This is a genomic window from Streptomyces sp. MS191 (assembly GCF_008042125.1).
Lineage (GTDB): Bacteria > Actinomycetota > Actinomycetes > Streptomycetales > Streptomycetaceae > Streptomyces.
In genome coordinates, this window is record NZ_RDBI01000040.1 from 1,457,074 (window position 1) to 1,514,744 (window position 57,671).

The 57,671-nt window shown below is 70.7% G+C and carries 48 protein-coding genes and 2 tRNA genes (1 of these 50 running past the window's edge); 18 read left to right on the forward strand and 32 right to left on the reverse strand.

Annotation, left to right across the window (positions count from 1 at the left end):
* Nucleotides 1-115: 115 nt before the first annotated feature.
* Both rfbC and rfbA read right to left on the reverse strand, forming a co-directional pair.
* Nucleotides 116-724: a dTDP-4-dehydrorhamnose 3,5-epimerase gene (rfbC, locus tag EAO71_RS13715; RefSeq protein ID WP_147977992.1), complete on the reverse strand. Its 609-nt coding sequence runs from the start codon at nt 722-724 to the stop codon at nt 116-118.
* 67 nt (nt 725-791) lie between these two features.
* On the reverse strand, nt 792-1,661 hold the full coding sequence (gene rfbA, locus EAO71_RS13720) for a glucose-1-phosphate thymidylyltransferase RfbA (protein WP_147977993.1): 870 nt from the start codon (nt 1,659-1,661) through the stop codon (nt 792-794).
* A 103-nt stretch (nt 1,662-1,764) separates the two neighbouring features.
* Here rfbA and rfbB point away from each other — a divergent pair, with 103 nt between their 5' ends.
* The 8 genes from rfbB to EAO71_RS13760 all read left to right on the forward strand — a co-directional run bounded on the left by rfbB (nt 1,765) and on the right by EAO71_RS13760 (nt 10,987).
* Entirely contained in the window at nt 1,765-2,754 is a 990-nt protein-coding gene (rfbB, locus tag EAO71_RS13725) for a dTDP-glucose 4,6-dehydratase (protein ID WP_147977994.1), read from the forward strand.
* The gene (gene rfbD / locus EAO71_RS13730) at nt 2,751-3,635 is read left to right on the forward strand and encodes a dTDP-4-dehydrorhamnose reductase (protein WP_147977995.1); all 885 of its coding nucleotides are present in this window, start codon (nt 2,751-2,753) and stop codon (nt 3,633-3,635) included. The genes rfbB and rfbD overlap by 4 nt, the downstream gene beginning before the upstream one ends.
* On the forward strand, nt 3,632-4,900 hold the full coding sequence (locus EAO71_RS13735) for a lipopolysaccharide biosynthesis protein (protein ID WP_147977996.1): 1,269 nt from the start codon (nt 3,632-3,634) through the stop codon (nt 4,898-4,900). Before rfbD ends, EAO71_RS13735 begins: the two co-directional genes overlap by 4 nt.
* A 151-nt stretch (nt 4,901-5,051) precedes the next feature.
* Nucleotides 5,052-5,444, forward strand: coding sequence for a DUF2304 domain-containing protein (locus EAO71_RS13740; protein ID WP_261992125.1), 393 nt, complete (start codon nt 5,052-5,054; stop codon nt 5,442-5,444).
* Complete coding sequence (locus EAO71_RS13745) at nt 5,441-6,175, forward strand: glycosyltransferase family 2 protein (protein ID WP_147977997.1); 735 nt, start codon at nt 5,441-5,443, stop codon at nt 6,173-6,175. The genes EAO71_RS13740 and EAO71_RS13745 overlap by 4 nt, the downstream gene beginning before the upstream one ends.
* The gene (locus EAO71_RS13750; RefSeq protein ID WP_261992126.1) at nt 6,172-7,077 is read left to right on the forward strand and encodes a glycosyltransferase family 2 protein; all 906 of its coding nucleotides are present in this window, start codon (nt 6,172-6,174) and stop codon (nt 7,075-7,077) included. The genes EAO71_RS13745 and EAO71_RS13750 overlap by 4 nt, the downstream gene beginning before the upstream one ends.
* Nucleotides 7,078-7,125: 48 nt before the next feature.
* Entirely contained in the window at nt 7,126-9,390 is a 2,265-nt protein-coding gene (locus EAO71_RS13755; protein ID WP_147977998.1) for a bifunctional glycosyltransferase/CDP-glycerol:glycerophosphate glycerophosphotransferase, read from the forward strand.
* 58 nt (nt 9,391-9,448) lie between these two features.
* Nucleotides 9,449-10,987, forward strand: coding sequence for a DUF6020 family protein (locus EAO71_RS13760; protein WP_147977999.1), 1,539 nt, complete (start codon nt 9,449-9,451; stop codon nt 10,985-10,987).
* A gap of 237 nt (nt 10,988-11,224) precedes the next feature.
* Here EAO71_RS13760 and obgE read toward each other — a convergent pair whose 3' ends face one another.
* The 7 genes from obgE to EAO71_RS13795 form a co-directional block, all read right to left on the reverse strand.
* A complete protein-coding gene (gene obgE, locus EAO71_RS13765; RefSeq protein ID WP_147978000.1) occupies nt 11,225-12,664 on the reverse strand; it encodes a GTPase ObgE in 1,440 nt (479 codons plus the stop codon).
* A gap of 133 nt (nt 12,665-12,797) precedes the next feature.
* The gene (gene rpmA, locus EAO71_RS13770; RefSeq protein WP_073914109.1) at nt 12,798-13,052 is read right to left on the reverse strand and encodes a 50S ribosomal protein L27; all 255 of its coding nucleotides are present in this window, start codon (nt 13,050-13,052) and stop codon (nt 12,798-12,800) included.
* Nucleotides 13,053-13,066: 14 nt separating this feature from the next.
* Entirely contained in the window at nt 13,067-13,387 is a 321-nt protein-coding gene (gene rplU, locus EAO71_RS13775) for a 50S ribosomal protein L21 (RefSeq protein ID WP_015033583.1), read from the reverse strand.
* A 200-nt stretch (nt 13,388-13,587) separates the two neighbouring features.
* Entirely contained in the window at nt 13,588-14,514 is a 927-nt protein-coding gene (gene galU / locus EAO71_RS13780) for a UTP--glucose-1-phosphate uridylyltransferase GalU (protein ID WP_147978001.1), read from the reverse strand.
* Nucleotides 14,515-14,607: 93 nt separating this feature from the next.
* Nucleotides 14,608-18,339 (reverse strand): Rne/Rng family ribonuclease, encoded by a 3,732-nt coding sequence (locus EAO71_RS13785; RefSeq protein WP_147978002.1) that lies wholly within the window; start codon nt 18,337-18,339, stop codon nt 14,608-14,610.
* Nucleotides 18,340-18,574: 235 nt separating this feature from the next.
* On the reverse strand, nt 18,575-19,366 hold the full coding sequence (locus EAO71_RS13790; RefSeq protein ID WP_147978003.1) for a TIGR03936 family radical SAM-associated protein: 792 nt from the start codon (nt 19,364-19,366) through the stop codon (nt 18,575-18,577).
* Nucleotides 19,367-19,492: 126 nt separating this feature from the next.
* Complete coding sequence (locus EAO71_RS13795) at nt 19,493-20,536, reverse strand: hypothetical protein (protein WP_147978004.1); 1,044 nt, start codon at nt 20,534-20,536, stop codon at nt 19,493-19,495.
* A 207-nt stretch (nt 20,537-20,743) separates the two neighbouring features.
* Here EAO71_RS13795 and EAO71_RS13800 point away from each other — a divergent pair, with 207 nt between their 5' ends.
* The gene (locus tag EAO71_RS13800) at nt 20,744-22,186 is read left to right on the forward strand and encodes a recombinase family protein (RefSeq protein WP_261992127.1); all 1,443 of its coding nucleotides are present in this window, start codon (nt 20,744-20,746) and stop codon (nt 22,184-22,186) included.
* A gap of 48 nt (nt 22,187-22,234) precedes the next feature.
* Here the strand turns inward: EAO71_RS13800 and EAO71_RS13805 are convergent, their stop codons facing one another.
* From EAO71_RS13805 to EAO71_RS13860, 12 genes are all read right to left on the reverse strand, one after another.
* Nucleotides 22,235-24,166 (reverse strand): TIGR03960 family B12-binding radical SAM protein, encoded by a 1,932-nt coding sequence (locus EAO71_RS13805; RefSeq protein WP_147978006.1) that lies wholly within the window; start codon nt 24,164-24,166, stop codon nt 22,235-22,237.
* Nucleotides 24,167-24,216: 50 nt separating this feature from the next.
* The gene (locus EAO71_RS13810) at nt 24,217-25,752 is read right to left on the reverse strand and encodes a CYTH and CHAD domain-containing protein (protein WP_147978007.1); all 1,536 of its coding nucleotides are present in this window, start codon (nt 25,750-25,752) and stop codon (nt 24,217-24,219) included.
* Nucleotides 25,753-25,794: 42 nt separating this feature from the next.
* A complete protein-coding gene (gene rodA, locus EAO71_RS13815; protein ID WP_147978008.1) occupies nt 25,795-26,994 on the reverse strand; it encodes a rod shape-determining protein RodA in 1,200 nt (399 codons plus the stop codon).
* A gap of 1 nt (nt 26,995) precedes the next feature.
* Nucleotides 26,996-29,242: a penicillin-binding protein 2 gene (gene mrdA / locus EAO71_RS13820; protein ID WP_147978009.1), complete on the reverse strand. Its 2,247-nt coding sequence runs from the start codon at nt 29,240-29,242 to the stop codon at nt 26,996-26,998.
* 19 nt (nt 29,243-29,261) lie between these two features.
* Complete coding sequence (gene mreD, locus EAO71_RS13825) at nt 29,262-29,927, reverse strand: rod shape-determining protein MreD (protein ID WP_147978010.1); 666 nt, start codon at nt 29,925-29,927, stop codon at nt 29,262-29,264.
* Nucleotides 29,924-30,901: a rod shape-determining protein MreC gene (gene mreC / locus EAO71_RS13830; protein ID WP_147978011.1), complete on the reverse strand. Its 978-nt coding sequence runs from the start codon at nt 30,899-30,901 to the stop codon at nt 29,924-29,926. Before mreC ends, mreD begins: the two co-directional genes overlap by 4 nt.
* Before the next feature lie 117 nt (nt 30,902-31,018).
* Nucleotides 31,019-32,038 carry a rod shape-determining protein gene (locus EAO71_RS13835; RefSeq protein ID WP_017239313.1) on the reverse strand — a complete coding sequence of 340 codons (1,020 nt, stop codon included), beginning with the start codon at nt 32,036-32,038 and terminating at the stop codon, nt 31,019-31,021.
* A 284-nt stretch (nt 32,039-32,322) separates the two neighbouring features.
* Nucleotides 32,323-32,736, reverse strand: coding sequence for a nucleoside-diphosphate kinase (gene ndk, locus EAO71_RS13840; RefSeq protein WP_147978012.1), 414 nt, complete (start codon nt 32,734-32,736; stop codon nt 32,323-32,325).
* Nucleotides 32,737-32,838: 102 nt separating this feature from the next.
* Nucleotides 32,839-33,210: a DUF4233 domain-containing protein gene (locus EAO71_RS13845; protein ID WP_147978013.1), complete on the reverse strand. Its 372-nt coding sequence runs from the start codon at nt 33,208-33,210 to the stop codon at nt 32,839-32,841.
* 5 nt (nt 33,211-33,215) lie between these two features.
* On the reverse strand, nt 33,216-34,724 hold the full coding sequence (folC, locus tag EAO71_RS13850; RefSeq protein ID WP_147978014.1) for a bifunctional tetrahydrofolate synthase/dihydrofolate synthase: 1,509 nt from the start codon (nt 34,722-34,724) through the stop codon (nt 33,216-33,218).
* Nucleotides 34,725-34,844: 120 nt separating this feature from the next.
* A complete protein-coding gene (locus EAO71_RS13855) occupies nt 34,845-35,996 on the reverse strand; it encodes a sensor histidine kinase (protein ID WP_147978015.1) in 1,152 nt (383 codons plus the stop codon).
* A 138-nt stretch (nt 35,997-36,134) separates the two neighbouring features.
* A complete protein-coding gene (locus EAO71_RS13860; RefSeq protein WP_147978016.1) occupies nt 36,135-38,756 on the reverse strand; it encodes a valine--tRNA ligase in 2,622 nt (873 codons plus the stop codon).
* A 138-nt stretch (nt 38,757-38,894) separates the two neighbouring features.
* Here EAO71_RS13860 and EAO71_RS13865 point away from each other — a divergent pair, with 138 nt between their 5' ends.
* Nucleotides 38,895-39,842, forward strand: a complete 948-nt coding sequence (locus EAO71_RS13865; RefSeq protein WP_147978017.1) for a hypothetical protein — start codon at nt 38,895-38,897, stop codon at nt 39,840-39,842.
* Between the two features lie 67 nt (nt 39,843-39,909).
* Here the strand turns inward: EAO71_RS13865 and clpX are convergent, their stop codons facing one another.
* From clpX to EAO71_RS13890, 5 genes are all read right to left on the reverse strand, one after another.
* A complete protein-coding gene (gene clpX, locus EAO71_RS13870; RefSeq protein ID WP_147978018.1) occupies nt 39,910-41,193 on the reverse strand; it encodes an ATP-dependent Clp protease ATP-binding subunit ClpX in 1,284 nt (427 codons plus the stop codon).
* Between the two features lie 154 nt (nt 41,194-41,347).
* Nucleotides 41,348-42,025: an ATP-dependent Clp protease proteolytic subunit gene (locus EAO71_RS13875; RefSeq protein WP_147978019.1), complete on the reverse strand. Its 678-nt coding sequence runs from the start codon at nt 42,023-42,025 to the stop codon at nt 41,348-41,350.
* 46 nt (nt 42,026-42,071) lie between these two features.
* Nucleotides 42,072-42,689 carry an ATP-dependent Clp protease proteolytic subunit gene (locus EAO71_RS13880; protein ID WP_147978020.1) on the reverse strand — a complete coding sequence of 206 codons (618 nt, stop codon included), beginning with the start codon at nt 42,687-42,689 and terminating at the stop codon, nt 42,072-42,074.
* A 233-nt stretch (nt 42,690-42,922) separates the two neighbouring features.
* A complete protein-coding gene (tig, locus tag EAO71_RS13885; RefSeq protein WP_147978021.1) occupies nt 42,923-44,311 on the reverse strand; it encodes a trigger factor in 1,389 nt (462 codons plus the stop codon).
* Between the two features lie 209 nt (nt 44,312-44,520).
* Nucleotides 44,521-44,597, reverse strand: a tRNA-Pro gene (locus EAO71_RS13890).
* 131 nt (nt 44,598-44,728) lie between these two features.
* Between EAO71_RS13890 and EAO71_RS13895 the strand changes: the two genes are divergently transcribed.
* Nucleotides 44,729-44,802 (forward strand) — tRNA-Gly (locus EAO71_RS13895).
* 200 nt (nt 44,803-45,002) lie between these two features.
* Nucleotides 45,003-45,386, forward strand: coding sequence for an amphi-Trp domain-containing protein (locus EAO71_RS13900; protein WP_147978022.1), 384 nt, complete (start codon nt 45,003-45,005; stop codon nt 45,384-45,386).
* Nucleotides 45,387-45,422: 36 nt separating this feature from the next.
* Here EAO71_RS13900 and EAO71_RS13905 read toward each other — a convergent pair whose 3' ends face one another.
* Entirely contained in the window at nt 45,423-45,617 is a 195-nt protein-coding gene (locus EAO71_RS13905; protein ID WP_147978023.1) for a hypothetical protein, read from the reverse strand.
* Nucleotides 45,618-45,970: 353 nt separating this feature from the next.
* Here EAO71_RS13905 and EAO71_RS13910 point away from each other — a divergent pair, with 353 nt between their 5' ends.
* Entirely contained in the window at nt 45,971-47,053 is a 1,083-nt protein-coding gene (locus EAO71_RS13910) for an acyltransferase family protein (RefSeq protein ID WP_147978024.1), read from the forward strand.
* A 57-nt stretch (nt 47,054-47,110) separates the two neighbouring features.
* Here the strand turns inward: EAO71_RS13910 and EAO71_RS13915 are convergent, their stop codons facing one another.
* The gene (locus tag EAO71_RS13915) at nt 47,111-47,560 is read right to left on the reverse strand and encodes an HD domain-containing protein (RefSeq protein WP_147978025.1); all 450 of its coding nucleotides are present in this window, start codon (nt 47,558-47,560) and stop codon (nt 47,111-47,113) included.
* 41 nt (nt 47,561-47,601) lie between these two features.
* Complete coding sequence (locus EAO71_RS13920) at nt 47,602-48,747, reverse strand: PP2C family protein-serine/threonine phosphatase (RefSeq protein WP_147978026.1); 1,146 nt, start codon at nt 48,745-48,747, stop codon at nt 47,602-47,604.
* 107 nt (nt 48,748-48,854) lie between these two features.
* Here EAO71_RS13920 and EAO71_RS13925 point away from each other — a divergent pair, with 107 nt between their 5' ends.
* On the forward strand, nt 48,855-50,084 hold the full coding sequence (locus EAO71_RS13925; protein WP_147978027.1) for a GNAT family N-acetyltransferase: 1,230 nt from the start codon (nt 48,855-48,857) through the stop codon (nt 50,082-50,084).
* Between the two features lie 86 nt (nt 50,085-50,170).
* Here EAO71_RS13925 and EAO71_RS13930 read toward each other — a convergent pair whose 3' ends face one another.
* The gene (locus tag EAO71_RS13930; RefSeq protein ID WP_147978028.1) at nt 50,171-50,998 is read right to left on the reverse strand and encodes an Fpg/Nei family DNA glycosylase; all 828 of its coding nucleotides are present in this window, start codon (nt 50,996-50,998) and stop codon (nt 50,171-50,173) included.
* Between the two features lie 7 nt (nt 50,999-51,005).
* Complete coding sequence (locus tag EAO71_RS13935; protein WP_147978029.1) at nt 51,006-51,497, reverse strand: ribose-5-phosphate isomerase; 492 nt, start codon at nt 51,495-51,497, stop codon at nt 51,006-51,008.
* A gap of 184 nt (nt 51,498-51,681) precedes the next feature.
* Here EAO71_RS13935 and EAO71_RS13940 point away from each other — a divergent pair, with 184 nt between their 5' ends.
* Entirely contained in the window at nt 51,682-53,130 is a 1,449-nt protein-coding gene (locus EAO71_RS13940) for an amino acid permease (RefSeq protein ID WP_147978030.1), read from the forward strand.
* A gap of 330 nt (nt 53,131-53,460) precedes the next feature.
* Here EAO71_RS13940 and EAO71_RS13950 read toward each other — a convergent pair whose 3' ends face one another.
* Nucleotides 53,461-54,054: a biotin transporter BioY gene (locus EAO71_RS13950; RefSeq protein ID WP_147978031.1), complete on the reverse strand. Its 594-nt coding sequence runs from the start codon at nt 54,052-54,054 to the stop codon at nt 53,461-53,463.
* A 280-nt stretch (nt 54,055-54,334) separates the two neighbouring features.
* Between EAO71_RS13950 and EAO71_RS13955 the strand changes: the two genes are divergently transcribed.
* The 3 genes from EAO71_RS13955 to EAO71_RS13965 form a co-directional block, all read left to right on the forward strand.
* Nucleotides 54,335-55,753 (forward strand): amino acid permease, encoded by a 1,419-nt coding sequence (locus EAO71_RS13955; RefSeq protein ID WP_147978032.1) that lies wholly within the window; start codon nt 54,335-54,337, stop codon nt 55,751-55,753.
* A 115-nt stretch (nt 55,754-55,868) separates the two neighbouring features.
* On the forward strand, nt 55,869-57,281 hold the full coding sequence (locus EAO71_RS13960; RefSeq protein WP_147978033.1) for an amino acid permease: 1,413 nt from the start codon (nt 55,869-55,871) through the stop codon (nt 57,279-57,281).
* A gap of 173 nt (nt 57,282-57,454) precedes the next feature.
* Nucleotides 57,455-57,671: the 5' portion of a superoxide dismutase gene (locus EAO71_RS13965; RefSeq protein WP_147978034.1), read on the forward strand. Its footprint extends 428 nt past the window's final position; 217 of the gene's 645 nt are visible here — the first part of the coding sequence; its start codon is at nt 57,455-57,457; the stop codon falls past the right edge of the window.

Consider the following 57,671-nt stretch of genomic DNA (forward strand, 5'->3'; position numbering starts at 1 on the left):
CCCTGGGCCCGGCCCCCCGGTACGCGGACGGCCCCGCCGCCCCCGGGAGGGGGTGGCGGGGCCGTCGGCGCGCGGCCGTGGCCGCCGGACGGGGATGTCCGGTGGGCGGGTCYGCTCAGCCTTCGACGGTGCCGAGGGAGGCGCGGAACGCCAGGCAGTCCTCGTAGCGCGGCAGGATGCCGGCCTCGCGGGCCTGGGCCAGCGTCGGGCCCTGCGCGTCCTTGGCGGACAGCTCGGGCTCTCCGGTGACCGGCCAGGCGATGCCGATCTCGGGGTCCAGCGGGTAGACGGTCCGCTCGCGCTCGGGGGCGTAGCCCTCGGAGCAGAGGTAGGTGACCGTCGCGTCGTCCGTCAGGGCGCAGAAGCCGTGCCCGAGACCCTCGGAGAGGTAGACCGCGTTGCGCTGGGTGTCGTCGAGGCGCACGGCCTCCCACCGGCCGAAGGTCGGCGAGCCGACCCGCACGTCGACGATCACGTCGAGCACGGCGCCGCGGACGCAGGTCACGTACTTCGCCTGCCCCGGCGGGACGTCGGCGAAGTGGATGCCGCGCAGGACGCCGGCCGCGGAGACCGACATGTTGGCCTGCTTGAGACCGAGCGGGTGGCCGACGACCTCGGCGAGCCTGTCCGCCTTGTACCACTCGAGGAAGAGGCCGCGGGCGTCCCCGTGCTGCTGCGGAACGAATTCCCAGGCGCCCTCGATACCGAGGGGATTGACCTTCATTGCGAAGTCCTTATATCGGTGCGATATCAGTGCGGTGACGCCGCGAATACGAAAACGGCGACAGCGGTTACGCCTCGTACGCGAGAAGGTTCAGCAGATAGTCGCCGTAGCCGCTCTTGGTCAGCGGCTCGGCGAGGGCGCGCAGCTGCTCGTCGTCGATGAACCCGGCACGCCAGGCGGCCTCCTCGAGGCAGCCGATCTTCATGCCCTGGCGCTCCTCGACGACCCGGACGTACTCGGACGCCTGGACCAGGGACTGGAAGGTGCCGGTGTCGAGCCAGACGGTGCCGCGGTCGAGGACGGAGACCTGCAGCTCACCGCGGTCGAGGTAGTACTTGTTGACGTCCGTGATCTCCAGCTCGCCGCGGTCGCTGGGCTTGAGGCCCTTGGCGACCTCGACGACACGGCTGTCGTAGAAGTACAGACCGGGCACGGCGTAGCGGGACTTCGGGTTCGCCGGCTTCTCCTCGATGGAGCGGGCGCGGCCCTCCTCGTCGAAGTCGACGACGCCGTAGGCGGTGGGGTCGGACACGGCGTGGGCGAAGACCACACCGCCCTCGGGCCGCTGGAACGTGGCCAGCTGCCGGCCGAGGCCGACGCCGTGGAAGATGTTGTCGCCGAGGATGAGGGCGACGGGCTCGTCGCCGATGAACTCCTCGCCGATCACGAAGGCCTCGGCGATGCCGGCGGGGCGGTCCTGGGTGGCGAACTCGATGTTCAGGCCCCAGTCCGAACCGTCGCCGAGCAGCCGCTCGAACTGCGGGCGCTCCTCGGGTCCGGTGATGACCAGGATGTCCCGCAGGCCCGCCATCACGAGCGTCGACAGCGGGTAGTAGATCATCGGCTTGTCGAAGACCGGCATCAGCTGCTTCGACACGGCTCGGGTGATCGGCCAGAGCCGGGAGCCGGTACCACCGGCAAGCAAAATTCCACGCATGGTCCCGCAGCCTACGACAGCCGCCGGGTACCGGCCGCCACGATGCCGGTGACACCCGCCACTGAACGGGGCCCTTCGGGGAGCCCATAGAATGGCGTCCCTTATGAAGATTCTCGTCACCGGCGGCGCCGGCTTCATCGGTTCTCAATTCGTGCGCGCTCTCCTCTCCGGGGAGCTGCCTTCGGGCGAGGGTGCCCATGTCACGGTCCTGGACAACCTGACCTACTCGGGCAACGAGGCGAACCTCGCGCCGGTGGCCGACAAGGCGGGCTACACGTTCGTCCACGGCGACATCCGCGACGCCGCGGTCGTCGACGACGTGATGCGCGGCCAGGACGCCGTCGTGCACTTCGCGGCCGAGTCCCACGTGGACCGTTCGATCATGGACGCGTCGCCGTTCGTGACCACGAACGTGCTGGGTACGCAGGTGCTGCTGGACGCCGCGAAGCGCCACGGCGTGGGCCGCTTCGTGCACGTCTCCACGGACGAGGTGTACGGCTCCATCTCCGAGGGCTCCTGGACCGAGGACTGGCCGCTGGCCCCGAACTCCCCGTACTCGGCCTCCAAGGCGGGCTCCGACCTGCTGGCGCTGTCGTACCACCGCACGCACGGCATGGACGTCGTCGTCACGCGCTGCTCCAACAACTACGGGCAGTACCACTTCCCCGAGAAGATGATCCCGCTGTTCGTGACGAACCTGCTGGACGGGAAGAAGGTGCCGCTGTACGGCGAGGGCCTGAACATCCGCGACTGGCTGCACGTCTCGGACCACTGCCGTGGCATCGAGATGGCGCTGCGCGGCGGCCGCGCCGGTGAGGTGTACCACATCGGCGGCGGCACCGAGGTGACCAACAAGGAACTGACCGGCATGCTCCTCGACGCCTGCGGCGCCGGCTGGGACATGGTCGAGCACGTGGCCGACCGCAAGGGCCACGACCTGCGCTACTCCCTGTCGATCGCCAAGATCCAGGAGGAGCTGGGCTACACCCCGCTCGTCACCTTCGAGCAGGGTCTCGCCACCACCGTCGACTGGTACCGCGACAACCGCTCGTGGTGGGAGCCGCTCAAGGCGAAGGCGGCGCTCTCCGCATGAGCCGCTGGCTGATCACCGGTGCGGGCGGCATGCTCGGCCGTGACCTGCAGGAGGTCCTCCGGGAGGGCGGGGCGCACTCCGTCACCGCGCTCACCCGCAAGGACCTGGACATCACCGACCTGGAGGCCGTCCGGGCCGCGGTCGCCGGACAGGACGTCGTGGTCAACGCGGCGGCCTGGACCGACGTCGACGGCGCGGAGGCCGAGGAGGCCGCGGCGACCCGGGTGAACGGCGACGCCGTGCGGGTCCTCGCGCAGGCCTGCGCCGAGCAGGGCGCGGTGCTGCTGCAGGTCTCCACGGACTACGTCTTCCCCGGGGACGCCGACCGGCCGTACCCGCACGACGCCCCGACCGCTCCGGTGAACGCCTACGGCCGCAGCAAGCTGGTCGGCGAGCTCGCCGTCGCCGAGCTGCTGCCCGAGCGCGGCTACGTGGTGCGGACGGCCTGGCTGTACGGCGCGCACGGCCGCAACTTCGTCTCCACGATGCTGGGCCTGGCCGAGCAGCGCGAGACCCTCGACGTGGTCGACGACCAGCGCGGTCAGCCGACCTGGACCCGGGCGCTCGCCCGCCAGCTGCGGGACCTCGGCGAGGCGGCGGTGGCGGGCACGGCCCCGGCCGGTGTCTACCACGGGACCGCGAGCGAGACGGCCACCTGGTTCGACCTCGCGCGGGCGGCGTTCGAGCTCTCGGGTCTCGACCCGGAGCGGGTGCGTCCGACCACGTCGGAGAAGTTCGTCCGGCCGGCCCGGCGTCCGTCGTACAGCGTCCTGGCGCACGAGCGCTGGGCCGAGGCGGGCATCGCCGTGCAGCCGCACTGGCGTGACCAGCTCACCGAGGCGCTCCGTTTCATGACCGAGGGCGGACGGCCTTCCCAGTGAGTCTGCTCGACCGCATCACCACCGCCCTGCCGCGAGGCACCGCTTTCGTCGGTGTCGGCACCGTGGTGCTCGGCGGGGCCAACTACGTCCATCTCGCGGCGGCGGGGCACTCGCTCTCCGTCGACGACATGGCGAGCTTCTCGGTCCTGTGGACCGTCGTGGCCTCCATAGGACTGGGTCTGTTCTTCCCGGTCGAGCAGGAGATCACCCGGGTGGTCGCCGCCCGGGTGGTCGCCGGCGACGGGGCGCTGCCCGTGCTGCGGCGCGGCGCGGCGCTCTCGTTCGCGCTGCTCGCGGCGGTGCTCGTGCCGCTCGGGCTGTTCGCCGATCAGCTCGCCGACCTGTTCTTCCACGGGGACCGCAGCCTGGTCCTCGCGCTCGGCGGCGCCTTCGCGGCGCTGGCCTGCGCCCATGTGACGCGGGGCATGCTCGCGGGACTGGGCCGTTTCGAGGCGTACGGGTTCCAGCTCGGTCTCGACGGCCTGCTCCGGATCGGGCTGTCCGCGGCCATGGCGCTGGCCGGGGTGACCTCCGTCTTCGCCTTCGCCATGGTGATGACCGTGGCTCCGGTGATCTCGGTGCTCGTCACGCTGCCGTCCGTGTTCCGCGGGGCGCGCGCGGGCTCGACGGCGCGCTGGGGGGAGCTGATCGAGCACCTCGGGCTACTGGTCGGTTCGACGCTGCTCGCGCAGGTACTGGTCAACATCGCCGTGATCAGCACCAAGTTGATCGCGACGGACGACAACGCCCTGGTCGCCGCGCTGCTCTCGGCGCTGGTCCTGGCCCGGGTGCCGCTGTTCGCCTTCGGCGCCTTCCAGGCGTCGCTGCTCGCCGGTCTGTCGACCGCGCAGGCGGAGGGCGACACCCGCGGCTACCGCCGGATGCTGCTGCGCGCCTCGGCGATCACGCTGGGTCTCGGCGCCGCGTTCGGTATCGGCGCGGTCGCGCTGGGGCCGGTGCTGCTGCCGATGCTGTTCGGCGCTCCGGACGTGCTGGGGCCGGTCGACTTCGCCTGGCTGTCGATCGGCACGACGCTGTACATGCTGGCGATGGTGCTCGGCCAGGCGCTCCTCACGAGTGGTGCCGCACGGCAGCAACTGCTGGCGTGGGTCGTGGGAACGGTCGTTCTCGGTGCGATTACTCTCAGTCCGCTGGAGCTGCGGACGAGGGTCGAGATCGCCTACGCAGTAGGGTCGCTGGCGGTGGTCACCAGCATGACTCTCGTTCTTCGCTCTCGTGTAGGCTACCGTTCGGTGCACTCATAGGAATGATCACCATTCCCTCACTCTCCGTGACCATCGCGGCGGACAGTGGACTGCAATCCGGCGGCTTCTTCGCCAGCCGCCCACCCTGGAAGAGTAGACAGGCCCTTTCCATGAGTCGTCCGATACACCGGAGCCTGGCGTGAAGTTGTGGATGCTGACTTCGGTCACCGGAGTCTTTCTCGTCGCGTGCATCATCGAGCTGTTGCGCCGCCGCAAGCTCAAGGAGAAGTACGCGTTCCTCTGGGTGCTCACCGGCCTGGTGATCATCCCGCTCGGCTTCTTCCCGACGGGTCTCGACTCCATCGCCCGCGCGGTGGGGGTCGCCTCGGGTGTCAGCCTCATCCTCTTCCTGAGCGTCGCGTTCCTCTTCATCGTCTGCCTCCAGCTGAGCTGGGAGGTGGGTCACCTCGAGGAGGAGGGCCGCACCCTTTCGGAGGAAGTGGCTCTGCTCCGCATCGACGTACAGGAACTGCGGGCGCAGGCGGAGAAGAACGCGCCGTCCGGGGAGAAGGCCGACGCGGCCGGCCAGGGGGGCCTCAAGTGATCGACGGCAAGCGCGTATTGATCATCATGCCGGCGTGGAACGAGGCCGAGGGCGTCGCCGACGTCGTCAAGGAGGTCCACACGACCCTCCCCGGCGTCGACGTCCTCGTCGTGGACGACGGCTCGGCCGACGACACGGCCGCCGTGGCCCGTGGCGCCGGCGCCACCGTGATGAAGCTCCCCTACAACCTCGGCGTGGGCGGCGCGATGCGCGCCGGCTACCGCTATGCGCACGACCGCGGCTACGACGTGGCCATCCAGGTCGACGCGGACGGTCAGCACGACCCGCGCAACGTGCCCCAGCTGCTCGAGCGCCTGGACGCCGGCGCCGATCTGGTGATGGGCGCGCGCTTCGCGGGCACCGGGGACTACGAGACCCGCGGCCCGCGCAAGTGGGCGATGCTGGTGCTCGCCTTCTGGCTCTCCCGGATGGCGAAGACCAAGCTCACCGACGTCACCTCGGGCTTCCGCGCCTCCAACCGCGACCTGATCGACGTCTTCGCGCACTGGTACCCGGTCGAGTACCTGGGCGACACCGTGGAGTCCACGATCGCCGTGGTCCGGGCCGGCTACCGCATCGAGCAGGTGCCCGTCGCGATGCGCCCCCGTGCCACCGGCACCCCGAGCCAGTCGCCCTGGAAGGCGACGCTCTACCTCGGCCGCATCGGCATGATCCTGCTGCTGGCCCTCAGCCGGCGCTCGGCGCTCGGCCCCAAGGGGAAGGGCAAGTGACGGCGGTGGACACCCTCGACATCATGCTGCCGCACTACGGCGACACCGGTCTCCTCCAGGCCGCCGTGCGCAGCGTGCTCGACCAGACCGACAAGGACTGGCGGCTGACCGTCGTCGACGACGGCAAGGAGGAGGGTGTCCCCGAGTGGTTCGCCTCCCTCGGCGACAGCCGCGTCCGCTACCTGCGCAACGAGCAGAACCTCGGCATCACCAAGAACTTCCGCAAGTGCGTGGACCTGGTGGAGTCCTCGCACTTCACCATGCTGGGCAGCGACGACATCCTGCTCCCGGACTACGTGGCGACCATCCGCAGGACGGTCGCCGCGGTCCCCGACGCGGCGATCTACCAGCCCGGCGTCCAGGTCATCGACGAGAACGGCGCGCCGTCGACCACCCTCATCGACGAGGTCAAGCGGCGCCTGTACGCGCCCAAGGCCACCAGCCGTCAGGTGCTGTCCGGCGAGCCGCTCGCCGCGAACCTGCTCAGCGGCAACTGGCTGTACTTCCCCTCGATCTGCTGGCGCGCGGACATCGTCAAGGAGATCAGCTTCCGGGAGGACCTGTCGGTCATCCAGGACCTCGCGCTGATCATCGAGATCATCCGGCGGGGCGAGAAGCTCGTCGTCGAGCCGACGACGGCGTTCCAGTACCGCAGGCACTCCGCCAGCCTCTCCTCCGGGGAAGCCGTGTCCGGCGCCCGCTTCGGCGAGGCCCGCCGCTTCTTCCTCGACGTCGCCGACCAGCTCGACCGCCACGGCTGGCCCAAGGCCGCCCGGGCGGCACGACGCCACCTCTCCATGAGACTGCACGCGCTGAGCATGGTTCCCGGAGCGCTTCGCCGGCGCCGGTCGGGGACCATACGCACTCTTCTCGGCTACGCCTTGTCCACGAGTCAGCGCTGATCAGACAGCCAAGCCCCTGTCTCCCACGTCAGATTCCACGGTATTGAGATGACACAGACGCAATCCTCCGCTTCCGAAGCTCCCCTGTTCAGCATCATCGTTCCCACCTTCAAGGTGGAGGCGTTCCTGCGGGACTGCCTGGACTCCGTGCTGGAGCAGTCTTTCCAGGACTACGAGCTCCTCGTGGTGAACGACTGCTCGCCGGACGGATGCGGCGAGATCATCGACGACTACGCGAAGGCCGATGCCCGCGTCGTCCCGATGCACCTGGAGCAGAACGTCGGTCTCGGCCGTGCGCGGAACGCCGGCATGGCCCGCGCCAAGGGCACGTACCTGCTGTTCCTGGACAGTGACGACACGATGCTGCCCGGATCGCTCGCCGCGATCGCCGCGCGCATCGAGGAGACCTCGCGCCCGGACCTGGTGGTCTTCGACTACTCCCGTACGCACTGGGACGGCCGCATCGCGCCCAACAGCCTGGCGCACGTGCTGGCCAAGGCCGCGCAGCACGGCTCGTTCTCGCTGAAGGAGCAGCCCGACCTGCTGATGCTGCTCCAGGTCGCGTGGAACAAGGCGTACCGACGCGACTTCATCGAGCAGTGGGGCTTCCAGTACCCGACGGGCTACTACGAGGACACCCCCTGGACCTACCCGGTGATGATCGCGGCGGAGTCGATCTCCGTCCTCGACCGGGTCTGCGTCTACTACCGCCAGCGGCGCCAGGGCAGCATCCTGCACTCCACCAGCCGCAAGCACTTCGACGTGTTCGACCAGTACGACCTCGTCTTCGCCTTCCTCGCCGAGAACCCGCAGTTCGACGAGTGGCGCGGGACGATGTACGAGCGGATGGTCAACCACTTCCGCGCGGTCGAGTCCTCCCCCGGCCGGCTGCCCGACGACTCCCGCGCCGAGTTCCGCGAGCGCTGGCAGGTGGCCGACAAGGCCCACCGTCCGCAGGGGCAGACGGAGATCAAGCCCAAGGGCGCGCTGGTCCCGAGCAAGCACCGCTCCAAGGCCCGCAAGACCGTCCACGCGCTGCGCAAGCAGAAGTCGCTGGGCGCGCGCCTGAAGAAGAAGCTCCGCAAGCGCGTCCTGTCGGCGTACTACCGCGCCCAGCGGATGCTGCCCGTCCAGAAGGACGTCGCGGTCTTCTCCGCGTACTGGGGCGCCCGCTACGCCTGCAACCCCGCGGCCATCGACGAGAAGATGCGGGAGCTCGCTCCCGGCATGCGTGCCGTGTGGATCATCAAGGACGGCGCCGACGCCCTCCCGCCGAAGGGCACCGTCACCGTCCACCCGGGCTCGCTCGGGTTCTGGAAGGCGATGGCCCGCGGCAAGTACTTCGTCAACAACGTCAACTTCGCGCCGAACGTGGTCAAGCGCCCCGGCCAGGTCCACCTGCAGACCCACCACGGCACGCCGCTGAAGCGCATGGGCGTCGACCTGGCGGAGTACCCGGTCGGCCGCCGCGGGATGAACCTGCAGCGCCTGATGGACCGTGTGGACCGCTGGGACTACAGCCTGACGTCCAACAGCTYCTCCACCGCGATCTGGGACCGCGCGTACCCGTCGTACTACGAGCCGCTCGGCTACGGCTACCCGCGCAACGACGTCCTCGTGAACGCCACCGCGCAGGACGTGGCCACGGCCCGCCGCAAGGTCGGCCTCGCCGAGGGCACCAAGGCGGTCCTGTACACGCCGACGCACCGCGACTACCACGAGGGCCCCCAGCAGATGCTGGACCTGGACCGGTTCGCGGAGGCGCTGGGCGAGGAGTGGACCGTGCTCGTCCGGGCGCACTACTTCTACTCGCAGGGGAGCCTGCTCGCGGGCGGCACGAGCGGCAGCGCCCGTCTCGTCGACGTCAGCGCGTACCCCTCCGTGGAGGAGCTGTACCTCGCGTCCGACTGCCTGCTGACGGACTACTCGTCGGTGATGTTCGACTACGCGAACCTCGACCGACCGATCGTGATCTACGCGAACGACTGGGACGTCTACCGCACCACCCGCGGCAGCTACTTCGACATCACCGTCGACTCCCCCGGCCTGACGCTGCAGACGGAGGAGGAGCTCACCGACGCCTTCGCCTCCGGCCGCTGGAACAGCGAGGAGTCCGACCGGGCCCGCGCCGAGTTCCGCAAGCGGTTCTGCGAGTTCGACGACGGTCACGCCGCGGAGCGCGTGGTGCGCAAGGTGTTCCTGGGTCAGGACAACGTGCCGGCGGTGCTGCCGATCGGCGACCGCCCCGTGGTGCCCCGTCCGAACGAGGAGCCGGCGACGCCGCCTCGCCCGCGTGACCGAGAGACCGTCTGAACCGGCTAGTCTGTTCGACTGATCCTTCGTCCGCCCTCGACCAGCCAGCGGAGCCGAGTTGAATCTCCCGCGCATCCCCTACCTCAGCGAACAGTGGGCAAAAGTCCCGGAACGTCGCCGACTGCCCCTGGCGGTCTACGCGACCACCCAGGTGCTGTTCCTGCTGTGGTGGGCCGCGTTCTACCCCGGCGCCCTGAGCTACGACTCGATCACCTATGTGTGGCACGTCACCACGGGCCACTGGGAGTCGAACCACTCGGTGGCGTACGACGCCCTGGTGTGGCTGTCGCTCAACACCACGGGTGATCTGGCCGTCCTGACGCTGGCTCAGACCATCGCCATGTCGGCGGTGCTCGCCTACTGCGCCGGCACCCTGCGGGAGTGGGGTGTCCGGGGCCGCTGGGCGGCGCTCGTCGCGGTGGTCCTCGCCGTGGCGCCGCCGACGGCCGTCTTCGTCATCTTCGTGTGGAAGGACGTGCCGTTCGTCATCGGCGGCATCCTGGCCTTCGGCGCGGCGGGCCGGCTCGCGGCCCGCCGGGCGCGCGGCCGGCAGGCCGAGCGCGACCGGGTGTTCTACCGCGACATGGGACTGCTCTTCCTGGGCTTCCTGTCCCTGGCGCTCTTCCGCAACAACGGCATGCTCGTCGCCGTCGTCGCCGCGCCGGTGCTGCTGCTGTCGCTGCCGAAGATGCGGCGGTGGCTGCTCGCGGCGACGGCCGTGCCGGTCGCGGTCTTCATGCTGCTCACCGCGGTGATCTACCCCGCCGCGGGTGTGAAGACGCCGCCGAAGGACGCGGTCTACGCGTTCTTCTACGCGGACATCGCGGTGGCGTACAAGCAGCGCCCGGGCTTCTTCACCAAGCAGGACAAGGCGCTGATGAAGGACATCGCGCCGCTGTCCCACTGGGGCGGACGGGCCGGCAACTGCTACAACGCCGACTGGGCGATGGAGTCGCCTCCGATGAACCGGCCGCTGGCGGCCGAGCGCAACGACGAGCTGATGGCGCTGTGGCGCCGGGTGCTGAACCGCACGCCGGACCTCGTCGTCGGTGCGCGGGTGTGCCGTGCGCACATCGCGTGGGCGGTCTTCCCCGGGCCCAAGGAGCTCCGCGCGAACACGCTGCTCAGCGACCCGCAGACGTCGAAGACGCTGTTCAGCTACCTCAAGTGGAACGACGACATCAAGAACAGCGAGTACCGGCCGATCCTCAAGATCCGCCCGCTGAACGAGTCGCTCCACACCCTGGCCGACTTCTCGTGGCGTGCCAGCAAGGTCCCGCAGCTGCAGTGGCTGCTGTTCCGCGGCGCGATCTGGTGCTACGCCACCTACGCGATCGTGCTGCTCTTCCGCCGCCGGACGAAGCTGGCCGGCGTGCCGGCCCTGCTGGCGGTGACGCTGGGCCTCCAGCTGACCGTGCTCGCGGCCAACCCGGCGCCGCTGTGGCGCTACATGATCGGCCCGATCTTCATCGGCGTCCTGACGCTCCCGCTGATCAAGGCCAACCCGCGGTTCGCCAAGCGGAAGGACGAGGGATCGGCGAAGGCCGACCCGAAGTCGGACCGGGAGCCCGAGCCGGAGCCCGAGCCGGTGCACTGACCGTCACACCGTACGAAGAGGGGCCCGCCCCCGGCCGCGTCAGCGGCTGGAGGCGGGCCCCTCTTCGGTCTGTGCGAGGGCGCGAGAGCGCCGTGGAAACGCCGCCGCGCCGGACTCCGTGAGGAGTCCGGCGCGGCGGCGTGGACGGACGGGCTCGTGCGGCCCGCCCAGGCCCTTCGGGCGGACCCGGGGCTTGCCGCGGAAGTCCCGCCTGCCCCGCGGCGCCCGGCACACGCCCTAGAAGGGGTCGAACTCGTCGTACTCGCGCTGTGCCTCGTCGCGCTCGGCGTCGCGGTCCCGGCGGCGCTGGGCCGCGGGGCGCGGGGCCTCCAGGCGGTGGTCCTCGCCACGGCGGCCGAGCATCTCGGCACCGGCCATCATCGTGGGCTCCCAGTCGAAGACGACCGCGTTGTCCTCGGCACCGATGGCGACGCCGTCGCCGGCGCGGGCACCGGCCTTCATCAGCTGGTCCTCGACGCCCAGGCGGTTGAGGCGGTCGGCCAGGTAGCCGACGGCCTCGTCGTTGTTGAAGTCGGTCTGGCGGACCCAGCGCTCCGGCTTCTCGCCGCGCACGCGGTAGAGGTCCTCGCTCTCCTCGTACGTGACGGTGAACCCGGCGTCGTCGACGGCCTTCGGACGGATGACGATGCGGGTCGCCTCCTCCTTCGGCTTGGCCGCCCGCGCCTCGGCCACGATGCCGGCCAGCGCGAAGGACAGCTCCTTCAGACCCGTGCGGGCCACCGCGGACGCCTCGTAGACCTGGTATCCGCGCTCCTCCAGGTCCGGGCGGATCATGTCCGCGAGGTCCTGGCCGTCCGGGATGTCGATCTTGTTGAGGACGACGATCCGGGGCCGGTCGTCCAGGCCGCCGTACTGCCGCAGCTCCTCCTCGATGACGTCGAGGTCGGAGATCGGGTCGCGGTCGGACTCCAGGGTCGCGGTGTCCAGGACGTGCACCAGGACGGAGCAGCGCTCGACGTGGCGCAGGAACTCCAGGCCCAGGCCGCGGCCCTGGCTCGCGCCCGGGATGAGGCCGGGGACGTCGGCGATCGTGTACACGGTCGATCCGGCGGTGACGACACCCAGGTTCGGGACCAGCGTCGTGAACGGGTAGTCCGCGATCTTCGGCTTGGCGGCGCTCAGCACCGAGATCAGCGAGGACTTGCCGGCGCTCGGGTAACCGACCAGGGCCACGTCGGCGACGGTCTTGAGCTCCAGGACGATGTCCCGCGACTCGCCGGGCTCGCCGAGCAGCGCGAAACCGGGGGCCTTGCGGCGTGCGGAGGCCAGTGCGGCGTTGCCGAGGCCGCCTCGGCCGCCCTGGCCCGCGACGAAGGTGGTGCCCTCGCCGACCAGGTCGGCGAGCACGTTGCCCTGCTTGTCGAGGACGACGGTGCCGTCCGGCACGGTGAGGACGAGGTCCTGGCCGTCCTTGCCGGAGCGGTTGTCGCCGGCGCCGGGCTGGCCGTTCGTCGCCTTGCGGTGGGGCGAGTGGTGGTACTCGAGGAGTGTGGTGACGGACTGGTCGACGACCAGGATCACGTCGCCGCCACGGCCGCCGTTGCCGCCGTCGGGGCCACCGAGCGGCTTGAACTTCTCGCGATGGACGGAGGCGCAGCCGTGGCCTCCGTTACCCGCGGCGACGTGCAGCTCGACGCGGTCCACGAAGGTGGTCATGTTCTGTGCCTCCAGTTGGGGGTCCCCCGGCCGGCCGGCTGGAGGCAAACGTGCGGAATGTCTATCTAGTAACACGCGAAAGGCGGACCCGCTTCCCCAAGGGGAAGTGAGGTCCGCCTCCGCAGAGAACCGATCAGGCGACCGGAACGATGTTCACGACCTTGCGGCCACGGTGGGTGCCGAACTGCACCGAACCGGCCTGCAGGGCGAACAGGGTGTCGTCGCCGCCGCGACCGACGCCCGAGCCCGGGTGGAAGTGGGTGCCGCGCTGGCGGATCAGGATCTCACCGGCGCTGACGACCTGACCGCCGAAGCGCTTCACGCCGAGCCGCTGAGCGTTGGAGTCGCGACCGTTCCGAGTGGACGATGCGCCCTTCTTGTGTGCCATCTCTCCTCAGTCCCTTACTTCGCAGCCGCGGGGATGCCGGTGACCTTGATCGCCGTGTACTGCTGGCGGTGGCCCTGGCGACGGCGGTAACCGGTCTTGTTCTTGTAGCGAAGGATGTCGATCTTCGCGCCCTTGTGGTGGTCCACGACCTCGGCCGTGACCTTGATGCCGGCCAGGACCCAGGGGTCGCTGGTCACGGCGTCGCCGTCGACAACGAGCAGGGTCGAGAGCTCGACCGTGTCGCCAACCTTGGCAGTGGAAATCTTGTCAACCTCAACGATGTCGCCGACAGCAACCTTGTGCTGGCGACCACCGCTGCGCACGATGGCGTACACGCGGATCTCTCTCTCACTCGGGAACGAACCCCTGATGCCAGCCGCTCACACGGGCCGGAGCCCGCGGTGATCCGGAAGTGGACGAGCGGCCTCTCCCGGCAGACCGGGAGGAGGGTGCTCAGGGGTGGTGGCGCGCCATACGACACGCCGACGGTCAAGGTTACGGGCCGGTGCCGTAGGGGGTCAAATTCGGCGGAAGGTCACGCGTCGCCGGTCTCGGCGACGAAACCGCGCAGCCACTCCCGGAACCCGGGGCCGAGGTCCTCCCGCTCGCACGCGAGGCGCACGATCGCCCGCAGGTAGTCGCCGCGGTCGCCGGTGTCGTAGCGGCGGCCCTTGAAGACCACACCGTGCACCGGGCCGCCGAGGTCCTCGTCCTGCGCCATCTGCTGGAGGGCGTCGGTGAGCTGGATCTCGCCGCCGCGGCCCGGCTCGGTCTCCTTGAGGATCCCGAAGACGGCCGGGTCGAGGACGTAGCGGCCGATCACCGCGTAGCTGCTCGGCGCCTCGGCCGGGTCCGGCTTCTCCACCAGGCCGGTGATCCGGACGACGTCGGCGTCGTCGGTCGGCGCCACGGCGGCGCACCCGTACAGGTGGATCTGCGCCGGGTCGACCTCCATCAGCGCGATGACGCTGCCACCGCGCTGGGCGAGGACCTCCAGCATCCGGGCCAGCAGCGGGTCGCGCGGGTCGATCAGGTCGTCCCCGAGGAGGACCGCGAAGGGCTCGTCACCGACGTGCGGGGCCGCGCACAGCACCGCGTGGCCGAGACCGCGCGGGTCGCCCTGGCGGACGTAGTGCATCGTCGCGAGCTCGCTCGACTCCTGGACCTTCGCCAGCCGCTCCTCGTCGCCCTTGCGGGTGAGCGCGGACTCCAGCTCGTAGTTCCGGTCGAAGTGGTCCTCCAGCGGGCGCTTGTTGCGGCCCGTGATCATCAGGACGTCCGGGAGACCAGCCGACACCGCCTCCTCGACCACGTACTGGATCGCCGGCTTGTCGACGACCGGAAGCATCTCCTTGGGAGTCGCCTTCGTCGCCGGCAAGAACCTGGTGCCCAGACCGGCGGCAGGAATGACGGCCTTGCGGACGGTGACGGGCCGCGCGGGCCCGGTGGGGGTGTTGTTCATCGAGCTGGTTCCTGGTTCCGTGTCGCTTTGCTTCAAAGCCGTGTGGGCCGTCCCCTTGCGAGAACGGCCCACACGGGCTGTGTCGGTACTGCGTCAGTCCTGCGCGGGGGCGGCCGTCTTCTTGGCGGCGGCCTTCTTGGTGGTCGTCTTCTTCGCCGCGGTCTTCTTCGCAGCCGCCGCCGTCTTCTTGGTGGCGGCCTTCTTCGCGGTGGCCTTCTTGGCGGTCTTGCGGACCGCCTTCTTGGCCGGGGCGGCTGCCTCGGCCTCGGGCTCCGCGGCGACGACCGGGTCCTCGACCGCGACCGGGGCGGCGGTCGGGGCGTCGACCACCAGGACGGCGGCCTCCTCGGCGCCGCTCGGCGAACCGGCGGGAGCGGTGACCTTGCGGACCACCCGGCGGCGGGCCCGCGGCGGGGCGGCCACGGGGGCCTCCTCGACGGCGGGCGCCTCGACGACCGGCTCCGGCGCGGCCTCGGCGACCGGCTCCGGGGCGACGACCGCCTCCGGGGCGGCCGCGGGGGAACCGGCGGGAGCGGTGGCCTTGCGGGTCGCCCGGCGGCGGGTCCGGGGAGCCGGGGCGGCCTCCTCGGCGACCGGCGCCTCGACGACGGGCGCCTCGGCGACCGGCTCCGGCGCGGCCTCGACCACGGGCTCCGGGGCGGGTGCGGACACGGGCGAACCAGCGGGCGCGGTGGCCTTGCGGGTCGCCCGGCGGCGGCCACGGCCACGGGTGGCGGCGGCCTCCGCCTCGGCGGCGCTGCCGTACAGCTCCTCGTCCGCGGCGATGGGCTCCTCCACGGCGACCGGCTCGGCGATCTCCGCGGCGATCTCCGCCTCGGTCTCCACCGTCTCGGTCTCCGCGGCCTCGACGTGCTCGTGCTCGTGCTCGTGGTGCTCGGCACCACCGCGGCCGCGCTTCTTCGAGCGCTTGCCGCTGCCGCCGCCGCCCTGGCCGGCCGGCTGCTCCATGTGCACGATCACGCCACGGCCGTTGCAGTGGACGCAGGTCTCGGAGAAGGACTCCAGCAGGCCCTGGCCGACACGCTTGCGGGTCATCTGGACCAGGCCCAGCGAGGTGACCTCGGCCACCTGGTGCTTGGTCCGGTCGCGGCCCAGGCACTCCAGGAGGCGGCGCAGCACCAGGTCCCGGTTGGACTCCAGGACCATGTCGATGAAGTCGATGACGACGATGCCGCCGAGGTCCCGCAGACGCAGCTGGCGGACGATCTCCTCGGCCGCTTCGAGGTTGTTCCTCGTCACGGTCTCTTCGAGGTTGCCGCCCTGGCCGGTGAACTTGCCGGTGTTGACGTCGACGACGATCATCGCCTCGGTCTTGTCGATCACCAGCGAACCGCCGCTCGGCAGCCAGACCTTGCGGTCCAGCGCCTTCATCAGCTGCTCGTCGATCCGGTAGGTCGCGAAGACGTCGACCTCGCTCGTCCACCGCTGGAGGCGGTCGCCCAGGTCGGGCGCCACGTGGTTGACGTAGCCGTGGATGGTCTCCCAGGCGTCGTCACCGCTGACGATGACCTTGGAGAAGTCCTCGTTGAAGATGTCGCGGACGACGCGGACGGTCATGTCCGGCTCGCCGTACAGCAGGCTCGGCGAGGAGGTCGTGGACATCCTGGACTTCTTCTGGATCTCCTCCCACTGCGCCTGGAGCCGCTCGACGTCGCGGCGCAGCTCGTCCTCGCTCGCGCCCTCGGCGGCGGTGCGCACGATGACGCCCGCGTCCTCGGGGACGATCTTCTTGAGGATGGTCTTCAGGCGGGCGCGCTCGGTGTCCGGGAGCTTGCGGCTGATGCCGGTCATCGAGCCCTCGGGGACGTACACGAGGTAGCGGCCCGGCAGGGAGACCTGGCTGGTCAGACGCGCGCCCTTGTGGCCGATCGGGTCCTTCGTCACCTGGACGAGGACCGACTGGCCGGACTTGAGGGCGGTCTCGATGCGGCGCGGCCCGTTGGCCATGCCGAGCGCCTCGAAGTTGACCTCACCGGCGTACAGGACGGCGTTGCGGCCCTTGCCGATGTCGACGAAGGCGGCCTCCATGGACGGCAGGACGTTCTGCACCTTGCCCAGGTAGACGTTGCCGACGTACGAGGTGGCCTGCTCCTTGTTGACGTAGTGCTCGACGAGCACGTTGTCCTCGAGGACGCCGATCTGGGTGCGCTCGCCGTTCTGGCGGACGACCATGACGCGCTCGACGGCCTCACGGCGGGCCAGGAACTCGGCCTCGGTGATGATCGGCACGCGGCGGCGGCCCTGCTCGCGTCCCTCGCGGCGGCGCTGCTTCTTGGCCTCCAGGCGGGTGGAGCCCTTGATGGACTGCACCTCGTCCGAGGAGGTGCCGCCCTCGAGCCTCTCCCGGGCCGGGCGGGGCTCGCGGACCTTGACGACCGTACGGACGCCGTCCTCCTCGCCCGCCTCGGAGTCGGAGGCGTCACCGCTGCGGCGGCGACGACGGCGACGACGGCGGGAGCTGCTGGTGCCGGCGGCGGACGGGGTGCCGCCCTCGTCCTCGGACTCCTCGTCCTCGGAGTCCTCGTCGGCCTGGTCGGAGTCGTCCTCGGCGTGGGCCTCGTCGCCCTCCTCGGCCTCCTCGGCGTCGGCGAGCTCACCGCGACGGCGGCGACGGCCGCCACGACGGCGACGGCGGGACGGACGGTCCTCGTGGTCCTCGTGGTCGTCGGTGTCCTCGGCCTCCGCCTCGGGCTCCTCCGCCTCGACCTCGGGCTCCTCGGCCACGGTGGAGGGCACGGGCTCGACGACGGGCTCGGCCGGCTCACCACGGCGGCGGCGACGGCGACGGCCGGCCGGCTCGGGGCGCTCCTCGGCGGCCGGCGTCTCCACGACGGCCTCGGCGGTCTCGGCGGTCTCCTCGACCTCCTCCTCCGGCTCCGCGGTCTCGGCGGCCACGGCGGCGGCGGCCGCGGCGGTCTCCGGGGTCTGGAACATCGGCTCGGTGAAGACCGGGGCCTGGAACACGGCGACGGCGGGGCGGGCGGCGCGGCGACCCCGCGGGGTCTCCTCCGCCTTGGGCGCCACGACCGGCTCGGAGGTGAACTGCGGCGAGGTGGCGCGGCGGCGCGTACGGCCGCGGGTGGCGGCCTGCTCGGCGGCGGCGACCTCGGGCTCGGCCTCGGCGGCGGTGATCTGCGCGACGGTCTCCTGCGGCAGGCTCTCGCCGGCCGGCTCAGGGGTGGTCGCCTTGCGGGTGGCACGACGACGCGTACGCGGCGCCGGAGCGGCCTCCTCGGCGGGCGCCTCCACGGCGACCGGAGCCTCGACCGCGGCCGGAGCCTCGGGCGTCTCGGCCGTCTCCGCGACGGGCTCAGGGGTGGTCGCCTTGCGCGTCGCACGACGACGCGCACGCGGCGCCGGAGCGGCCTCCTCGGCGGGCGCCTCCACGGCAGCCGGGACCTCGGGGGTCTCGGTCGCCTCCGCGACGGGCTCAGGGGTGGTCGCCTTGCGCGTCGCACGACGACGCGCACGCGGCGCCGGAGCGGCCTCCTCGGCGGGCGCCTCCACGGCGACCGGGACCTCGACCGCGGCCGGAGCCTCGGGCGTCTCGGCCGTCTCCGCGACGGGCTCAGGGGTGGTCGCCTTGCGCGTCGCACGACGACGCGCACGCGGCGCCGGAGCGGTCTCCTCGGCGGGCGCCTGCTGGGCGGCCGCGGCCTCGGGGGCCGGTGCGTCCACGACGACCTCGGCGGCGGTGTCCGCGGCGACCGGGGGGCCGGCCGGGCGGGAAGCGGCGCGGCGCCTGCGGCGCGGCGGCAGCTTGTCACCGGGTGCGGTGTTGTTCTCTTCGTTCGGCTCGAGCATGCGGGCGGTTCTCCCGTCACGCTCCCGGGCGCCGCGCCTGGTTCCGGTCCGGCGGCACGGCCGCGCGCAGTGCGCGGTGCCGCCGTCCGGGGCGCGGGCGCCGCACGGGAGCTGATGTCTGGCTCGCCGGTTCCGTACGCCTGTTGCGCACGGCCTGGCGAAAGTCTCCTGTGTCAGTGCGCGGCCCGACCCAGGTGGCTCCCGAGTACCAGGGCTGCGCTACAACGACCGCTCCTTACGCGGTACCGGTACCCGGCGCCGTCGCTGAGGAGGTCGCGGCGGCCGTGGGTGGAGCGGCCGTGACTGCCTCGCGGTCGGGCGCGAGCGGGTCGGTCACCGTGCCGGACTCCTCGTCGAAGAGCCCCTGCGCCAGCCTGGTCACCGCAGCGGGGACCGGCGGCGCCAGGTCGGCCACAGCTCGGAGACCGGACAGGACGTCGTCGGGTCGCACGGCAGGTGTCACGTGCCGAACAACCAGCCGCAGTATCGCACAGGCATTGTCCAGCGGCCTATCAGCCTCGGAACGAGCCTGTGGACGGTCGGCGACGAGGTCGGCGACGGCGGAACGGGCGTCGAAGGTGCGGATGCCGTTCTTCGTCTTGCGCTGTACCTCCACGGTCTCGGCCGCGAGGAAGGCCGCGACGGCCTTCTCCGCGTCCTCGACGGTGACGCCGTCGAGCCGCAGCTCCCACACGGAGGCGGTGAGCCGGTCGGCGAGTCCGGAGGTCCGGGCCTCGACGGCGTCGGTGATGTCGAGGCCGTCGGGGAGCGACTCGTCGAGCAGCGCCCGCAGCACCTGCGGGTCCCGCTGTTCGGTGAGGGCGATCTCCAGGTACTCGGCCTCGGAGCCCGTACCCGTGGGGGCGGCGTTGGCGTACGACACCTTGGGGTGCGGGGTGAAGCCGGCCGAGTACGCCATGGGCACCTCGGCTCGGCGCAGCGCACGCTCGAACGCGCGCTGGAAGTCACGGTGGCTGGTGAACCGGAGGCGGCCGCGCTTGGTGTAGCGCAGTCGGATGCGCTGCACCGCCGGTGCGGGCGGCGGGCCTTCGGGCTGTCGCTTGCCCAGTGGTTCTTCTCCTCGGTGCGGAGCGGGCGCGGTGGCGCGCCGCCCACGGAATGCGGGTGGCCCCCTGGGGGGCCCGTTACCGGCTCACCCCTGCTTTCGCAGGGAGATCTCGGGTGCGGGCGCCGCGCCGGAGGCGTTCGTTGTACTACCCAGAGTACGCGCCGGGGCCACCACCGGTTCCACAGGCTCGGTCACCCGGGGTCCGCCGACCAGCGCGTGCCAGGCGTCGCGGCGGGCCTGGCGGACGGTGGCACGCGCGGTGGCGAGCGCGTCGCGGGCGGCGCGGCCCGCCTCGACGGCCGCGATGCGGGCCGGCGCCCAGATCCGGTCGCGGGTCCAGTGGCCGACGGGAGTGCAGACGCTCCGGTAGAACCAGGCGGCGGGCCTCCCGACGAGATTCCAGGCGGCGCGGCCGAGGGCGCGCCAGACGGCCCGGGAGACGAATCCGGCGATCCGCCAGCAGACCGTGAGCGCGTCGAGGAGCTCGCGGCCGAGGGGGACGAGGACGCGTCGCCCGAGCCAGCGGAGCGGGACGACGACGCCGTAGCGGACCACGGGCACGAGGACGTAGCGCCACGCGCCGACCCAGGGCCAGACGAAGAGCGCCTTGCCGGCCCAGGTCAGGGCGTGGCCGAGGCCGGTGAGGCCCAGGGCCAGTGCGCGTCCGGTGGGGGCGATCACCCATCGGTGGATCCAGCGGGCCAAGTGGCCGAGGCCGGTGCCGATCGGCACGAGGACCGCGCGGTACAGCCATCCGGCGGGCACTCCGATGCCGTAGCGGCAAACCGGYACGACCACRTACCGCCACAGCCCCACCCACGGCCACACGAACAACGCCTTCGCCAGCCACTCCGCGGTCATGAAGAGGCCGCGCAGGACGGGTACGAGGACGTGCTCGGCGAGCCATCCCAGCGGGACGGTCACGGTGTACCGGAAGAGCCAGGCGGCGGCCCGCGCCACCGGACGCAGCAGCACCCGGTCGAGGGCCTTCGCGGCGACGACGAGGAGGTCCCAGACCATCCGGACCGGGACGACGACGACCAGGACCACGATCCGGACCGGAATCCTCACGGCCGCCGTCAGACAGCCCTCCGGTTCGGGCCGGGGCTGCGCGTTCTCCATGCTCATGCCGGGAATGACGCGACGGCCCGGTGGAGGGTTTCCCCTCGCACCGGGCCGTCGCCGGAGTGTTACCGGAACGGGCTGCTTCACGACCGTCAGCGGCAGCAGCTTCTGCCCCGTGGGGCCGATCTGGATCTGGGTGTCCATCTGCGAGAGATCCACACACCCACGACCAAGCCCGGGACCTGCCGTTGTCAGGGCATGAAGAAAAGCTTGAACGAAGATCTGGGCGCGTGCGCGACCGGGGTCCACTGGAGGGAGACCGACCTGGCGCTAATCGAGGAGCTCCGCCGGGACGAGCGCACGCTTCCCGTGGACGCCCCTCGCGCCTTGATCTCGGTGCGGCTCTCGACCCTCACCGCGGACACCACCTCACCCGTGCGCCAGGAGCTCGAACTGCGGAGTCTGGCCAGGGAAAGAGGGCTGCGTGTCGTGGGTGTCGCCAGAGATCTGAACGTCTCGGCCACGCGGGTCCCGCCCTGGCGACGCAGAGAACTGGGGCGCTGGCTGAACGACAGGGTGCCGGACTTCGACGTGATCCTCTTCTGGAAGATGGACCGCTTCGTCCGGCGGGTGACCGATCTCAGCACCATGATCGACTGGTGTGCGGCCCACGGGAAGAACCTGATCTCGAAGCATGATGTCATCGACCTGTCCACCCCCCTCGGGAAGGCGGCGGCAGAGCTCGTCGGAGCTCTGTCGGCGATCGAGACGCGAAGCACGAGCGCCAGGGTGGCGAGCCTCTGGGACTACGCCAGAACCCAGTCGGACTGGCTCGTGGGCAAGCCGCCCTACGGATACACGACCGATGGCGGCGGGAAGCTGGTCATCGAGCCTCGAGCCGGCCGCGTACTGCGGTGGTGTCATCGGGCGGCGGTGCGGGGAGTCTCCGCACGCCGCATGGCCACCGTGCTCGTCCGTGGTCGGATCCCCACCGGCGGGGGCGGCCAGTGGACGGCCACCACGCTGCTGAGGAGACTGCGGAACCCGGCACTGATGGGCCTGCGTGTCGTGGAGGACAAGGACGGCGGGGTCCGCCGGTCGAGGGTCGTCCGCGACAAGGACAACCTCCCCGTCCGCGTGGCCGACCCGATCTTCACCGAGACCGAGTGGGAGACCCTTCAGACCGCTCTCGACCGGCGGAGCCGATCGCAGCCCCGTCGCAACCCGGCCGGCGCGACCGCCTTCCTGGGGGTTCTGGTCTGTGCGGACTGCGGGACGAACATGACCGTCCAGCGGACTGCCGTGAGGAGCCGTACGTACGCCTACCTGCGCTGCCGGAGTTGTCGGAGCGGAGGCTTGGGCGCTCCTGACCCGGATGCCGTCTACCGCATGCTGCACAGCCAGGTCATGGCCGCATGGGGCGCGCATCCGGTGCGGGTGCGGGAGTACGTGAGCGACCGTGGAGGGAGCCGGCGGTCCACGCCGCGCTGGGCCGTATCGACGAGCGGTGAGACCTTCGGTGACCGCTGGGAACGTGCGGGCAGGCAGGTCATGGCCGACGACCTGCGGCGGGCCGGCGTCACCTGCCGGGTGAGTCGCACGAAGATCCCCGGAACCAGAGCGCCCGCCATCGAGCTGCAGCTCAGCGTCCCGGCCGATGTCGAGGAGCGGCTGATCATCAGGCGGGCCGCCTTCCCGGAGGTCGGCCGTTGACGCCGTCGGCCCCGTCCGAGGTGGACGGGGCCGACGGCGCAGGCGCTGCTACTTGTTGACGACCGACAGCGGCAGAAGCTTCTTGCCCGTCGGGCCGATCTGGATGTCGAGGCCCATCTGCGGGCAGACCCCGCAATCGAAGCACGGCGTCCAGCGGCAGTCCTCGACCTCGGTCTCGTCCAGCGCGTCCTGCCAGTCCTCCCAGAGCCAGTCCTTGTCCAGACCGGAGTCCAGGTGGTCCCAGGGCAGGACCTCCTCGTAGGTGCGCTCGCGCGTCGTGTACCAGTCGACGTCGACGCCCATGCCGGGCAGCGTCTTCTCGGCGCACGCCATCCAGCGGTCGTACGAGAAGTGCTCGCGCCAGCCGTCGAACCGGCCGCCGTCCTCGTACACCGCGCGGATGACCGCGCCGATGCGGCGGTCGCCGCGCGACAGCAGGCCCTCGACGATGCCCGGCTTGCCGTCGTGGTAGCGGAAGCCGATGGAGCGGCCGTACTTCTTGTCGCCGCGGATCTTGTCGCGGAGCTTCGTCAGGCGCGCGTCGGTCTCCTCGGCGGAGAGCTGCGGCGCCCACTGGAACGGCGTGTGCGGCTTCGGCACGAAACCGCCGATCGAGACCGTGCAGCGGATGTCGTTCTGGCCGGAGACCTTGCGGCCCTCGGCGATGACGTTGACCGCCATGTCGCCGATCTGGAGGACGTCCTCGTCGGTCTCCGTCGGCAGGCCGCACATGAAGTACAGCTTCACCTGGCGCCAGCCGTTGCCGTACGCCGTGGAGACGGTCCGGATCAGGTCCTCCTCCGAGACCATCTTGTTGATGACCTTGCGCATGCGCTCGGAGCCGCCCTCGGGGGCGAAGGTGAGACCGGAGCGGCGGCCGTTCCTCGTCAGCTCGTTCGCGAGGTCGACGTTGAACGCGTCCACGCGGGTCGAGGGGAGGGACAGGCCGACCTTGTCGGCCTCGTACCGGTCGGCGAGGCCCTTGGCGATGTCACCGATCTCGGTGTGGTCGGCGCTCGACAGGGAGAGCAGGCCGACCTCCTCGAAGCCGGTCGCCTTGAGGCCCTTCTCGACCATCTCGCCGATGCCGGTGATGCTTCGCTCCCGCACGGGGCGCGTGATCATGCCGGCCTGGCAGAAACGGCAGCCGCGGGTGCAGCCGCGGAAGATCTCGACGGACATCCGCTCGTGGACGGTCTCGGCGAGCGGGACCAGCGGCTGCTTCGGGTAGGGCCACTCGTCGAGGTCCATGACGGTGTGCTTGGACACGCGCCACGGCACGCCGGAGCGGTTGGGGACGACGCGGGCGATCCGGCCGTCCGGCAGGTACTCGACGTCGTAGAAGCCGGGGATGTAGACCGACCCGGTCTTGGCGAGGCGGAGGAGGACCTCCTCGCGCCCGCCCGGGCGGCCCTCGGCCTTCCAGCCCCGGATGATCTCGGTCATGTCCAGCACGGCCTGCTCGCCGTCGCCGATGATCGCGGCGTCGATGAAGTCCGCGATCGGCTCGGGGTTGAAGGCGGCGTGGCCGCCGGCGAGCACGATCGGGTGGTCGACGGTGCGGTCCTTGGCCTCCAGCGGGATGCCCGCCAGGTCCAGGGCCGTGAGCATGTTGGTGTAGCCGAGCTCGGTGGAGAAGCTCAGGCCGAAGACGTCGAAGGCGCCGACGGGGCGGTGGCTGTCCACGGTGAACTGGGGCACGTGGTGCTCGCGCATCAGCTCCTCGAGGTCCGGCCAGACGCTGTAGGTCCGCTCGGCGAGAACGCCCTCGCGCTCGTTCAGCACCTCGTAGAGGATCATGACGCCCTGGTTGGGCAGACCGACCTCGTACGCGTCCGGGTACATGAGTGCCCAGCGGACGTCGGCGGACTCCCACGGCTTGACCGTGGAGTTCAGCTCTCCGCCGACGTACTGGATCGGCTTCTGCACGTGCGGGAGCAGGGCTTCGAGCTGCGGGAAGACAGACTCGGCAGCAGACATCTCGAACCTTCGTGAGCTGGCAGGGGGCGACTCTCAAGCGTACCCGGTGCTCAGCGGGTCCCCGGCGCGCCGAGTCCCGGCCGGGACGCCTTCGCCCAGACCTGCGGAAACTCCCGCTCGCGGGCGGCGCAGTCCGCTTCCTCCCGGCCGTACAGGACTCCCCAGGTGAAGGCGGACTCCCCCGCCGCGTGGGCCTGGACGGCCAGGGTGCGCAGGGCGTCGCGGGCGACGACGCCGTCCTGGTGTTCGCCGAGGAGGCTCTGGACGGCCTTCACCCTCTTGGTGAACTTCCTGGCGGGTTTTCCGAGCGCGGGGGTGGCGGCCTCGGCGGCGTAGCGGGTGCGCTTGGCGGCCTTGCGGGCCTCGTGCATCGCGAGGTCGCGGTCGTGGCCGGCGGGGAGGGCGAGGGCGTGCTCGGCCCGGTCCGAGAGCCGGGCGTGGTCCTTGCGTACGGCGGCGGCGAGGACGGGTCCCGCGTCCCGGTGGGCGGCCTTGCGCAGGGGTGGGTCGGCGAGGACCGCGTCGAGGGTGGTGAGGAGGGCGAGGTGGCGGGCGGAGTCGAGGGCGGTGAGGACGCGGCCGCGGGCGGCGGCGGCGGACTTCGCGTTCCGGATCCGCAGCCGGGCGTGGACGGGGCCGAGGACGAGGGTCCGCGGCAGTTCGTCGACGCGGGCGCGGAGCCGGGCGGCGAGGACCTCCTGGTCGCGGGCGACGCCGAGTTCGCCGGCGAGCCACTTCAGCTCCTCGCCGAGAGGGTCGGTGACCCTGCGGTCCAGGACCTTGCGGTAGCTCTTGAAGGCGCTGCGGAGTCTGCGGGTGGCCACCCGCATCTGGTGGACGGCGTCGGGGAGGTCGCGGCGCACGGCCGGGTCGAGGGCGACGAGGGCGTCGCGCTGTTCGCGCGCGTAGGCGAGGATCAGGCCGCCGGCGGTCGTCTCGTCCGGGGCGCCGTCCGTCGGGGGGCCCGCTGGGGAGTGCGGGCCGCCGCCGGTCTCGGCCAGCGCCCGGGCCAGCTTCGAGGCGGACTCCGAGGGGTGCACGCCGGCCTTCTTCAGGTGTTTCTCGACGGCGTCGAGGACGGCCGGGTCGGCGTCGTCGGCGAGTTCGACCTCGATCTCGGTCCAGGTGGTCTCGCCGGTACCGCCGGCGCCCAGGCGTTCGGCGTGGACGGTGTCGACGGAGAGTTCGGCGAGCAGCGTTCCGGAGGCGTCGAGGAGGTGGTGGACGTCGCGGTGGGAGCGGAGGCGGACCACGGGGACGACCTGTTCGTCGCGGACGCGGGAGCGCAGGAGCTGCGCCAGGGTGCGGGGCAGGGTGTCGGCCAGCGGCGCCCGGATCTCGTCGCGGATGCCGGTCGCGACGGGGAACTTGAGGTGCCAGCCCGCGTCCTCGCCGCCGGTGCGGCGGCGCAGGGTGAGGGAGTCGGCGGCCAGCAGCAGCCCGGGGGTGTCGTAGTAGACGGCGTCGAGTTCGGTGACGCCCCGGTCGAGGACGGCGAAGACTCCCGGAGCCCGGGTGAGGTCCGGGAGTCCTGTGCCGGGTGTGGCCTCGTACTTCCGCTCGATCTCGCGCTTCGTCTCCGCCATGCATCGAATCTAGACGCGATGCGCGCGGAAGGGCAGGGGCGCTCAGGCCGTCATCGGTCGCTGCACCCTGATGGACTGGAGCAGTCCGATCGCCACCCAGACCGCGAACATCGACGAGCCGCCGTAGGAGACGAACGGCAGGGGGAGTCCGGCGACGGGCATGATCCCGAGGGTCATGCCGATGTTCTCGAAGGACTGGAAGGCGAACCAGGCGATGATCCCGGCGGCGACGACGGTGCCGTAGAGCTCGGTGGTCTCGCGGGCGATGCGGCAGGCCCGCCAGAGGACCACGCCGAGCAGGACCAGGATCAGTCCGGCTCCGAGGAAGCCGAGTTCCTCGCCGGCCACGGTGAAGACGAAGTCGGTCTGCTGCTCGGGCACGAACTGGCCGGTGGTCTGGGAGCCGTGGAAGAGGCCGGCGCCGGTCAGTCCGCCGGAGCCGATGGCGATGCGGGCCTGATTGGTGTTGTAGCCGACGCCGGCCGGGTCGAGTTCCGGGTTGGCGAAGGCGGCGAAGCGGTTGATCTGGTACTCGTCCAGCATGCCGAGGGTGGTGACCAGGACGGCGCCGAGGACGCCGGCGCCGATCAGGCCGAGGACCCAGCGGTTGGAGGCGCCGGAGGCCAGGAGGACGCCGAGCACGATGACCGCCATCACCATGACCGAGCCGAGGTCGGGCATCAGCATGACGATGGCCATGGGCAGGGCGGCCAGTCCGAGCGCCTTGGCCACGGTGCGGTGGTCGGGGTGGAGCTGGTCGCCGGCGTCGACCTTGGCGGCCAGCAGCATCGCCATCACCAGGATGATCGTGATCTTCACGAACTCGCTGGGCTGGAGGGAGAAGCCGCCGCCGATGACGATCCAGGCGTGGGCGCCGTTGATGGTGGCGCCCAGCGGGGTGAGGACGGCGAGGATCAGGAGGATCGAGATGCCGTAGAGGATCGGCACCGCGCCGCGCAGGGTGCGGTGGCCGAGCCAGACGGTGCCGATCATCAGGGCGAGGCCGATTCCGGTGTTCAGGACGTGCCGGAACAGGAAGTAGTACGGGTCGCCGTTGTTGAGCTCGGTGCGGCCGCGGGTGGCGGACCAGACGAGCAGCGCGCCCATGAAGGAGAGGGCGAGCGCGGCGAGCAGCATCGGCCAGTCGAGCCGGCGCAGCAGCGAGTCGCGGGCGGTGAGTTTCGCGAACGCGCCGCGTTCGGGGGCGTACCGGGCGACGGAGAAGCCGTGGGGTGCGCTCATGTCAGTCCCTCCGCCAGGTGGCGGGCGGGCCCGCGAGGTCCTGCGCGTCGTCCGGTTTGGCCGGGTCCGCGGTCCCGTCGTCCGGCGGGGTGGCGTCCGTCTGGCCGCCGGCCTGCTTGAGCGGGTCGACCTTCTGGGACTCGGGGTCGTACGGCGTCACCTTCGGAGCGTCGATGGAGCCGTCGGCCTCGATCTTGGGCAGGCCCTTCTGCGGCTGCGGCAGCAGGGCCCGCTTGAGGTCCTGGTGGCCGGAGTCGTCGAGTCCGTAGAGCGCGTCGTAGATGTTGCGCACGGCGGGGCCGGAGGCGCCGGAGCCCGTACCACCCTGGGAGATCGTCATGACGATCGCGTACTCCTTGGTGTACGTGGCGAACCAGGAGGTCGTCTGCTTGCCGTAGACCTCCGCCGTACCCGTCTTGGCGTGCATCGGGATCTTGTCCTGCGGCCAGCCGCCGAATCGCCAGGCGGCCGTACCGCGGGTCGCGACTCCCGCGAGGGCCTCCTCTATCAACGCCTGGGTCTTGGTGTCCATCGGCAGGCGGCCGTGGGACTTGGGCTTGATCTCGGTGACCTTCTTGCCGTCGGGGCTGACGACCGCCTTGCCGACGGTGGGGTTGTACATCGTGCCGCCGTTGGAGATGGCGGCGTAGATGGTGGCCATCTGGATCGGGGTGACGAGCGTGTCGCCCTGGCCGATCGAGTAGTTGACCGAGTCACCGGCGCGCATCAGGTTGCCTTCGAGGCAGTTCTCGTAGCTGAGCTGCTGGACGTAGGTGCCGCCGCGCTTGCCGACCTTGCACCAGTAGTCCTTGTTGGCCGCCCAGAAGTCCTGCTTCCACTTGCGGTCGGGGACGCGGCCGGAGACCTCGTTGGGGAGGTCGATGCCGGTCTCGGCGCCGAGGCCGAACTGGTGCGCGGTCTTGTAGAACCAGTCCTTCGCGTTCTTCTTCGGCTTCATGCCGCCGTCCTTCTGCCACTGCTGGTGGGAGAGGGCGTAGTAGACGGTGTCGCAGGAGACCTCGAGGGCCTGGCCGAGGGTGATGGAGCCGTGGCCCTGGGACTCGAAGTTCTTGAAGACCTGGTTGCCGATGGAGTACGAGGAGGGGCACGGGTAGCGGCCGTTGAACTCGTACCCGGCGTTGACCGCGGCCGTGGTCGGGATGACCTTGAAGATCGAGCCGGGTGCGGCCTGGCCCTGGATGGCCCGGTTGAGCAGCGGGAGGTTGGACGCCTTGCTGGTGAGGGCCGCGTAGTCCTTGCCGGAGATGCCGCCGACCCAGGCGTTGGGGTCGTAGTCGGGAAGCGAGGCCATGGCGACGATCCGGCCGGTCTTCGCCTCCATGACGACGACGGCGCCGGAGTCGGCCTTGTAGTTCTCGCTGGTGTTCTTGTCGTAGGTCTTGCGGGCCTCCAGCATCGCGTTGTGGAGTTCCCACTCGGCGACCGCCTGGACGCGGGCGTCGATGGAGGTGACCACGTTGGCGCCGGGCACGGCCTTGTCGCTCTTGGCCTCGCCGATGACGCGGCCGAGGTTGTCGACCTCGTAGCGGGTGACCCCCGCCTTGCCGCGCAGCTCCTTGTCGTAGGTGCGCTCCAGGCCGGAGCGGCCGACCTGGTCGGAGCGGAGGAAGGGCGAGTCGCTGTCCTTGGCCTTCTCGATCTCGGCGTCGGTGACGGGCGAGAGGTAGCCGAGGACCTGCGAGGTCCTGGACTTGCCGGGGGCCGGGTAGCGGCGGACGGCGGTCGGTTCGGCGGTGATGCCGGGGAAGTCCTCGGCGCGCTCGCGGATCTGCAGGGCCTGCTGGGTGGTGGCCTCGGCGGTGACGGGGATCGGCTGGTAGGGGGAGCCGTTCCAGCAGGGCTGCGGCGTCTCGGAGTCGCAGAGCCGGACCTTGTCCATGACGTCCTTGGGCTTCATGCCCAGGACGCCGGCGAGGCGGGTGAGGACGCCCTTGCCGTCGTCCTTCATCTTCATCAGCTCGGTGCGCGACGCGGAGACCACGAGCCGGGTCTCGTTGTCGGCGAGCGGGACGCCGCGGGCGTCGAGGATGGAGCCGCGGACGGCGGGCTGGACGACCCGCTGGACGCCGTTGTTCTTGGCCTCGTCGGTGTACTCCTGGCCGTTGCGGATCTGGAGGTACCAGAGGCGTCCGCCGAGGGTGAGCAGGAGGGAGAAGACGAGGACCTGGATGACGACGAGCCGGATCTGGACCCTGGGTGTCCGCCCGGTCTCGGGGATGTTGCTCATACTGCGGTGGTCCCCTCGGTCACAGTCGCTTGACTCCCTTGATGCGTCCGGCGCGTGAGGCTCTGTTGCGGGCGGCCTTCACCCGGAGGCCGCTGCGCTGGCTGCCGATCCGCAGGCCGGTCCCCGAGGAGAGCCAGCCGGAGGCGACGTCGGCGCCGCCGCCTGCGGACTCGGCGAGCGGGTCGTTCTCCGCGCGCCGGGCCAGGGCCATGATCAGCGGCACGGTGAAGGGCGCGAGGAGGAGGTCGTAGACGGCCGCGGTGAACAGCAGCGAGCCGAGGCCGACATGGCGGGCGGCGGTGTCGCCGACGAGGGCGCCGACGCCCGCGTAGAGCAGGGTGGAGCCGATCGCGGCGGCGACGACCACGGCCATCGGGCCGGTGGCGGACTTGAGCCGGCCGTTGTCGGGGCGGGCCAGTCCGGCGAGGTAGCCGATGACGCAGAGGACCAGGGCGTAGCGGCCGGCGGCGTGGTCGGCGGGCGGGGCGAGGTCCGCGAGGAGGCCGGCGCCGAAGCCGATGAGCGAGCCGCTGACCGGCCCGTACACGAGTGCGAGACCGACGACGGTCAGCAGGACGAGGTCGGGGACGGCGCCCGGGAGCTGGAGGCGGGCGAGGACGGAGACCTGGACGACCAGGGCGACCACGACGAGTGTGACGGAGAGAAGGATGCGGTTGAACTTCACGGCGTCACTCCGTCCTCTTCGTTCCGTGCGGTGCCCTGGGTCTGCGGCTGTCCCGGCTGCTGCCCGTCCGGTGGTGGCGGGCTGACCGTGACGGTGACGGTCGGCGCGGGCTTGGGCTTGGCCGGCAGGACCGTGTCGCGGGGGTCGGTGCGCGGGGCCTGGACCACGATGCCGACGATGTCCAGCTTGGTGAAGCCGACGTACGGACGGACGTAGATGTTGCGGGTCAGGCCGCCGCCGGCCGGGTCGACGCGGACGACCTCGCCGACCGGGACGCCGGGCACGAAGGGCTTGTCGGCCTGCGAGCCGAAGGTGACGAGCCGGTCGCCGGCCTTCACCTTGGCCTTGCCGTTGAGCAGCTGGACGAGCAGCGGGCGGTCCCCCTGGCCGGTGGCGAAGCCGAGCTCGTCCGTCTTCTCCATGCGGGTGCCGACGGTGAAGTCGGGGTCGTTGGCGAGGAGCACGGTCGAGGTGGAGGGGCCGACGGTCGTGACGCGGCCGACGAGGCCGGAGCCGTTGAGCACGGTCATGTCCCGGGTGATGCCGTCGTTGGCGCCGGCGTCGATGGTGACGGTCCAGGAGAAGCCCTGGGCCGCTCCTATGGCGATGACCTCGGCCGCCTTGATCCCGTACTGTCCGGCGCCGGCCGTCTTCAGCATGGTGTCGAGCTCGCGGATCCGGCTGCGGTTGCGGTCGTCGCTGCCGAGCTTGGCCTTGAGGGCGGCGTTCTCGCGTTCCAGGGCGGCGATCCGGGTGTGGCGCTCTCCGGAGTCGCGTACCGCCCCTATGGCGTTGCCGATCGGGTCCACGGCCGCCGCGACGCCGTTCTCCACCGGTCCGAAGACCGCGGCGGCGGCTTGCCGGGCACCGTCCACCGGTGACTCCTGTCCGCCTCGGATGTCCACCGTGATCAGTGCGAACGCGATGGCGATCAGCAGCACCAGGAGCAGCCGGCTCTCTCGTGTGTCCCTCACGTGCGGCGGCCGTGCCTTTCCTCTTGGTTCGGTTGTTCTGTCCGATTCATGCCGTTATATCAACGATCCGCCGCCCGGGGGACCTTGCCACCCGTGCAGCGGATCGTCATCGGTCCGTTATCGGCGGGGCTGTGCGTCCAGGACCTGCTGGAGGGCTTCGAACTCCTCCACGCACTTGCCCGAGCCGAGCGCCACCGAGTCCAGCGGGTCCTCGGCGATGTGGATCGGCATGCCGGTCTCCCGGCGGAGTCGCTCGTCGAGGCCGCGCAGGAGGGCGCCGCCACCCGTGAGAACGATGCCGCGGTCCATCACGTCACCGGAGAGCTCGGGCGGGCACTTGTCGAGCGTCGTCTTCACGGCGTCGACGATGGCGTTGACCGGCTCCTCGATGGCCTTGCGGACCTCGGCGGCGGAGATGACCACGGTCTTGGGCAGGCCGGAGACGAGGTCGCGGCCCCGGATCTCGGTGTGCTCGTCCTTGTCGAGGTCGTAGGCCGAGCCGATGGTGATCTTGATCTGCTCGGCGGTCCGCTCACCGAGGAGCAGCGAGTACTCCTTCTTGATGTGCTGGATGATCGCGTTGTCCAGCTCGTCGCCGGCGACCCGGATCGACTGTGCCGTGACGATTCCGCCGAGGGAGATGACGGCCACCTCGGTGGTGCCGCCGCCGATGTCGACGACCATGTTGCCGGTCGCCTCGTGCACCGGCAGGCCCGAGCCGATGGCCGCGGCCATGGGCTCCTCGATGATGTGCACCTGGCGGGCGCCGGCCTGCGTCGACGCCTCGATGACGGCGCGGCGCTCGACTCCCGTGATGCCCGAGGGCACACAGACGACGACCCGGGGGCGGGCCAGGTAGCGGCGCTTGTGGATCTTGAGGATGAAGTAGCGGAGCATCCGCTCGGTGATCTCGAAGTCGGCGATCACGCCGTCCTTCAGAGGCCGGACCGCGACGATGTTGCCGGGCGTCCGCCCGATCATCTTCTTCGCCTCGGCGCCGACGGCCAGGATGCCACCGGTGTTGGTGTTGATCGCGACGACGGACGGCTCGTTCAGAACGATGCCTCGACCCCTGACGTACACCAGCGTGTTGGCGGTCCCGAGGTCGACAGCCATGTCACGGCCGATGAACGACATTGAGTTCCCCTTGTTTCCCATGAGGATGCGTCGGGCCTTCCCTATCGGAGCGTTGACGGCTTCTCAGGTCGGCGAGATGGTGGGCGAGTGGGTACTGCGGCTGGAGTTTTCCATCGTAGTGCCGCCCCCACGGATCCCGCGCGGCGGTCCACCTCAGTAGAGGTGACGGTAGGACGCTGCGATGCGTTCCCGATTGTGCCGTTCATATGCCCGGGGGCGACCGAAATTCCATCGGTCGCCCCAGGTCGTTGCGGTGTTCGGCTGACGTCGAGTCAGTGAACGGGTCAGACGAGACCCGGGAAGAAGATCTTCAGTTCCCGAATGGCGGACTCCTCGGAGTCCGACGCGTGGATCAGGTTCTCGCGGACGATGGTGCCGTAGTCCCCACGGATGGAGCCGGGCGCGGCCGCGATCGGGTCCGTCGGGCCGGCGAGGGTCCGCAGGCCCTCGATGACGCGCTCGCCCTCGACGACCAGGGCGACGACCGGGCCGGACTGCATGAAGCCCATCAGCGGCTCGTAGAAGGGCTTGCCCTTGTGCTCGCCGTAGTGCTGCTCCAGCGTCTCCTGGTCCAGCTCGCGCAGTTCCAGCGCGGCGAGGGTCCAGCCGGCCTTCCGCTCGATGCGGCCGATGATCTCGCCGACCAGGCCACGGCGGACGGCGTCGGGCTTGAGCAGGACGAGGCTGCGCTGGCTCACGGTGGGGACTCCTTCGTAATGCAGTGTGCGGGACCTCAGAGGCTACAGGGCGGACCCGGCGCGCGATTACGCAGCGTCAGGCCCTCGGGAGACGCCGGGCGCCTACGACGCCGAGGCGGCGGCGTCCGCGGCTTCCGCCGCCTCCGCCTGCGCGGCCCAGCGCGCCTTCGCCTCGTCGATCTTGCGGCCGTAGTGGATCGAGGCCCACCACAGCACCGCGAAGACGGCACCCAGGAAGAACATCACCGGCACCACGAAGCCGCTCGCGATCAGCGCGATCTGCAGCGCCCAGCCGAGCTGGAGCCCGCCCGGGCGGGTGATCATCCCGCACAGCAGGACCGACAGCAGCATCGCGACACCGCAGACCGACCAGACCGCCGCCATGGACAGGCTGTCGTCCTTCATGGCGACCAGACCGGCGAAGCCGATCACGAAGACCTCGCCGATCAGGGTCGAGGCACAGAGCGTACGCATCGGATTCAGCGCCTTCCCAGCAGCAGCCGGGCGTCCCCGACCGTGAAGATCGAACCGGTGACCAGCACACCCGCGCCGGCGTACTCGTCCTCTTCCTCGGCGAGCGTGATCGCCGCCTCGATCGCGTCGTCCAGCCGCGGCTCGACGACCACCCGCTCGTCGCCGAAGACCTCCACGGCGATCGCCGCGAGCGCGTCGACGTCGGTCGCGCGCGGGCTGGAGTTCGCCGTGATCACGATCTCCGCGAAGATCGGCTCGAAGGCCTCCAGGAGGCCCCGGGCGTCCTTGTCGGAGCTGGTGCTCACCACGCCGATGAGCCGGGAGAAGCCGAACGACTCGGCGATGCCGTCCGCCGTGGCCCGCGCGCCGGCCGGGTTGTGCGCCGCGTCCAGGATGACCGTCGGGGAGCTGCGCACGACCTCCAGGCGGCCCGGCGAGAAGACCGAGCCGAAGGCCCGGCGGACCGTGTCGATGTCCAGGGTGCGGGTCTGGTCCGCGCCGACGCCGAAGAACGCCTCGACGGCGGCGAGCGCCACCGCGGCGTTGTGCGCCTGGTGCGCGCCGTAGAGCGGCAGGAAGATCTCCTCGTACTCGCCGCCGAGGCCGCGCAGGGTCAGCAGCTGGCCGCCGACCGCGATCTCGCGCCGGACGACGCCGAACTCCATGCCCTCGCGCGCCACCGTCGCGTCCACCTCGACGGCCTTCTTCAGCATGACCTGCGCCGCGTCCACCGGCTGCTGCGCCAGGATCACGGTCGCGCCCTGCTTCACGATGCCGGACTTCTCGCCCGCGATCTCGCCGGGCGTGTTGCCGAGCCGGTCGGTGTGGTCCAGGTCGATGGGGGTGACGACGGCGACCGAGCCGTCGATGACGTTCGTGGCGTCCCAGGTGCCGCCCATGCCGACCTCGACGACCGCCACGTCCACCGGGGCGTCCGCGAAGGCCGCGTAGGCCATCGCGGTGATGACCTCGAAGAAGGAGAGCCGGAACTCCTCGCGGGCGTCCACCATCTCCACGTACGGCTTGATGTCCTGGTACGTCTCGACGAAGCGCTCGGCGGAGATCGGGGTGCCGTCCAGGCTGATCCGCTCGGTGATCGTCTGCACGTGCGGCGAGGTGTAGCGGCCGGTGCGCAGGTCGAAGGCGCCGAGCAGCGCCTCGATCATCCGCGCCGTGGACGTCTTGCCGTTGGTGCCGGTGATGTGGATCGAGGGGTACGCGCGCTGCGGCTCGCCCAGCACGTCCATCAGCGCGGCGATCCGGCGGACCGACGGCTCCAGCTTCGTCTCGCCCCAGCGCGTGGCCAGATCGGTCTCGACGTCACGCAGAGCCCGGTCCACCTCCGGGTCGGCGGGCCGGGCGGGCACGGGGTCGCCCTGGGGCGGACCGGACTGCGCGCGCAGCGTGCGGCTGCCGGCCTCGATCACCGCCAGGTCGGGGTCACGGTCGGTCTCGGCGTCGACGATCCCGTCGAAGGGGTCGGACTCGTCGAACTGGTCGCGGGGCTCACTCACGCGCCCAGTCTACGGAGGGGTACCGCCGTGGCCATGGACCCACCCCTTTCGGGACTTTCGGTCCACCGCCCGCCGGGCCGTCCGGGCGTACCCGGCGATCATGGGACCCCCGGACAGGCCTTAGAGGCGCAGGCCCGTCGGAAGCAGGGCGGTGACCCGGTAGGTGTCGCCGTCCGGGCCGGCCGTGAGCGTGCCGCCCATGCTGGTGACGCGTTCCTCCATCGAGAACAGGCCGGTGCCGGCCGAGACCGGGGCGCGGTCCGGCGGCGTCCGGGGCAGCGGGTTGGCGACCTCGACGAGCAGATCGGCTCCGGCGACCGTGATCGAGACGGTCACCGGCAGCCCGGGGGCGTGCTTGGCGGCGTTGGTGAGACACTCCTGGACCACCCGGTGCACGGCCGTCTGCCGGAGCGGGGACAGCGCCTTCGCCTCCTCGGCGACGGTCAGGTCCACCGGGCCGCCCATCCGCTCGCTCTCCTCGGCGAGCACGGCGAGGCCGTCCAGGCCGGGGGTCTCCGCCACCCCGTCCGCGCGGCGGACGACGGTCTCGTTGAGCATGTGGTGCGCCCGCCGCGCGGTGTCGGCGAGTTCCTCGAAGTCCTTCTGGTGGGCCTCTCCCCGGGCGCGTACGGACAGCACCTCGGCCCGCACCGCGAGCACCGTCAGCTCCCGGCCGACCAGGTCGTGCACGTCCCGCCCGACCGAGATCCGCTCCTCCTGCACCGCCTGCCGGGCGGCGGCCTCGGAGCGCTGGGCCTCCAGGGCCCGCACCAGGTCCTGGCGGTACGCGGCGATGCCGACGCCCGCGGCCAGGACACCGATCGGGACGACGAGGCTCAGGAAGTCGCTCAGCGTGTCGCCGTGCCGGGCGGGCCAGCCGGGGGTGAGGAAGAGACCGTACGCCGCGAGCACGTACAGCGCGGTCGCGACGATCGCGACCCGCCGGCCGCGGAAGCGGCCGAGCGAGTAGAGCGCGAACTGGACCATCGTGACCTCGTGGAGCCAGCCCATCAGGACGAGCGCCACGAGGTACGGCACCCAGGGCAGCCGGCGCCGCAGCACCAGCGTCCCGGCCCCGGCCGCCAGGACCAGGGAGGCGGTGACGCCCGTCAGCGAGTTGTCGGCGCGCGCGAGGCCCGGCACGTCGAGGGACATCAGCGCGAAGGCGCTCAGCGCGGTGACGACGTCGAGGGCGCGCGGTGAGCCCGCCCACCGGTCCACGCAGCGACGCAGCGCGTGGGCGGCGGGGAAGCGGAACATGCCCTCCATCATGCAAGGTCCTTGGACCCGGAGGGACGGACCTTGGTCACAAGTGGTGTGATGTCCGGCACTTCGGACAAAAGCGCGGGCCCGGAACCAGAGGGTTCCGGGCCCGCGTCGATCGATCCGCTCAGGCGTCCGCGACGGCCGTCAGGCCTGCGGCAGCCGGTCCAGCTGCGTCTGGATCCGGGCGATGTCCTCGTCCGCCTTGGCGAGGCGCGTCCGGATCTTCTCGACCACGTTGTCCGGCGCCTTCGCCAGGAACGCCTCGTTGCCGAGCTTGCCGTTGGCCTGCGCCTTCTCCTTCTCGGCAGCGGCGAGGTCCTTGGCGAGGCGCTTGCGCTCCGCCGCGACGTCGATCGTGCCGGACAGGTCGAGCGCGACCGTGGCACCGGCGACCGGCAGGGAGGCGGTGGCGGAGAAGCCCTCGCCCTCCGGCTGGAGCCGGAGCAGCTGCCGGATGGCCGCCTCGTGCGGGGCGAGCGCGGTGCCGTCCAGCTCCAGACGGGCCGGGACCTTCTGGCCGGGCTGCAGGCCCTGGTCCGAACGGAACCGGCGGACCTCGGTGACCACGCGCTGGACGAGCTCGATCTCGGCCTCGGCGGCGTCGTCGCGGAAGCCGGAGTCCTGGGGCCAGTCGGCGATGACGACCGATTCCTGACCCGTGAGCGTCGTCCAGAGCGTCTCGGTGACGAACGGGACGACCGGGTGGAGCAGCCGCAGGGTGACGTCCAGGACCTCGCCGAGGACACGGCCGGAGACCTTGGCCTGCTCGCCGCCGGCGAAGAACGTCGTCTTCGACAGCTCGACGAACCAGTCGAAGACCTCGTCCCACGCGAAGTGGTACAGGGAGTCCGACAGCTTCGAGAACTGGTAGTCGTCGTAGAACGCGTCGACCTCGGCGACCGTCTTGTTGAGACGGGAGAGGATCCAGCGGTCCGTGGCGGACATCTGCGACGGGTCCGGCAGCGGGCCCTCGACCGTGGCGCCGTTCATCAGCGCGAAGCGCGTGGCGTTCCAGATCTTGTTGGCGAAGTTCCGGGACGCCTGGACCCAGTCCTCGCCGATCGGCACGTCGACGCCGGGGTTGGCCCCGCGGGCCAGGGTGAAGCGGACGGCGTCGGAGCCGTAGGTGTCCATCCAGTCCAGCGGGTTGACCGCGTTGCCGAAGGACTTCGACATCTTCTTGCCGAACTGGTCGCGGACCATGCCGTGCAGGGCGATGGTGTGGAACGGCGGGGTGCCGTCCATCGCGTACAGGCCGAACATCATCATCCGGGCGACCCAGAAGAAGAGGATGTCGTAGCCGGTGACCAGGACGGAGTTCGGGTAGAACTTCGCCAGGCTGTCGGTCTGCTCGGGCCAGCCCAGCGTGGAGAACGGCCACAGGCCGGAGGAGAACCAGGTGTCGAGGACGTCGGTGTCCTGGTGCCAGCCCTCGCCCGTGGGAATCTCGTCGTCCGGTCCGACGCAGACGATCTCGCCGTTCGGGCCGTACCAGACCGGGATGCGGTGACCCCACCAGAGCTGGCGCGAGATGCACCAGTCGTGCAGGTTGTCGACCCAGTCGAAGTACCGCTTCTCCATCTCCTGCGGGTGGATCTTGACCTTGCCGTCGCGGACCGCGTCACCGGCGGCCTGGGCGAGCGGGCCGACCTTGACCCACCACTGCATCGACAGGCGCGGCTCGATGGTGGTCTTGCAGCGCGAGCAGTGGCCGACGGAGTGGACGTACGGACGCTTCTCGGCGACGATCCGGCCCTCGGCGCGCAGCGCGGCGACGATGGCCGAGCGGGCCTCCAGCCGGTCCAGGCCCTGGAAGGGGCCGTGGGCGGTGATGACCGCGCGCTCGTCCATGACGGCGAGGTTCGGCAGGTTGTGACGCTGGCCGATCTCGAAGTCGTTCGGGTCGTGCGCCGGGGTCACCTTGACGGCTCCGGTGCCGAACTCCGGGTCGACGTGCTCGTCGGCGACGACCGGGATCCGGCGGCCGGTGAGCGGGAGCTCGATCTCGGTGCCGACGAGGTGCTTGTAGCGCTCGTCCTCGGGGTGGACGGCGACGGCCGTGTCACCCAGCATCGTCTCGGCGCGGGTCGTGGCGACGACGATCTCCGTGTCGCCGGAGCCGTACCGGATGGAGACGAGCTCGCCGTCGTCGTCCTGGTACTCGACCTCGATGTCGGAGATGGCCGTGAGACAGCGCGGGCACCAGTTGATGATGCGCTCGGCGCGGTAGATCAGCTCGTCGTCGTAGAGCTTCTTGAAGATGGTCTGGACGGCCTGGGACAGGCCCTCGTCCATGGTGAAGCGCTCACGCGACCAGTCGACGCCGTCACCGAGACGGCGCATCTGGCCGGAGATCTGCCCGCCCGACTCGGCCTTCCACTGCCAGACGCGCTCGACGAACGCCTCGCGGCCCAGATCGTGGCGGGACTTGCCCTCCTTGGCGAGCTCGCGCTCGACGACGTTCTGGGTGGCGATGCCGGCGTGGTCCATGCCCGGCTGCCACAGCGTCTCGTAACCCTGCATCCGCTTGCGGCGGGTGAGGGCGTCGATCAGCGTGTGCTCGAAGGCGTGGCCCAGGTGCAGCGAGCCCGTGACGTTCGGCGGCGGAATGACGATGGTGTACGGAGGCTTGTCGCTGTTCGCGTCGGCCTCGAAGTAACCACGCTCTACCCAGCGCTCGTACAGCTTCCCCTCTACTTCGGCCGGCGCGTACTGGGTCGGCAGTTCGGGGTTGGCTGCTGGCTGCTGCTGAGTGTTGTCGGTCACGGGCCCAGTTTAGGGGTGTCACCGGGTGGTCCTGAAACGCGATTGTTCCGTAACGGTGTGACCCCCGCCGCCCCGGTGGCGACGCGGTTCCGACAGGATGTTCGCTACGCATAAACATCCTGTGAGGGGAACCTGTCCATGAGTTACAACCAGCCGGGCCCGTACGGCGGCCAGCCTCAGCAGCCCGGGCCGTACGGCCAGCCGGGCCCGTACGGTCAGCAGCCCCCGCAGCCGCCGCACGGTCAGCCCCAGCCCGGCTACGGCTACCCGCAGCAGGCGCCGCAGGGCGTGCCGCCGCAGCAGCAGCCGTACGGGTACCCGCAGCAGCAGCCCGGCCCCTACGGCCAGCCCCCTCAGCAGCCTCCGTACGGCCAGGCCCCGGGCGGCTACCCGCCGCCCCCGCCGGGTGCCCCGAAGAAGAAGACCGGCCTGATCATCGGTGGTGCCGTCGTCGCGCTCGCGCTGATCGCCGGTGGCGCGTGGTACTTCACCGCCGGGGGCGGCGGTTCCTCGGTGGCCGACGACGGCCCGCACAAGCTGGTCACCCCGGAGACGGTGCTCGGCGAGTACAAGAAGGCGCCGGGCAGCGACGGTGCGGGTGACAAGGACTCCCTCAAGGACGCGCAGCAGAACGGCGTCAAGAACGCCAAGAACGTCAGCGCGCTCTATCAGGTGAAGGACCCGGCCAACCCGCTCGGCACCAAGATGATCTCCCTCAACGGCCTGTACGGGGAGATCGACGACCCCGAGAAGGTCGTCGACAGCGTCTTCGCCAGCATCAAGACGGAGGCCGACAAGGACAAGGGGAAGGCCGACGAGCCCGAACTGCTCGGCAGCCCGAAGGAGTACGAGCCGGCGGAACTCGACGGCGCGATCCTCAAGTGCCAGCAGGCCAAGACCAAGGCCGACGCCGCCACGTCCGCGCCGGCGTTCACCATGACGTTCTGCGTGTGGGCCGACCACAGCACGGTGGGCTTCGTGACCCCGATGGACATGGCGTCCGTCGCCGCGGGCAAGGCCGGTTCCCCCGAGGAGGCGGCCACCATCTCGGCCAAGCTCCGCAAGGAAGTCCGCGTCAAGGCCTGACGCGCGACGCAGAGGGGCGCCCGGCCGGTTGWCGWCAACCGGCCGGGCGCCCCTCTGCTGTGACCTGCTACGCCGACTTCTCGTGGCGCCCGTCGTTCTTCACGATCCGCGGCACCAGCGTCGGGTTCACGTTGTTGTGCACGACGTCCGCCGTGATGACCACGCGGGCCACGTCCTTGCGGGACGGGACCTCGTACATCACCGACATCAGGACCTCTTCCATGATGGCCCGCAGGCCACGCGCGCCCGTGCCGCGCAGGATCGCCTGGTCGGCGATGGCCTCCAGGGCCGGGCGGTCGAAGTCCAGCTCCACGCCGTCCAGTTCGAAGAGCCGCTGGTACTGCTTCACCAGCGCGTTGCGCGGCTCGACGAGGATCTGCAGCAGCGCCTCGCGGTCCAGGTTGTGCACCGACGTCAGCACGGGCAGACGGCCGATGAACTCCGGGATCATCCCGAACTTCACCAGGTCCTCCGGCATGACCTCCTGGAACTGGTCGCTCGCCTCGATCTCGCGCTTGGAGCGGATGGTCGCCCCGAAGCCGATGCCCTTGGCGCCCGCACGCGACTCGATGATCTTCTCCAGGCCGGCGAAGGCGCCGCCCACGATGAAGAGCACGTTCGTCGTGTCGATCTGGATGAACTCCTGGTGCGGGTGCTTGCGGCCGCCCTGCGGCGGCACGGAGGCCGTGGTGCCTTCCAGGATCTTGAGGAGGGCCTGCTGGACGCCCTCGCCGCTCACATCACGGGTGATCGACGGGTTTTCACTCTTCCGAGCGACCTTGTCGATCTCGTCGATGTAGATGATCCCGGTCTCGGCCTTCTTGACGTCGTAGTCGGCCGCCTGGATCAGCTTGAGCAGGATGTTCTCGACGTCCTCGCCGACGTAGCCGGCCTCCGTGAGCGCCGTCGCGTCGGCGATGGCGAACGGGACGTTGAGCATCCGGGCCAGGGTCTGCGCGAGCAGCGTCTTGCCGGACCCGGTGGGGCCCAGCAGGAGGATGTTGGACTTCGCCAGTTCGATGGCGTCGTCACGGCCCTGCGCGCCGCCGTTCTCGCCGGCCTGGACGCGCTTGTAGTGGTTGTACACCGCGACCGAGAGGGCCTTCTTCGCGGGCTCCTGCCCGACGACGTACCCCTCGAGGAACTCGTAGATCTCGCGGGGCTTGGGGAGCTCCTCCCACCGCACCTCGCTCGTCTCGGCGAGTTCTTCCTCGATGATCTCGTTGCAGAGGTCGATGCACTCATCGCAGATGTACACACCGGGCCCCGCGATGAGCTTCTTCACCTGCTTCTGGCTCTTTCCGCAGAACGAGCACTTGAGCAGATCGCCGCCATCACCGATGCGTGCCACGAGGTGCTTCCCCTTCGCCTGGGAGTGCTTGGTTCAGCACTCCTGGTGCCTCATATTCGACGGTACCTTGCCGGACCCCCCGTTCGGGCCCCCCTTGACACGGTTCACATGAACGGGAACGGTCCGCGTGACCGTGTCAGGGGGAGGCCGAGGGTCAGGCTGCCGAGGCGGCCGTGCTCTTGCGGGTCGAGACGATCTGGTCGACAAGGCCGTACGCGAGGGCGTCCTCGGCGGTCAGGATCTTGTCGCGCTCGATGTCGTCGCGGATCTTCTCGATCGGCGTCGAGGAGTGCTTGGCCAGCATGTCCTCGAGCTGGGTGCGCATGCGCAGGATCTCGTTGGCCGCGATCTCCAGGTCGGAGAGCTGCTCACGGCCGGTGCCGCCGGACGGCTGGTGGATCAGCACACGGGCGTTCGGCAGGGCCATCCGCTTGCCGGGGGTGCCGGCGGCGAGCAGCACGGCCGCGGCGGAGGCCGCCTGGCCCATGCAGACCGTCTGGATGTCCGGCTTCACGAACTGCATCGTGTCGTAGATCGCCGTCAGCGCGGTGAAGGAGCCACCGGGGCTGTTGATGTAGATCGAGATGTCGCGGTCCGGGTCCATCGACTCCAGGCAGAGCAGCTGCGCCATGACGTCGTTGGCGGAGGCGTCGTCGATCTGCACGCCGAGGAAGATCACGCGCTCCTCGAAGAGCTTCGCGTACGGGTCGTACTCGCGGATGCCCTGGGAGGTGCGCTCGACGAAGCGCGGGACGACGTACCGGTTGTCCACCTGAGCGCCGGTGTAGAGGCCGCTCGCGGAGAAGTTGGGGGTCATTGGGGTGTTCACCATCCTGGTGGCGTTCGGTGGGCTGGGGCTCTTCAGCGGACTGCCGGGCTCAGGCGCCCGTGCCGCCGCCGCCGGGAACGCCCGCGGCGTGGGTGATGATGTCGTCGATGAGGCCGTACGCCTTGGCCTCCTCCGCAGTGAACCAGCGGTCGCGGTCGCCGTCGCGGATGATCGTCTCGACGGTCTGGCCGGAGTGGAGCGCGGTGATCTCGGCCATGCGCTTCTTCGTGCGAAGGAGGTACTCGGCCTGGATCTTGATGTCCGAGGCGGTGCCGCCGATGCCGGCGGAGCCCTGGTGCATCAGGACGTCGGTGTTCGGGAGCGCGAAGCGCTTGCCGGCGGTGCCGCCGGTGAGCAGGAACTGGCCCATCGAGGCCGCCATGCCCATACCGATCGTGACGACGTCGTTGGGGATGTACTGCATGGTGTCGTAGATGGCCATACCGGCCGTCACCGAGCCACCGGGGCTGTTGATGTACAGGAAGATGTCCTTCTCCGGGTCTGCTGCCAGGAGGAGCATCTGCGCCGTGATCTTGTTGGCGATCTCGTCGTCGACCTGCTGGCCGAGGAAGACGATGCGCTCGCCGAGCAGCCGGTTGTAGACATGGTCGCCGAGGCCGCCACCGATGGACGGCTCACCCGCGGCGTAAGGCATCAGATTCGTCACGTATCCACCTGCTCGTCTCTGACGGCTCCGGCCGTCTCAGCGTCTCTCGTACTGGGGACGGGGTACGACCCTGCCCTCGTATTCATGGACCCTAACGCGCAGGTAGGACAACGCCATCCCGCTTCCCGAACTGTTCGCTGGGAGCGCAAGGTAGTTGGGGGTCCTGCGCATACGTCCACGGGCCCGGGCGCACCGAAGTGCGTCCGAGCCCGTGGAGCGGTTCAGCGCGAGGCTCAGGCCTCGTTCTTCTCCTCGGCGACCTCGGTCTCGCCGGTGACGGCCTCGACCGTCTCGGCGGCGGCCTCGTCCTCGTCGTCCTCGAGGTCGACGGTCTCACCGTTGGTGTCGACGACCTTGGCGGCCTCGACGACGACCGCGAGGGCCTTTCCGCGGGCGACCTCGCCGACGAGCATCGGCACCTGGCCACCCTCGACGACGGCCTGGGCGAACTGGTCGGGGCTCATGCCGGAGGAGGCGGCGCGGCGCATGAGGTGCTCGGTGAGCTCCTCCTGGCTGACGTTCAGCTTCTCCTTGTTGACGAGCTCATCGAGGATGAACTGCGTCTTGATGCCCTTCTCGGCCTGCTCCTTGGTCTCGGCCAGGAACTCGTCCTCGGTCTTGCCCTGGATCTCCAGGTACTTGTCGAGGGTCAGGCCCATCTGACCGAGCTGGTGGTGCTCCAGGTTGTGCTTGCGGGTGTTGATCTCGTCCTCGAGAAGCTTCTCGGGCATCGGGACCTCGACCAGCTTGAGGAGCTCGTCGAGGACGCGCTCCTGGGCCTGGGTGGCCTGGTCGAACTGCTTCATGTTCTCGAGGCGCTTGCGGCTGTCGGCCTTGAGCTCGTCGAGGGTGTCGAACTCCGACGCCATCTGCGCGAACTCGTCGTCCAGCTCGGGGAGCTCGCGGGCGGAGACGGCGGTGACCTTGACGGTGACCTCCGCGTCCTTGCCCTCGGCGGAGCCGCCCTTCAGCTGCGAGGTGAAGGTGGCGTCGTCGCCGGCCTCCAGGCCGGTGACGGCCTCGTCGATGCCGTCGAGGAGCTCGCCGGAACCGATGGTGTACGAGACACCCTCGGCGACACCGTCGGGCAGGACCTCGCCGTCGACCTTGGCCTCGAGGTCGATGGTGACGACGTCACCCTCGGCCGCGGCGCGCTCGACGGGGTTGGTGGAGGCGAAGCGCTCGCGCAGCTGCTCCACGGACTTCTCGACGTCCTCGTCGGTGACCTCGACGGCRTCGACGGTGACCTCGATGCCCGAGTAGTCCGGGATCTCGAGGACCGGACGGATGTCGACCTCGGCGGTGAAGGCCAGCAGCTCGCCGTCCTTCAGCTCCGTGATGTCGACCTCGGGCTGACCCAGCGGGTTGACCTCGGCCTCGTTGACGGCCTCGGTGTAGAACTTCGGGAGGGCGTCGTTGACGGCCTCCTCCAGCACCGCACCACGGCCGAACCGCTGGTCGATCACACGAGCCGGGATCTTGCCCTTACGGAAGCCCTTGACCGTGACCTGCTGGTTGATCTTCTTGTACGCCGCGTCGAGGCTGTCCTTGAGCTCCTCGAAGGGCACCTCGACAGTGAGCCGAACCCGAGTCGGGTTCAGGGTCTCCACGGCGCTCTTCACGGTTCGGTCTCCTTGGTGGCTGATTCTTGGATTCTGCCGATGCCGCTTGGTGGCGGTTCCGGCCGATCGGCCCGGTCAGAGAGACACACGGGCACGCAGCTTGCATAGTAACCGCAAGCGGGATGACGCCCACAACGCGATCATGTGGGCGGATCCGGTCACGCCCGCCGCCGTCCGCCGCTGCGCGTGGTGACGCTCGCCGATCGTGGTGGTCGGGGTGGCGGGATTTGAACCCACGGCCTTCCGCTCCCAAAGCGGACGCGCTACCAAGCTGCGCCACACCCCGTCGGTGCGACACGTAGGGTACATGGACGGAGACAGTGCGACGCCCCCGTTTCAAGGGGCGTGCGGGGACCGCCCGGGACCCGCTACGATGCTGTCCGTGCCGCGGCCCTCGTGACCTGCGGCGCGATCTGTGCGGGCGTAGCTCAATGGTAGAGCCCTAGTCTTCCAAACTAGCTACGCGGGTTCGATTCCCGTCGCCCGCTCCACGGCCCAGGGCCGGTCCGGAGATCACTCTCCGGACCGGCCCTGAGGCGTTTCAGGGGCGCCGGCGGGCGCCGGGGGGCGCGCGGATGCATCGCGCGGGATGCCGGGTCCGGCGGGCGCCCGCAGAATGAACTCAGTCCCTTCTCCCCGTTTCCCTCGTCTGCTTTCTCTCCGCTCCCTCTCCGCCGCATCGGAGGCAGTCATGAAGGACCTGAAGTTCGAGCAGAAGCGCTCGTTGTCACGTCTGGAGGCGGCCGATCAGCTCTCGGCACTGGCCGAGGCGCTGCGGCAGGGCGGGGAGGCCGAGCTGGAACTGGGCTCCGGGACGCTGAGCATGCGGATCCCCGAGGAGCTCCGCAGCGAGGTGGAGTTCGAGGTCGGCGACGGCGAGATCGAGCTGGAGATCGAGTTCACATGGCCGACGCGACGGGTACGGAAGGCCGCCCCCAGGCCCCCCGAGGCCGAGTCCGGGGAGAAGGCCGTCGCGAAGCCGGCGCGCAGCCGGAAGAGCACGGCTGCGAGGCCCGCGCCGAAAGCCGCCGGCGGGGCGAGGAAGACGAAGCGGGCCGCCTCGAAGTCGGCCTGAGGACCGGTGGGCGGCAGCCGGCCGGGAGCGGCCGGCTCAGAACTTGATGGAGCTGACGGTCTGCGTTATCGAGTCGAGGAAGCGCTGGATGTCGTCGGCCATGCCCGTGGAGGCAAGGAAGAAGCCGAAGAGCACCGCGACGACGGCCGGTCCGGCCTTCAGGTTCCCGCCGCGGATCAGCACCACCAGGATGATCGCCAACAGCAGCACCACAGACAGTGAAATGGCCACAACTGATCACACCCTCGGTCGGTCCCACCTTGCCGCCCGGGAGCGCACGTCACAGAACACCCCCGCTGTATCCATCGTGCCACCAACTGCCGCCCCCTGAACGCCGGGTGGGCAATCGCCGAGGTCGGATTCGAGCCAACCCACAGGATCCCGCCGGGATCCCCGCACGGGCCACACTCCTTCTCCACAGCAAATGTGCAGCAGCGGGCAAGGTGACCGAGGTCATCGGGCACCGCCCCCTTTAAGCCGGATTAATCGGTCCATTGCGGGTGTTGTCGCCGCGTGTCCGACAGGACGGGACAGAGCAGAAGAGGGCTTTACGTCTGCGATTTCACGCCGTTAGGGTGCGGCAGATGTCCTCCCCCCACGGCGTGTCCGAACGTGTCCGATCCCCTCACGAGCGGACACCCGGACCGACAGGCACCGGCCCGCAGCCGGCCGCGCGACGCGAGGCGTACTTCGACAACGTGAAGTACCTCGCGATCGTGCTCGTGGCCGTCGGCCACGCCTGGGAGCCGCTGCTGGGCGGCAGCCGCGCCACCCAGGCGCTGTACATGATCGTCTACACCTTCCACATGCCGGCCTTCATCCTGGTCTCCGGCTACTTCTCGAAGAGCTTCACCGCCCGGCCCGATCAGCTCCGGCGCCTGGTGACCGGGGTGCTGGTCCCCTATCTCGTCTTCGAGACCGCCTACTCGCTCTACCTGCGGTGGGCCGGGGGCGAGCCGGACCAGCCGCTCAGCCTGACCGACCCCTTCTATCTGACGTGGTTCCTGCTGGCCCTGTTCGTCTGGCGGCTGTCGGCCCCGCTGTGGCTCACGCTGCGCCATCCGGTGGCGGTGGCCCTGACGGTCGCGGCGCTCGCCTCCCTCACCCCGGGCATCGGCGGCGACCTGGACCTCCAGCGCGTGCTGCAGTTCCTGCCCTTCTTCGTGCTCGGTCTGGTGCTGCGCCGGGAACACTTCGAGCTGCTGCGCCGGAAGGCGGTCCGCGTGCTCGCGCCGGTGGTGGTGCTCGGGGCGCTCGTCGTCGCCTACTGGGCGGCGCCGCGCATGAAGAACGGCTGGTTCTACCGGGCGGACAGCGCCCAGGAGATAGGCGCGTCCGGCTGGACCGGACCGGTCATGACCCTGCTGCTGTTCGGCTGCGCGCTGCTGCTGACGGCGGCGTTCCTGGCCTGGGTGCCCCGCCGGCGGACCTGGTTCACCGTGCTGGGCGGAGGCACGCTCTGCGGCTACCTGCTGCACGGCTTCCTGGTGAAGGGCTTCGCGTACGCCCGGCTGCCGGAGCTGTACCCGTGGCTTCGCTCGCCCGCCGGCGAGGTCCTGGTGACGCTGGGCGCCGCGGCGGCGGTGACCCTCCTGTGCACCCCGCCGGTACGGCGGGCGATGCGCGGGGTGACCGAGCCCCGCCTCGCGTGGGCGTTCCGGCGCTAGGGCGGGTCGCGAAAGTCCCGGGCTGAGCCGCGCTGTCAGCCCGCGGTCAGCCCGCGGTCAGTCCGCGGTCAGTCCGAGCAGGGCGCGTACCCGGGCGTACTTGGCCGTGAGCCGGATGCGGGTGGGCTCGTCGAGGACGGCGAGCCGGGCCGGGTCGGCGTTGTGCGCGAGATCGGCCTCCTTCACCAGCAGCGCGCCGGGGGTGGCCAGGATCCGCCGGGTGTAGTCCTCCGTCTCCTCGCCGGGGCGCTTGCTGAGCGCGAGGACCATGTCCTGGACCGTGCGCGGCAGGGCGAGGTCCGCGAGCCGGCCGGCGGAGAGCGCGTCGTCCTCCACGGAGTCGTGCAGCCAGGCCGCCGCGATCTGCTCGTCGCTGCCGCCGCGCGCCCGTACCCCCTCGGCGACGGCCTGGAGGTGTTCGGCGTAGGGGCGCCCCGCCTTGTCGGTCTGCCCCTGGTGGACGTCGCGGGCGAGGCGCTCGATCTCGGCGAGGGTGAGGTACGGCATGCGCCGACTCTACGGGCCGGGGGGTGATCCCCACCCCCCTGTCACGCCTGGCGGCTGATGAGCAGCAGGGCGCGGTCGTCGTTCACGTCCTTGGCGCAGGCCTCGATGAGGTGCCAGGCCGCGCCCTCGAAGCCGGAGGCGACATAGCGGTCGGCCTCGCCGGTGAGCCGGTCGATGCCCTCGGCGATGTCGCGGTCGGCGGCCTCGACGAGTCCGTCGGTGAAGAGCATCAGGACGTCACCCGGCCGCAGGGAGCCCTTGACGGGGTGGAACTCGGCGCCGTCGTAGACGCCGAGGAGGGGGCCGTCGGCGGCCTTCTCCTCCCAGCGTCCGCTGCCGGCGTGCAACTGGAGGGCGGGGAGGTGGCCGGCGGACAGCAGCTCGTAGTCCCCCGACTCCAGGTCGAGGACGAGGTGGATGGAGGTGGCGAAGCCCTCGTCCCAGTCCTGGCGCAGGAGGTAGCCGTTGGCGGCGGGCAGGAAGCCGTGCGGGGGCAGTGAGCCGAGCAGCCCGCCGAAGGCGCCGGAGAGCAGCAGCGCGCGGGAGCCGGCGTCCATGCCCTTGCCGGAGACGTCGGTGAGGAGCACCTCCAGGGTCCGGCCGCCGTGGGTGCGGGCCGCGACGACGAAGTCGCCGGAGAAGGACTGGCCGCCGGCCGGGCGCAGGGCCATCTCGCGGTGCCAGCCCTTGGGGAGCCGGGGCAGGGCGCTCTGGACCCGGATGCGTTCGCGCAGGTCGAAGAGCATGGTGCCGCCGCGCCGCCAGGGCACGCCGACCCGCGCCCGGAACTGGGCGATGAGCAGTCCGAAGAGTCCGCACGCGGCCACCACGAGGACCGTGCCCGGGGTGACCCGGGCGGGGCCCTCCAGGTAGGGGCCGAGGACGAGGGACTCGACGATGAGGGCGCCGGCGGAGGCCGCGTACAGGCCGAGGAGGCTGGCGGGCCGTAGGAGCAGTCCGCCGGCCACGATCGGCAGGACGAGGGCGGCCGGTGCGCACCACACCGGGTTGGCGAGGGTGCCCCAGGTGATCGCGGGGACGGTGAGGAGGAGGCCGGCCAGTGCGACCCAGTCGGAGCCGTCGCCGCGGAAGTAGTCCACGCCGGACTTGCGCAGCGCGATACGGACCCGGTGTGCGCTCTTGCGCAGCCGGGCCGTGTACGAATCGACACCCGTGCGACGTCCCATTGGGCTGGACCCTATCCACCCGATCGGACCTCGTGCAGGGGGACCCCGGAGACATTGCGCGCGAAATCGGGTCGCCCTCGGTCCGGGGGCGCTGATATCGATGGCATATGACGACTGAGCTGCGGGTACTCGACCCGGCCGAGTGGGACGACTGGTACGCGATGCTGGAGCTCGCCTTCGGTGGTGTCCCGGAGGCCATCGAGGAGCGCGGGCTCTGGCGGGAGCTGACCGAGTGCGAGCGGTCCCTCGGCGTCTGGGACGGCGGGCGCTGTGTGGGGTCGGCGGGAGCGTTCCGGTTCCGGATGTCCGTGCCGGGCGGCGCGATCGTGCCGACGGCCGGCGTCACGATGGTGGGGGTGGCCGCGACGCACCGGCGGCGGGGCCTCCTGACGTCGATGATGCGGCGCCAGCTGGACGACGTGCGGGCGTGGGGCGAGCCGCTGGCGGTGCTGACGGCCTCGGAGCCGGAGATCTACGGGCGCTTCGGGTACGGGATCACCGCGTACACGAGCCGGGCGACGATCGACACGAACCGGGTGCGGCTGACGGTGCCGCGCGGCACGGACGAGGTGACGCTGCGGCAGGTGGATCCGGTGGAGGCGACCGACCGGTGCGAGGCGGTGTACGCGCGCCGGGTCGCGCACCGGCCGGGGATGATGGCACGGCAGCCGAAGTGGGAGCGGTTGCCGCGGCTCGACCCGCCGGGCGAGCGCGCCGGCGCCTCCCCGCTCCAGTGCGTGCTGGCGGAGCGGGACGGGGAGGTGGTCGGGTACACGCTGTACGCGATCAAGCCGGAGTGGTCTCCCGCGGGGGCCGAGGGTTCCGTGTTGCTGAGGGATCTGGAGGCGCTGGATCCGGCGGCGGAGGCGGCGCTGTGGCGGTTCCTGTGTTCCGTGGACCTGACGTCGAAGGTGCAGATCCACAGCCGGCCGGTGGACGACGCCTGGCAGCACCTGGTGAGTGACATCCGGCGCTGCACGCCGACGCAGCGTGACCAGCTGCACCTGCGGCTGGTGGAGGTGGGGGCGGCGCTGGAGGCCCGCGCCTACCAGGCGCCGGTGGATGTGGTGTTCGAGGTGGAGGACGCGTTCTGCCCCTGGAACGAGGGGCGTTGGCGGCTGACCGGGGACGCGAAGGGAGCGGTCTGCGTCCGGACCGCGGATCCGGCCGATCTCTCTTTGTCCGTAAGGGAGTTGGGCGCGGCGTATCTGGGCGGGATCTCGCTCGTGTCGCTGGCGGCGGCCGGGCGCGTACGGGAGCTCCGGGCGGGCGCGCTGACGGAGGCGTCGGTGGCCTTCGGCTGGCCGGTGGCGCCCTGGCTGCCGCACGGTTTCTGATCCGGCCCCGCCGGGCGGCGGCCCGGGCTTCGCGTGCGCGCGTACCGGCAGACGGCGCGCGCCCCGGCCCCGGCGCGGGGCCGGCGCTACGTTCCGGCGGCGGCCCGGCCCTGCTGGCAGCCGGGGCACCAGAAGAGGTTGCGGGCGGCGAGATCGGCGGTGCGGATCTCGCCGCCGCAGACGTGGCAGGGCTGGTGGGCCCGGCGGTAGACGTAGACCTCGCCGCCGTGGTCGTCGACGCGCGGCGGGCGGCCCATCGTCTCGGGGGTGTGCTCGGGGCGGACGGTGTCGATGCGGTTGAGGCGGACGCCCTCGCGCATCAGGGCGACGAGATCGGTCCAGACGGCGTCCCACTCCCCCGCCGTCAGGTCCCGGCCCGCGCGGTAGGGGTCGATGCCGTGCCGGAAGAGCACTTCGGCGCGGTAGACGTTGCCGACGCCGGCGACGATCTTCTGGTCCATGAGCAGGGCGGCGATCGTGGTCCGCGAGGCGGAGATCCGGCGCCAGGCCCGGGCGGGGTCGTCGCCGGGGCGGAGCGGGTCCGGCCCCAGCCGGTCGTGTATCGCCCGCTTCTCGCCGTCGGTGATCAGCGCGCAGGTCGTCGGGCCGCGCAGGTCGACGTACGCGTCGGCGTGGGCGAGGCGCAGTCGCACGGTGTCCGTGGGCGGCGGTGCGGGGGCGTCACCGAAGGCGACCTTGCCGAACAGGCCGAGGTGGATGTGCACCCACTCCCGGCCGGGGAAGGCGAGGAAGAGGTGCTTGCCGTGCGCCTCGGTGTCCTCGAGCACGGCGCCGTCGAGGAGGGCCGCGGAGTCGGCGAACTTGCCCTGCGGGCTGGAGACACGCACGGACCGGCCGCCGAACCGTTCCCGGTAGTCGGCGGCCAGTCGGTGGATCGTGTGCCCTTCGGGCATGGAGGGGTCAGGCCTCGTTCTGCGGGTGGTGGGCCGGGATCGGGGGGAGTTCGCCGGTCGTCTCGTAGGCGGTGAGCATGTTGATCCGGCGGGTATGACGCTCGTCACCCGAGTAGGGGGTGTTCAGGAAGATCTCGACGAACTTCGTCGCCTCTTCCTGGGTGTGCATCCGGCCGCCGATGGAGACGACGTTGGCGTTGTTGTGCTCGCGGCCGAGGGCGGCGGTCTGCTCGCTCCAGGCGAGGGCCGCGCGCACCCCCTTCACCTTGTTCGCGGCGATCTGCTCGCCGTTGCCCGAGCCGCCGATGACGATGCCGAGGCTGTCCGGGTCCGCGGCCGTCTTCTCGGCGGCGCGCAGGCAGAACGGCGGGTAGTCGTCCAGGGCGTCGTAGATGTGGGGACCGCAGTCGACGGGCTCGTGGCCGTAGGCCTTCAGCCACTCGACGAGGTGGTTCTTGAGTTCGAGGCCGGCATGGTCGGAGCCGAGGTACACGCGCATGGTTCCGAGTGTGGCACGCGGGGAGCGGGGTAGCCGTCAGCGGGGTCGGGACCTTCACCCCTTCCGGTCCGGACCTTCGACCCTCGCGCAACGATCCGGAATCAGCTCTTCCGATCTACCCGGGTCACAGTGTTCAATGCTCGGGCTCGCGACCCGAGCCCTCCCCACACGTAAGGAAGCGTCCATGAACACGCAGCCGACCCTTGCGAAGGAAGGCGGCGACACCGGAACCACCGGTGATTCCCAGTCTTCCGACGGACTCAAGGCCGGTCTCAAGAACCGCCACCTCTCGATGATCGCGATCGGTGGCGTCATCGGCGCCGGCCTGTTCGTCGGCTCCGGCTCCGGCATCGCCGCGGCCGGTCCCGCCATCCTCCTCTCGTACGCCCTCGTGGGCGCGATGGTCGTCTTCGTCATGCGGATGCTCGGTGAGATGGCCGCCGCCCGGCCGTCCTCCGGCTCCTTCTCCGCGTACGCCGACACGGCCCTGGGCCGCTGGGCCGGCTTCTCCATCGGCTGGCTGTACTGGTTCTTCTGGGTCGTCGTGCTCGCCGTCGAGGCGACCGCCGGCGCGAAGATCCTCGAGAGCTGGATACCCGCGGTGCCGCAGTGGGGCTGGGCCCTCATCGTGATGGTCGTGCTCACCGCGACCAACCTGGCCTCGGTCTCCTCCTACGGCGAGTTCGAGTTCTGGTTCGCCGGCATCAAGGTCGTCGCGATCGCCGCGTTCGTCGTCGTCGGTCTGCTCGCCGTCTTCGGCGTGCTCCCGGGCTCGGACAACCCCGGCGCGGGCTTCGCCCACCTCACCGACTCCGGGGGCTTCTTCCCGATGGGCGCGGGGGCGATCCTCACCGGCGTGCTGATGGTCGTCTTCTCCTTCATGGGCAGCGAGATCGTCACCCTGGCCGCCGGCGAGTCCGAGGACCCGCAGCGCGCCGTGACCAAGGCCACCAACAGCGTGATCTGGCGGATCGGCGTCTTCTACCTGGGCTCGATCTTCGTCGTCCTGACGCTGCTCCCCTGGAACGACAAGTCGATCGTCGACAAGGGCTCGTACGTCGCCGCCCTGGACTCCATCGGCATCCCGCACGCCGGCCAGGTCATGAACGTCATCGTGCTGACCGCGGTGCTCTCCTGCCTGAACTCGGGCCTCTACACCGCCTCCCGCATGGCCTTCTCCCTCGGCCGGCGCGGCGACGCGCCCAAGGCGTTCGCCCGCACCAACAAGCGGGGCGTGCCGCAGGCGGCGATCCTGTCCTCGGTGCTCTTCGGCTTCGTCGCGGTCTTCTTCAACTACAAGTGGCCCGACACCGTCTTCGCCTTCCTGCTGAACTCCTCCGGCGCGGTCGCGCTCTTCGTCTGGCTGGTCATCTGCGTGACCCAGCTGCGCATGCGCGGGATCATCCTGCGCGAGTCGCCGGAGAAGCTGGTCGTGAAGATGTGGCTCTTCCCGTACCTCACGTGGGCGACGATCGCCATGATCGTCTTCGTCCTCGGCTACATGCTGTACGACGGCGGCAGCGCCCGTGAGCAGGTCGTGCTGTCCCTGCTGGTGGCCGCCCTGGTGCTGGTCATCTCCCTGGTCCGCGACCGGTTCTCGAAGAGCCGCGCGGACGTCACGCCCCGGGCGTGACCCCCGACCGGCGGTGACGCCGGGCAGGACGTGAGCGGGAGGCCCTCCGAGCCGGAGGGCCTCCCGTCGTCTTTCCCCCCAACCCCATCTACGCGGTGGGCGTCCCGTACCTCGCCTTCGCCACCGGTATGACGCTGTCGCAGGCGATCGCCGCGGGCCACCGTGCCCACGAGCCTCCGGTCCTGCGAGCCCACGCGCCACCGTGTCCCCGGGCATCCGACCCGGACGGACGCAAGCAGTCCGCCTCCCGGCCCGGACGCACGGAAGAGGTCCGCCGGGCCGAGGACGTGGCCTCGGCCCGGCGGACCTCTCCGGTGGGACGTGCGGGTGTCAGCCCTTGCGGCCGACGAGCTTCCAAGTGGTCGGCAGCAGGCCCATCGCCAGTGCGGCCTTGAGCGCGTCGCCGATCAGGAACGGGGTCAGGCCCGCGGCGATCGCCTGCGACAGCGTCATACCGGTGGCGAAGGCGAGGTACGGGACGCCCACCGCGTAGATGACGAGGGAGCCGAGCGCCATCGTGCCGGCGGTGCGCAGCACCGAGCGGTCCGCGCCGCGGCGCGCGAGGGCGCCGACGACCGTGCCGGCGAGCAGCATGCCGAGGATGTAGCCGAAGGACGGCATCGCCCATCCGGAGGACGCCTGCGCGAACCACGGCATGCCCGCCATGCCCGCCAGCGTGTACAGGGCCAGGGAGAGGAAGCCGCGGCGGGCGCCGAGCGCCGTGCCGACGAGGAGCGCCGCGAAGGTCTGGCCGGAGACGGGGACGGGCGAGCCCGGAACCGGGACGGCTATCTGCGCGGCGATGCCGGTGAGGGCGGCGCCGCCGACGACCAGGGCGATGTCACGGGTGCGGCCGGCGGGCAGCAGGTCGGCGAGGACCGCGCCGGCGCGGAGGGGACGGACGGGGGTGACGGCGGTGGTCATCGGTTCTCCGCGAGGTCGAGGGTTCCCCCGCCCGAAGGGCCGGGGAGAGGGCCGGACGGATCGACCGTAGTCGAGGAGTGAGCGCCCGATCACCGTCAGCCGTCCACAAAGCGCGGGTCCGACCCTTCGTGGAGATCGAACAAACACCGGTCATACGCCCCCACGCCACGTGACGCTCGTCACGTGGCATCCCTCGACGAGAGGTCCCTTTTGCACCAACGGCGGGTCGACGGAGAGACTGTGGGGTCTCCATAAAACGCTTTCGAGAGCACGAGCCCCCATGCACGACGCTTCACCCGCCTCGCCGGCTTCGTCGCCGGTTTCCCCGCCGGCGCCCCTCGGCACCGACCCGGAGCCCCTCTCCCCTGGCCTGAAGCAACGTCATCTGACGATGCTGGGGTTGGGCGGGGTGATCGGCGCCGGACTGTTCGTCGGCTCCGGCGCGGGGATCGCCGTCGCCGGGCCCGGCATCGTGCTGTCCTATCTGATCGCGGGCGCGCTCGCGATGCTGATCATGCGGATGCTGGGCGAGATGGCGGCGGCGATGCCCGCCTCGGGAGCCTTCTCCGTGCACGCGGAGCGGGCCCTCGGCCGCTGGGCGGGCTTCGCGGTGGGCTGGCTGTACTGGTTCCTGCTGGTGGTCGTGCTGGCGGTCGAGGCGACCGGCGCGGCGACGATCGCCCACGGCTGGGCGCCCGGGGTACCGCAGTGGGCCTGGGTGCTGGTGTTCATGGTGGTGTTCACCGTGGCCAACCTCGCCGCCGTGCGGAACTTCGGCGAGTTCGAGTTCTGGTTCGCGGCCCTCAAGGTCGGCGCGATCGTGCTCTTCCTGGCGCTGGGAGTGCTGGCCGTCCTCGGCCTGCTTCCCGACACGGACCCGGTCGGCCTGACGAACCTGACCGGGCAGGGCGGGTTCCTGCCGCACGGGTGGTCGGGCGTCGTCTCCGGCGTCCTCGCGGTCGTGTTCGCCTTCGGCGGCCTGGAGGTCGTCACCATCGCCGCCGCCGAGTCGGACGACCCGGCCCGCAACGTGGCCCGCGCGGTGCGCAGCGCGGTGTGGCGGATCCTGCTCTTCTACGTCGGCTCGATGGTGGTCATCGTGACCCTGCTGCCGTGGACCACGATGCGCCCGGGGCAGTCGCCGTACGTCGCCGTGCTCGACTCGATCGGCGTGCCGGCGGCGGGCCAGATCATGAACATCGTGGTCTTCGTGGCGCTGCTGTCGGCGCTGAACGCCAACCTGTACGGCTCGTCCCGGATGGTCTTCTCGCTCGCCGAGCGGGGCGAGGGGCCGCGAGGGCTGCTGAAGGTGTCGCGCGGCGGGGCGCCGCGACGGGCGGTGCTCGCCTCGGTGGCCTTCGGGTTCGTGTCCGTGCTGCTCAATCTGAAGTGGCCGGACTCGGTCTTCCTCTACCTGCTCAACGCGGTGGGGGCGGTCCTGCTCTTCGTCTGGGGTCTGATCGCGGTCTCGCAGCTGCGGTTGCGGCGCAGGATCGAGCGCGAGGCGCCGCAGGCGCTGACCCTGCGGATGTGGGGGTTCCCGTGGCTGACCTGGGTGGCTCTGGCCGCCATGGGCGCCGTGCTGGTCCTGATGCTGACCGACGACGGGACGCGGCCTCAGGTGCTGTGGTCGGGCGCGGCCACCGGGGCCGTGCTGCTGGTCGCCTGGGTGCGGGAGCTGCGCACGAAACGGTCATGATCCTTCACGTTGTGTGAAGGTCGTGCCCGTATAGCGGACGTCTGTTCCCTGTCAGCGGTTCACCTGCCCAGACTGTGGCGCGTTCCCCCGTCTCAGCCAACGAACAGGGCGGCCCATGTCACGGACCACCGCGCCCGCGCCCGTCGACCGCAAGGACGACGGCGCGACCTCCCCGAACGGTCTCTCCCACGGCCTCAAGCAGCGCCATCTCTCGATGATCGCCCTCGGCGGCGTGATCGGCGCCGGGCTCTTCGTCGGCTCCGGTGCCGGCATCGCCGCCGCCGGTCCCTCGATCGTGGTGGCCTACGCGATCTCCGGCCTGCTCGTCATGCTCGTGATGCGGATGCTCGGCGAGATGTCCGCGGCGAACCCGGCCTCCGGGTCGTTCTCCGTCCACGCCGAACGGGCCATCGGCCCGTGGGCCGGCTTCACGGCGGGCTGGTCCTTCTGGTTCCTGCTCTGCGTGGCGGTGGGTCTGGAGGGCATCGGCGCGGCGAAGATCATGACGGGCTGGTTCCCGGGCACCCCGGAGTGGGCCTGGGTGGCCCTCTTCATGCTGGTGTTCTGCGTGACCAACCTGGCGGCCGTGAAGAACTTCGGCGAGTTCGAGTTCTGGTTCGCCGCCCTCAAGGTCGGCGCGATCGTCCTCTTCCTCGGCATCGGCGTGCTCGCCATCGTCGGCGTGCTGCCGGGCACCGACGCCCCGGGCACGTCGAACCTCACCGGTGACGGCGGCTTCTTCCCGCACGGCTCCGAGGGCCTGATCGTGGGTCTGCTCGCCTCGGTCTTCGCGTACGGCGGACTGGAGACGGTCACCATCGCGGCGGCCGAGTCCGAGCACCCCGTGGCGGGCGTCGCCAAGGCGGTCCGTACGGCGATGTGGCGCATCGCGATCTTCTACATCGGCTCGATGGCGGTCATCGTCACCCTCGTCCCCTGGGGCGACGAGGCGGTCGTCGAGAAGGGCCCGTACGTCGCCACGCTCGACCACCTGGGCATCCCCGCGGCCGGCCAGATCATGAACGTGGTCGTGCTGATCGCCCTGCTCTCGGCGATGAACGCCAACGTCTACGGCGCCTCCCGGATGGCCTGCTCCCTGGTCGACCGCGGTCAGGGCCCGAAGGCGCTGGGCCGGAAGTTCGGCGGGGTGCCGCGCCCGGCGGTCCTCGTCTCCTCGGTCTTCGGCTTCGCCTGCGTGCTGCTGAGCTACTGGCGCCCCGACGACATCTTCGTCTGGCTGCTGAACACCATCGGCGCGATCATCCTCGTCGTCTGGTTCTTCATCGCCGTCTCACAGCTGCTGCTGCGCCGCCGCACGGAGCGCGAGGCGCCGGAGAAGCTGGTGGTGAAGATGTGGGCCTACCCGGCGCTGACCTGGGTGGCGCTGGCCGGCATGGCCGCCATCTTCTTCCTGATGGCCCGCGAGGAGGGCACGCGTGTGCAGCTGTACTGGACCGGCGGGCTGACCCTGCTGCTCGCGGTGGCCGGCTACGTACGCCAGCGGGCGGCGGCGCGCTCCGCCTCCTGACCCGGCACCTCTGCCGCACGGAACCCCCGGACCGTCCATGGTCCGGGGGTTCCGTCATGTCCCGGGCACACCAGGACACAGGGCCGATCCTGATCTTCGGGGCGGCGTTGCTGCTGTTAGCCTGCACTTGCATATAGGTTGCAATAAGCGGCGGCAGGCGAGAGGCTCGGCACATGGCGATCTACACACTTCCGGAACTGCCCTACGACTACGCGGCGCTGGAGCCGGTGATCAACCCGCAGATCATCGAGCTGCACCACGACAAGCACCACGCCGCCTACGTCAAGGGTGCGAACGACACCCTGGAGCAGCTGGAAGAGGCGCGCGAGAAGGACGCGTGGGGCGCGATCAACGGCCTGGAGAAGAACCTCGCGTTCCACCTCTCGGGCC

Excerpts from the sequence above, each read along its gene's own strand:
- rpmA (WP_073914109.1), bottom strand. The coding sequence starts at position 13,052 with ATGGCACACAAGAAGGGCGCATCGTCCACTCGGAACGGTCGCGACTCC.
- EAO71_RS13920 (WP_147978026.1), bottom strand. The coding sequence starts at position 48,747 with ATGGGACGTCGCACGGGTGTCGATTCGTACACGGCCCGGCTGCGCAAG.
- EAO71_RS13960 (WP_147978033.1), top strand. The coding sequence starts at position 55,869 with ATGTCACGGACCACCGCGCCCGCGCCCGTCGACCGCAAGGACGACGGC.
- EAO71_RS13810 (WP_147978007.1), bottom strand. The coding sequence starts at position 25,752 with ATGGCGGAGACGAAGCGCGAGATCGAGCGGAAGTACGAGGCCACACCC.
- EAO71_RS13785 (WP_147978002.1), bottom strand. The coding sequence starts at position 18,339 with ATGCTCGAGCCGAACGAAGAGAACAACACCGCACCCGGTGACAAGCTG.
- mrdA (WP_147978009.1), bottom strand. The coding sequence starts at position 29,242 with ATGAGCAACATCCCCGAGACCGGGCGGACACCCAGGGTCCAGATCCGG.
- rfbD (WP_147977995.1), top strand. The coding sequence starts at position 2,751 with ATGAGCCGCTGGCTGATCACCGGTGCGGGCGGCATGCTCGGCCGTGAC.
- EAO71_RS13855 (WP_147978015.1), bottom strand. The coding sequence starts at position 35,996 with ATGATGGAGGGCATGTTCCGCTTCCCCGCCGCCCACGCGCTGCGTCGC.
- EAO71_RS13835 (WP_017239313.1), bottom strand. The coding sequence starts at position 32,038 with ATGTCGTTCATCGGCCGTGACATGGCTGTCGACCTCGGGACCGCCAAC.
- EAO71_RS13940 (WP_147978030.1), top strand. The coding sequence starts at position 51,682 with ATGAACACGCAGCCGACCCTTGCGAAGGAAGGCGGCGACACCGGAACC.
- rodA (WP_147978008.1), bottom strand. The coding sequence starts at position 26,994 with ATGAGCGCACCCCACGGCTTCTCCGTCGCCCGGTACGCCCCCGAACGC.
- EAO71_RS13950 (WP_147978031.1), bottom strand. The coding sequence starts at position 54,054 with ATGACCACCGCCGTCACCCCCGTCCGTCCCCTCCGCGCCGGCGCGGTC.
- rfbB (WP_147977994.1), top strand. The coding sequence starts at position 1,765 with ATGAAGATTCTCGTCACCGGCGGCGCCGGCTTCATCGGTTCTCAATTC.
- EAO71_RS13930 (WP_147978028.1), bottom strand. The coding sequence starts at position 50,998 with ATGCCCGAAGGGCACACGATCCACCGACTGGCCGCCGACTACCGGGAA.
- EAO71_RS13875 (WP_147978019.1), bottom strand. The coding sequence starts at position 42,025 with ATGGTGAACACCCCAATGACCCCCAACTTCTCCGCGAGCGGCCTCTAC.
- EAO71_RS13925 (WP_147978027.1), top strand. The coding sequence starts at position 48,855 with ATGACGACTGAGCTGCGGGTACTCGACCCGGCCGAGTGGGACGACTGG.
- EAO71_RS13805 (WP_147978006.1), bottom strand. The coding sequence starts at position 24,166 with ATGTCTGCTGCCGAGTCTGTCTTCCCGCAGCTCGAAGCCCTGCTCCCG.
- EAO71_RS13955 (WP_147978032.1), top strand. The coding sequence starts at position 54,335 with ATGCACGACGCTTCACCCGCCTCGCCGGCTTCGTCGCCGGTTTCCCCG.
- EAO71_RS13740 (WP_261992125.1), top strand. The coding sequence starts at position 5,052 with ATGCTGACTTCGGTCACCGGAGTCTTTCTCGTCGCGTGCATCATCGAG.
- EAO71_RS13935 (WP_147978029.1), bottom strand. The coding sequence starts at position 51,497 with ATGCGCGTGTACCTCGGCTCCGACCATGCCGGCCTCGAACTCAAGAAC.
- EAO71_RS13845 (WP_147978013.1), bottom strand. The coding sequence starts at position 33,210 with ATGCGTACGCTCTGTGCCTCGACCCTGATCGGCGAGGTCTTCGTGATC.
- obgE (WP_147978000.1), bottom strand. The coding sequence starts at position 12,664 with ATGACCACCTTCGTGGACCGCGTCGAGCTGCACGTCGCCGCGGGTAAC.
- rfbC (WP_147977992.1), bottom strand. The coding sequence starts at position 724 with ATGAAGGTCAATCCCCTCGGTATCGAGGGCGCCTGGGAATTCGTTCCG.
- EAO71_RS13915 (WP_147978025.1), bottom strand. The coding sequence starts at position 47,560 with ATGCCGTACCTCACCCTCGCCGAGATCGAGCGCCTCGCCCGCGACGTC.
- EAO71_RS13900 (WP_147978022.1), top strand. The coding sequence starts at position 45,003 with ATGAAGGACCTGAAGTTCGAGCAGAAGCGCTCGTTGTCACGTCTGGAG.
- EAO71_RS13865 (WP_147978017.1), top strand. The coding sequence starts at position 38,895 with ATGAGTTACAACCAGCCGGGCCCGTACGGCGGCCAGCCTCAGCAGCCC.
- EAO71_RS13910 (WP_147978024.1), top strand. The coding sequence starts at position 45,971 with ATGTCCTCCCCCCACGGCGTGTCCGAACGTGTCCGATCCCCTCACGAG.
- galU (WP_147978001.1), bottom strand. The coding sequence starts at position 14,514 with ATGAACAACACCCCCACCGGGCCCGCGCGGCCCGTCACCGTCCGCAAG.
- rfbA (WP_147977993.1), bottom strand. The coding sequence starts at position 1,661 with ATGCGTGGAATTTTGCTTGCCGGTGGTACCGGCTCCCGGCTCTGGCCG.